At 70.2% G+C, this 56,082-nt stretch carries 53 protein-coding genes (2 of these 53 only partly in view); 25 read left to right on the forward strand and 28 right to left on the reverse strand.

Annotated features, from left to right (window positions below):
* Positions 1–2,331, forward strand: partial view of a helix-turn-helix transcriptional regulator gene (locus L3Q67_RS09115; protein WP_499189106.1) — the 3' portion only. 147 nt of this gene lie to the left of the window's left edge; 2,331 of the gene's 2,478 nt are visible here — the last part of the coding sequence; its start codon lies off the left edge, out of view; the stop codon is at positions 2,329–2,331.
* Here L3Q67_RS09115 and L3Q67_RS09120 read toward each other — a convergent pair.
* From L3Q67_RS09120 to L3Q67_RS09150, 7 genes are all read right to left on the reverse strand, one after another.
* Positions 2,255–4,789, reverse strand: a complete 2,535-nt coding sequence (locus tag L3Q67_RS09120) for an acyltransferase domain-containing protein (RefSeq protein WP_499189107.1) — start codon at positions 4,787–4,789, stop codon at positions 2,255–2,257. The two genes, L3Q67_RS09115 and L3Q67_RS09120, sit on opposite strands and share 77 nt — an antisense overlap.
* Positions 4,789–6,531 carry an SDR family NAD(P)-dependent oxidoreductase gene (locus L3Q67_RS09125; protein ID WP_499189108.1) on the reverse strand — a complete coding sequence of 581 codons (1,743 nt, stop codon included), beginning with the start codon at positions 6,529–6,531 and terminating at the stop codon, positions 4,789–4,791. Before L3Q67_RS09125 ends, L3Q67_RS09120 begins: the two co-directional genes overlap by 1 nt.
* A gap of 278 nt (positions 6,532–6,809) precedes the next feature.
* On the reverse strand, positions 6,810–7,478 hold the full coding sequence (phoU, locus tag L3Q67_RS09130) for a phosphate signaling complex protein PhoU (RefSeq protein ID WP_209663717.1): 669 nt from the start codon (positions 7,476–7,478) through the stop codon (positions 6,810–6,812).
* Positions 7,479–7,726: 248 nt separating this feature from the next.
* Positions 7,727–9,145: an LCP family protein gene (locus tag L3Q67_RS09135; protein WP_499191468.1), complete on the reverse strand. Its 1,419-nt coding sequence runs from the start codon at positions 9,143–9,145 to the stop codon at positions 7,727–7,729.
* Positions 9,146–10,065: 920 nt separating this feature from the next.
* Positions 10,066–10,707, reverse strand: coding sequence for a GGDEF domain-containing protein (locus L3Q67_RS09140; protein ID WP_499189109.1), 642 nt, complete (start codon positions 10,705–10,707; stop codon positions 10,066–10,068).
* Positions 10,708–10,800: 93 nt separating this feature from the next.
* Positions 10,801–11,232 (reverse strand): hypothetical protein, encoded by a 432-nt coding sequence (locus tag L3Q67_RS09145; protein WP_499189110.1) that lies wholly within the window; start codon positions 11,230–11,232, stop codon positions 10,801–10,803.
* 4 nt (positions 11,233–11,236) lie between these two features.
* Positions 11,237–11,875: a lysophospholipid acyltransferase family protein gene (locus L3Q67_RS09150; protein ID WP_499189111.1), complete on the reverse strand. Its 639-nt coding sequence runs from the start codon at positions 11,873–11,875 to the stop codon at positions 11,237–11,239.
* Positions 11,876–11,928: 53 nt separating this feature from the next.
* Between L3Q67_RS09150 and L3Q67_RS09155 the strand changes: the two genes are divergently transcribed.
* Positions 11,929–12,516, forward strand: a complete 588-nt coding sequence (locus L3Q67_RS09155; RefSeq protein ID WP_499189112.1) for a TetR/AcrR family transcriptional regulator — start codon at positions 11,929–11,931, stop codon at positions 12,514–12,516.
* Positions 12,517–13,467: 951 nt separating this feature from the next.
* Here L3Q67_RS09155 and L3Q67_RS09160 read toward each other — a convergent pair.
* Positions 13,468–14,625, reverse strand: coding sequence for a globin domain-containing protein (locus tag L3Q67_RS09160; protein ID WP_499189113.1), 1,158 nt, complete (start codon positions 14,623–14,625; stop codon positions 13,468–13,470).
* Between the two features lie 251 nt (positions 14,626–14,876).
* Positions 14,877–16,052, reverse strand: coding sequence for a globin domain-containing protein (locus tag L3Q67_RS09165; protein WP_499189114.1), 1,176 nt, complete (start codon positions 16,050–16,052; stop codon positions 14,877–14,879).
* A 393-nt stretch (positions 16,053–16,445) separates the two neighbouring features.
* On the opposite strand from L3Q67_RS09165, the gene L3Q67_RS09170 reads away from it, so the two are divergent.
* From L3Q67_RS09170 to L3Q67_RS09210, 9 genes are all read left to right on the forward strand, one after another.
* Positions 16,446–16,910 carry a MarR family winged helix-turn-helix transcriptional regulator gene (locus L3Q67_RS09170; protein ID WP_499189115.1) on the forward strand — a complete coding sequence of 155 codons (465 nt, stop codon included), beginning with the start codon at positions 16,446–16,448 and terminating at the stop codon, positions 16,908–16,910.
* Positions 16,911–17,139: 229 nt separating this feature from the next.
* Positions 17,140–19,731, forward strand: coding sequence for an ATP-dependent Clp protease ATP-binding subunit (clpB, locus tag L3Q67_RS09175; RefSeq protein WP_499189116.1), 2,592 nt, complete (start codon positions 17,140–17,142; stop codon positions 19,729–19,731).
* 90 nt (positions 19,732–19,821) lie between these two features.
* Entirely contained in the window at positions 19,822–20,571 is a 750-nt protein-coding gene (locus tag L3Q67_RS09180; protein WP_499189117.1) for a type III secretion system chaperone family protein, read from the forward strand.
* A 4-nt stretch (positions 20,572–20,575) separates the two neighbouring features.
* Positions 20,576–21,346 carry an SDR family NAD(P)-dependent oxidoreductase gene (locus tag L3Q67_RS09185; RefSeq protein WP_499189118.1) on the forward strand — a complete coding sequence of 257 codons (771 nt, stop codon included), beginning with the start codon at positions 20,576–20,578 and terminating at the stop codon, positions 21,344–21,346.
* Positions 21,347–21,382: 36 nt separating this feature from the next.
* Positions 21,383–21,946: an orotate phosphoribosyltransferase gene (gene pyrE / locus L3Q67_RS09190; RefSeq protein WP_499189119.1), complete on the forward strand. Its 564-nt coding sequence runs from the start codon at positions 21,383–21,385 to the stop codon at positions 21,944–21,946.
* Between the two features lie 31 nt (positions 21,947–21,977).
* On the forward strand, positions 21,978–22,157 hold the full coding sequence (locus L3Q67_RS09195; RefSeq protein ID WP_499189120.1) for a hypothetical protein: 180 nt from the start codon (positions 21,978–21,980) through the stop codon (positions 22,155–22,157).
* Between the two features lie 102 nt (positions 22,158–22,259).
* Positions 22,260–22,667, forward strand: a complete 408-nt coding sequence (locus tag L3Q67_RS09200) for a DUF2784 domain-containing protein (protein ID WP_499189121.1) — start codon at positions 22,260–22,262, stop codon at positions 22,665–22,667.
* A 12-nt stretch (positions 22,668–22,679) separates the two neighbouring features.
* The gene (locus tag L3Q67_RS09205) at positions 22,680–23,339 is read left to right on the forward strand and encodes a hypothetical protein (protein WP_499189122.1); all 660 of its coding nucleotides are present in this window, start codon (positions 22,680–22,682) and stop codon (positions 23,337–23,339) included.
* On the forward strand, positions 23,336–23,983 hold the full coding sequence (locus L3Q67_RS09210) for an RNA methyltransferase (RefSeq protein ID WP_499189123.1): 648 nt from the start codon (positions 23,336–23,338) through the stop codon (positions 23,981–23,983). The genes L3Q67_RS09205 and L3Q67_RS09210 overlap by 4 nt, the downstream gene beginning before the upstream one ends.
* Positions 23,984–23,987: 4 nt before the next feature.
* On the opposite strand, the gene L3Q67_RS09215 is transcribed toward L3Q67_RS09210, so the two are convergent.
* A complete protein-coding gene (locus L3Q67_RS09215) occupies positions 23,988–26,132 on the reverse strand; it encodes a molybdopterin oxidoreductase family protein (protein ID WP_499189124.1) in 2,145 nt (714 codons plus the stop codon).
* Between the two features lie 50 nt (positions 26,133–26,182).
* On the opposite strand from L3Q67_RS09215, the gene L3Q67_RS09220 reads away from it, so the two are divergent.
* Positions 26,183–27,172 carry a glycoside hydrolase family 76 protein gene (locus L3Q67_RS09220; RefSeq protein WP_499189125.1) on the forward strand — a complete coding sequence of 330 codons (990 nt, stop codon included), beginning with the start codon at positions 26,183–26,185 and terminating at the stop codon, positions 27,170–27,172.
* A 410-nt stretch (positions 27,173–27,582) separates the two neighbouring features.
* On the opposite strand, the gene L3Q67_RS09225 is transcribed toward L3Q67_RS09220, so the two are convergent.
* Both L3Q67_RS09225 and L3Q67_RS09230 read right to left on the reverse strand, forming a co-directional pair.
* Positions 27,583–28,401 (reverse strand): LacI family DNA-binding transcriptional regulator, encoded by an 819-nt coding sequence (locus L3Q67_RS09225; RefSeq protein ID WP_499189126.1) that lies wholly within the window; start codon positions 28,399–28,401, stop codon positions 27,583–27,585.
* Positions 28,402–28,590: 189 nt separating this feature from the next.
* Positions 28,591–29,628, reverse strand: a complete 1,038-nt coding sequence (locus L3Q67_RS09230; protein ID WP_499189127.1) for a LacI family DNA-binding transcriptional regulator — start codon at positions 29,626–29,628, stop codon at positions 28,591–28,593.
* Positions 29,629–29,740: 112 nt separating this feature from the next.
* Here L3Q67_RS09230 and L3Q67_RS09235 point away from each other — a divergent pair, with 112 nt between their 5' ends.
* The 7 genes from L3Q67_RS09235 (at position 29,741) to L3Q67_RS09265 (ending at position 35,748) form a co-directional block, all read left to right on the forward strand.
* On the forward strand, positions 29,741–30,754 hold the full coding sequence (locus L3Q67_RS09235) for a type 1 periplasmic-binding domain-containing protein (RefSeq protein ID WP_499189128.1): 1,014 nt from the start codon (positions 29,741–29,743) through the stop codon (positions 30,752–30,754).
* The gene (locus L3Q67_RS09240; RefSeq protein ID WP_499189129.1) at positions 30,751–31,740 is read left to right on the forward strand and encodes an ABC transporter permease; all 990 of its coding nucleotides are present in this window, start codon (positions 30,751–30,753) and stop codon (positions 31,738–31,740) included. Before L3Q67_RS09235 ends, L3Q67_RS09240 begins: the two co-directional genes overlap by 4 nt.
* Positions 31,737–32,558 (forward strand): sugar ABC transporter ATP-binding protein, encoded by an 822-nt coding sequence (locus L3Q67_RS09245; RefSeq protein WP_499189130.1) that lies wholly within the window; start codon positions 31,737–31,739, stop codon positions 32,556–32,558. Before L3Q67_RS09240 ends, L3Q67_RS09245 begins: the two co-directional genes overlap by 4 nt.
* Positions 32,555–33,439, forward strand: a complete 885-nt coding sequence (locus L3Q67_RS09250; protein WP_499189131.1) for a carbohydrate kinase family protein — start codon at positions 32,555–32,557, stop codon at positions 33,437–33,439. Before L3Q67_RS09245 ends, L3Q67_RS09250 begins: the two co-directional genes overlap by 4 nt.
* A complete protein-coding gene (locus L3Q67_RS09255; RefSeq protein WP_499189132.1) occupies positions 33,436–34,071 on the forward strand; it encodes a nucleoside/nucleotide kinase family protein in 636 nt (211 codons plus the stop codon). The genes L3Q67_RS09250 and L3Q67_RS09255 overlap by 4 nt, the downstream gene beginning before the upstream one ends.
* A gap of 25 nt (positions 34,072–34,096) precedes the next feature.
* On the forward strand, positions 34,097–34,822 hold the full coding sequence (locus L3Q67_RS09260; protein ID WP_499189133.1) for a Rossmann-fold NAD(P)-binding domain-containing protein: 726 nt from the start codon (positions 34,097–34,099) through the stop codon (positions 34,820–34,822).
* A 512-nt stretch (positions 34,823–35,334) separates the two neighbouring features.
* The gene (locus L3Q67_RS09265) at positions 35,335–35,748 is read left to right on the forward strand and encodes a VOC family protein (RefSeq protein WP_209663691.1); all 414 of its coding nucleotides are present in this window, start codon (positions 35,335–35,337) and stop codon (positions 35,746–35,748) included.
* Here L3Q67_RS09265 and L3Q67_RS09270 read toward each other — a convergent pair.
* From L3Q67_RS09270 to L3Q67_RS09290, 5 genes are all read right to left on the reverse strand, one after another.
* Positions 35,662–36,396, reverse strand: a complete 735-nt coding sequence (locus L3Q67_RS09270) for a DedA family protein (RefSeq protein WP_499191469.1) — start codon at positions 36,394–36,396, stop codon at positions 35,662–35,664. The genes L3Q67_RS09265 and L3Q67_RS09270 overlap by 87 nt on opposite strands.
* A gap of 154 nt (positions 36,397–36,550) precedes the next feature.
* Entirely contained in the window at positions 36,551–37,378 is an 828-nt protein-coding gene (locus L3Q67_RS09275; RefSeq protein ID WP_499189134.1) for a YceI family protein, read from the reverse strand.
* Entirely contained in the window at positions 37,375–39,963 is a 2,589-nt protein-coding gene (locus L3Q67_RS09280) for an MFS transporter (protein WP_499189135.1), read from the reverse strand. Before L3Q67_RS09280 ends, L3Q67_RS09275 begins: the two co-directional genes overlap by 4 nt.
* Complete coding sequence (locus L3Q67_RS09285) at positions 39,960–40,484, reverse strand: MarR family winged helix-turn-helix transcriptional regulator (protein WP_499189136.1); 525 nt, start codon at positions 40,482–40,484, stop codon at positions 39,960–39,962. The genes L3Q67_RS09280 and L3Q67_RS09285 overlap by 4 nt, the downstream gene beginning before the upstream one ends.
* A gap of 148 nt (positions 40,485–40,632) precedes the next feature.
* Entirely contained in the window at positions 40,633–41,157 is a 525-nt protein-coding gene (locus L3Q67_RS09290; protein ID WP_499189137.1) for a TetR/AcrR family transcriptional regulator, read from the reverse strand.
* Positions 41,158–41,243: 86 nt separating this feature from the next.
* On the opposite strand from L3Q67_RS09290, the gene L3Q67_RS09295 reads away from it, so the two are divergent.
* Positions 41,244–42,719 (forward strand): MFS transporter, encoded by a 1,476-nt coding sequence (locus tag L3Q67_RS09295; RefSeq protein ID WP_499189138.1) that lies wholly within the window; start codon positions 41,244–41,246, stop codon positions 42,717–42,719.
* A gap of 31 nt (positions 42,720–42,750) precedes the next feature.
* On the opposite strand, the gene L3Q67_RS09300 is transcribed toward L3Q67_RS09295, so the two are convergent.
* Both L3Q67_RS09300 and L3Q67_RS09305 read right to left on the reverse strand, forming a co-directional pair.
* On the reverse strand, positions 42,751–43,233 hold the full coding sequence (locus tag L3Q67_RS09300) for a peptidase associated/transthyretin-like domain-containing protein (protein ID WP_209663684.1): 483 nt from the start codon (positions 43,231–43,233) through the stop codon (positions 42,751–42,753).
* Positions 43,230–43,835, reverse strand: coding sequence for an RNA polymerase sigma factor (locus tag L3Q67_RS09305; protein ID WP_209663683.1), 606 nt, complete (start codon positions 43,833–43,835; stop codon positions 43,230–43,232). The genes L3Q67_RS09300 and L3Q67_RS09305 overlap by 4 nt, the downstream gene beginning before the upstream one ends.
* Before the next feature lie 658 nt (positions 43,836–44,493).
* On the opposite strand from L3Q67_RS09305, the gene L3Q67_RS09310 reads away from it, so the two are divergent.
* Positions 44,494–45,882: an FAD-binding oxidoreductase gene (locus L3Q67_RS09310; RefSeq protein WP_499189139.1), complete on the forward strand. Its 1,389-nt coding sequence runs from the start codon at positions 44,494–44,496 to the stop codon at positions 45,880–45,882.
* A gap of 134 nt (positions 45,883–46,016) precedes the next feature.
* On the opposite strand, the gene L3Q67_RS09315 is transcribed toward L3Q67_RS09310, so the two are convergent.
* From L3Q67_RS09315 to L3Q67_RS09330, 4 genes are all read right to left on the reverse strand, one after another.
* On the reverse strand, positions 46,017–46,673 hold the full coding sequence (locus L3Q67_RS09315) for a DedA family protein (RefSeq protein WP_499191470.1): 657 nt from the start codon (positions 46,671–46,673) through the stop codon (positions 46,017–46,019).
* A gap of 106 nt (positions 46,674–46,779) precedes the next feature.
* Positions 46,780–47,145: a hypothetical protein gene (locus L3Q67_RS09320; RefSeq protein ID WP_499189140.1), complete on the reverse strand. Its 366-nt coding sequence runs from the start codon at positions 47,143–47,145 to the stop codon at positions 46,780–46,782.
* A 19-nt stretch (positions 47,146–47,164) separates the two neighbouring features.
* Positions 47,165–48,301 (reverse strand): N-acetylglucosamine-6-phosphate deacetylase, encoded by a 1,137-nt coding sequence (gene nagA / locus L3Q67_RS09325; RefSeq protein ID WP_499191471.1) that lies wholly within the window; start codon positions 48,299–48,301, stop codon positions 47,165–47,167.
* A 123-nt stretch (positions 48,302–48,424) separates the two neighbouring features.
* Positions 48,425–49,000: a SigE family RNA polymerase sigma factor gene (locus tag L3Q67_RS09330; protein ID WP_209663680.1), complete on the reverse strand. Its 576-nt coding sequence runs from the start codon at positions 48,998–49,000 to the stop codon at positions 48,425–48,427.
* Between the two features lie 163 nt (positions 49,001–49,163).
* On the opposite strand from L3Q67_RS09330, the gene L3Q67_RS09335 reads away from it, so the two are divergent.
* The gene (locus L3Q67_RS09335) at positions 49,164–49,445 is read left to right on the forward strand and encodes a YciI family protein (protein ID WP_499189141.1); all 282 of its coding nucleotides are present in this window, start codon (positions 49,164–49,166) and stop codon (positions 49,443–49,445) included.
* On the opposite strand, the gene L3Q67_RS09340 is transcribed toward L3Q67_RS09335, so the two are convergent.
* Both L3Q67_RS09340 and L3Q67_RS09345 read right to left on the reverse strand, forming a co-directional pair.
* The gene (locus L3Q67_RS09340) at positions 49,439–49,912 is read right to left on the reverse strand and encodes a pyridoxamine 5'-phosphate oxidase family protein (protein WP_499189142.1); all 474 of its coding nucleotides are present in this window, start codon (positions 49,910–49,912) and stop codon (positions 49,439–49,441) included. The two genes, L3Q67_RS09335 and L3Q67_RS09340, sit on opposite strands and share 7 nt — an antisense overlap.
* 1 nt (position 49,913) lies before the next feature.
* Positions 49,914–50,801 carry an SDR family oxidoreductase gene (locus L3Q67_RS09345; protein ID WP_499189143.1) on the reverse strand — a complete coding sequence of 296 codons (888 nt, stop codon included), beginning with the start codon at positions 50,799–50,801 and terminating at the stop codon, positions 49,914–49,916.
* 114 nt (positions 50,802–50,915) lie between these two features.
* On the opposite strand from L3Q67_RS09345, the gene L3Q67_RS09350 reads away from it, so the two are divergent.
* Complete coding sequence (locus tag L3Q67_RS09350) at positions 50,916–51,737, forward strand: LLM class F420-dependent oxidoreductase (protein WP_499189144.1); 822 nt, start codon at positions 50,916–50,918, stop codon at positions 51,735–51,737.
* Here the strand turns inward: L3Q67_RS09350 and L3Q67_RS09355 are convergent.
* Entirely contained in the window at positions 51,722–52,288 is a 567-nt protein-coding gene (locus tag L3Q67_RS09355; RefSeq protein WP_499189145.1) for an HD domain-containing protein, read from the reverse strand. The two genes, L3Q67_RS09350 and L3Q67_RS09355, sit on opposite strands and share 16 nt — an antisense overlap.
* A gap of 103 nt (positions 52,289–52,391) precedes the next feature.
* Here L3Q67_RS09355 and fbaA point away from each other — a divergent pair, with 103 nt between their 5' ends.
* Positions 52,392–53,423: a class II fructose-bisphosphate aldolase gene (fbaA, locus tag L3Q67_RS09360; RefSeq protein WP_499189146.1), complete on the forward strand. Its 1,032-nt coding sequence runs from the start codon at positions 52,392–52,394 to the stop codon at positions 53,421–53,423.
* A gap of 247 nt (positions 53,424–53,670) precedes the next feature.
* Here fbaA and L3Q67_RS09365 read toward each other — a convergent pair whose 3' ends face one another.
* Positions 53,671–54,891 carry a hypothetical protein gene (locus L3Q67_RS09365; RefSeq protein ID WP_499189147.1) on the reverse strand — a complete coding sequence of 407 codons (1,221 nt, stop codon included), beginning with the start codon at positions 54,889–54,891 and terminating at the stop codon, positions 53,671–53,673.
* 229 nt (positions 54,892–55,120) lie between these two features.
* Here L3Q67_RS09365 and L3Q67_RS09370 point away from each other — a divergent pair, with 229 nt between their 5' ends.
* Complete coding sequence (locus L3Q67_RS09370; RefSeq protein ID WP_499189148.1) at positions 55,121–55,531, forward strand: DUF3151 domain-containing protein; 411 nt, start codon at positions 55,121–55,123, stop codon at positions 55,529–55,531.
* Between the two features lie 67 nt (positions 55,532–55,598).
* Here L3Q67_RS09370 and L3Q67_RS09375 read toward each other — a convergent pair whose 3' ends face one another.
* Positions 55,599–56,082: the end of an alpha/beta hydrolase family protein gene (locus tag L3Q67_RS09375; RefSeq protein ID WP_499191472.1), read on the reverse strand. 704 nt of this gene lie beyond the right edge of the window; 484 of the gene's 1,188 nt are visible here — the last part of the coding sequence; its start codon lies off the right edge, out of view — the gene reads right to left on this strand; the stop codon is at positions 55,599–55,601.

Genomic DNA, 56,082 nt, shown 5'->3' on the forward strand with positions numbered 1-56,082 from the left:
GACGCCGGGGCCCGCGTCCTGCGTGCCGGGTGCGCCCGTGCGGAGCAACGCCTGCCCTTCGGCGCGCTGGCCCAGTTGCTCCCGGCCGCCGCGCTCGCCGACGAGCAGATCCTCAAGGCGCTGGACCACGACCCGGACAGCGTGGTCGCGGAGAACGACCTGCTGCGGGTGTCACGCGCGGTCGGGAGCGCCCTGTTCGCGCTGGCGGCCGACCAGCCGCTGGTGCTCCTGCTCGACGACGCCCAGTACTGCGACGCCCCGTCCATGGCGTGCCTGCTCTACCTGGTGCGGCGGCTCGGCGGTCGTCGTGTGGCGCTGGTGCTCACCGAGGGCGCCGGTCCGCTGGCCCTCGGTCCGGCGGTGCGCGCGGAACTCTCGCGCCAGCCGCACTTCCAGGTGCTGTCGGTGGATCCGCTGACCACCGGGAACGATCTGGCGCTGACCGGCGGGAACCCGCAGCTGGTGCGCGGGCTGGCCGAGGGCCGGTTCGGCGAGGCGCTGCTCGGCTGCCTGCACCGGGCCGCGCCGTCGACGGTCGAGCTGCTGAGCGGGATCGCCGTGCTCGGTTCGGCGGTCGACGTGGCCGAGCTGCTCGGCCGCGAGGTCGACGCCGATCTGCTGGCCCTGCGCGCGAGCGGGCTGCTCGACGCGGCCGACCACGCCCACCCGGACGTCGCGGCGGCGGCGCTCGGCACGCTCTCCCCGGCGGCCGCGGCCGATCTGCACGAGCGCGCGGCCGTGCTGACCCACACGGCGGGCGCGGCTCCCGAGGTGGTCGCCGGGCACCTGCTGCGCGCCCCGCACCTGCGTCCCGACTGGGCGGCGGCCGTGCTGACCGACGCCGCCGACGCCGCGTTGCGTGACCAGCGGCCCGCCGACGCCGTGCGCTACCTCGAACTCGCCCGTGACACCACCACCGATCCGGCGCACCGGCTGGACTTGGCCTCGCTGCTGGCCCGGGTCACCTGGCGGCTCGACCCCGGGCAGTCCACCCGCCACCTCGAACCGCTGGTGAGCGCGGCCCGCGACGGCAGGCTGACCGGCCGCGACAGCACCGATCTGGTCGGATACCTGCTCTGGCAGGGAAAGCACGAGGAAGCGCTGGCCACCATCCGCGGGCTGGCCGGTGACGCGCAGCAGCTCGCGCAGGCCGAACTCTGGCTCTCCACCACCTACCCCGGGCTGAAGCGGCGCATCCGATTCGACCAGCTCCTGCCGGGTGGGCAGCCGGCAGGCACCAGCCAGCGGCCGACCGTGCTCGGGGCCGAGCACCTGCTGCAGCGCTCCCAGTTCGGCGAACGCGACCAGATCGCCCCGCAGGAGGAGTTCGGCGCGCTGCTCACGCTGATCTACGCCGGCAGGCTGGACGCCGCCGCGCACTGGGGACGGCTGCACCACCTCCGGCTGCGGACCACCAGCCGCACCGGGCAGGCCCTGCTCGCCGCCGTCCGCGCGGAAATCGCGATGCGCCAAGGGGAACTGACCGTCGCGCACCGGGAAGCGAGCGAAGCGCTGCGGGTGCTGTCCGAGCGCGGCTGGGGTGTCGGCATCGGCTTCCCACTGGCGAACCTGCTGCTGGCGCTGATCGGCATGGGCCGGATGGACGAGGCCGCCGAGATCGCCGAGCGCCCGGTGCCGCAGGCCATGTTCGACACCCGGTTCGGCCTGCACTACGTCCACGCCCGCGGGCACTACAGCCTGGCGATCGGGCGGCACCAGGCCGCGCTCGCCGACTTCCTGTTCTGCGGCGAGCTGATGCACCAGTGGGGCCTGGACCAGCCGTCGGTGGTGCCGTGGCGGTCGAGCGCCGCGCAGGCCTGGCTGGAGCTGGGCAACCGCGGGCAGGCACGCAAGCTGCTCGACGCGCAGCTCGGACTCGCCGGTCAGGACCACCCGCGCGTGCGCGGCATCTCCCTGCGGGTGCTGGCCGCGGCGAGCGATCCCGGCCAGCGACCGCAACTGGTCGCCGAAGCGGTCAAACTGCTGGAGTCCTGCGGTGACCGGCTCGAACGGACCAAGGCACTGCAGTTGCTGACCGGCGACCGGCGGCAGCCAGCCCCGCGGTCGCCCCGGCCCAAGCCCGCGCGACCGGCGAGCGAAGTGGCGCGCGGGCTGGACAAGCTGAGCGAGTCCGAGAGCCGGGTCGCCGCACTGGCGGTGTGCGGCTGCTCGAACCGGGAAATCGCCGGGAAGCTCTACATCACGGTGTCCACAGTGGAGCAACACCTGACCAGGACCTACCGGAAGCTGGGCATCAAGCGGCGGTGTGATCTGCCGATCGAGCTGCAGACGCTGGCGATCCCGAGCAGTCAGGGCGTGCAGAGCGCGTGAGGTCGATCCAGTACCGCTCGCGCTGGAAGGGGTAGGTGGGCAGCTCGACGCGGCGGCCGCCGGGGAAGCAGGCGCTCCAGTCGACCGCGGCACCGCGCAGGTTCAGCCGCGCCACCGCGGTGAGGAACTGGTGCGTGCCACCGGGATCGGCCGCCTCGGCGAACACGCAGCCCTGGTCGGCGAGCGCCCGGAGCGCGTGCTCGAACAACACCGGCTGGCGCAGGTTCCAGTACCAGTAGTCGGCGGTCAGCTCGGTGGTGTCGAACCAGTCGCCGGTGACCGTGGAGAAGAACGGGACCGCGGCCTTGCCGGGCACCACGTCGGCGAGCAGGTCCTTGACCAGCTGCTCGATTTCGTCCACATGGGACGAGTGCGCGGCGTACTCGACGGTCAGCCGGCGCACGCGGATCCGATCGGCCTTGAACCGGTACATCAGCTCGTCCAGCGCGGTGGCGTCCCCGCTGACCAGCACCGACTCCGGCGAGTCGATCGCGGCCACGCCCACCCGGCCCGGCCAGAAGCCGATCCGGTCGACCACTTCGTGTTCCGGCAGGGAAACCGCGACCGTGCCACCCCGGCCGACGATCCCGCGCAGGGCCCGTGCCCGCAGGGCCGCCACCTTCGCTCCGTCCATCAAGGACAGCGCGCCGGAGACCACGGCGGCGGCGATCTCGCCGTCCCCGTGTCCGACGACCGCGGACGGCCGCACGCCGAACGCCTCCCACAGCGCCGCGACCGCCACCTGCACGGCCCAGCGCACCGGCAGCACCACGTCCACCCGATCCGGTACGCGTTCGTTGTGCAGCAACTCGGTCAGCGACCAGTCGACGTGCGCGGACAGCGCGCGCTCGCAGTCGGCGATCCGCTCGGCGAACACCGGGTGCTCGAGCAGTTCGTTGTTCTCCCAGGCCCATTCACCGCCGGGGAACACCAGCACCGGCGCGGTCTGCTCGGCCACCTCGCCGGTGACCACGTTGGGCGCCGCTCGTCCTTCGGCCAGCGCCTTGAGCGCCGCGCGGAATTCGCCGGGCTGCTCGCCGATCACCACGGCCCGATGGGCGAACTCGGTGCTCCTGGCCAACGAGAAGCCGATGTCCGCGGGCGCGTCCTTGTCTACATAGGACAAGAGCTGGATGGCCCGGTCACGCAGCGCGGCCTCGGTTTTCGCCGAAAGCGGCCACACCATCGGCAGTTCGGTGATCGGTTCGGCGGGCTCTTCCCGGCTGGTCCGCCGCACCGAGTCGATCAGCACCTGAACCGAATCCGCCCGATCCGGCACGGTCGCCAGTACCGGGCAATCACGCCGTTCGGCTTCGGAAAGCCTGGCCAGCACAACGATCCCGGCTCCTTCGGCCGGTGAGGCACCCACGGCGTCGGGAGTCGCCAGCACGGTCGCCCAACCGGCGAGCGCCAGTGCCGAGTCACCCCGGCGCAGCGAGTCGACGGCCATCCGGCACGCGTCGCCGGTTTCCACCGCCGGACCGGCGAGGCCGAACACCTGCGCGAGGCGCACGGCGGCGGTCGCGGGTTTGGCGGGCACGTCCATCGAAGCCGCCCACACCAGCGACTCGTAGTGCCTGCCGTCCACCCCGGCGAACACGCCGACCTTCTCGCCACGCATCCGCTCGGGATCGATTCCGGCTTTTTCGAAGGCCTCCCAAGCTATTTCGAGCAGCAACCGCTGTTGTGGATCGGTCACCAGCGCCTGTTCGGCGGTCATGCCGAAGAACGCCGCGTCGAAATCTCCTGGAGCGCTGAGGAATGCGCCACGCGGGGTGACGTCCCAGCCGCGGTCCTCGGGCGGCGGCCCGATTTCACCGGGGACGCGCCCGCTCACGCCGATCACCACGATGGGCTCGTCGACGTCGAAATCGTTGGTGTCCATGGCATAGGCGACCCCGGCGCGCACGATCATCGGCGGTTTCGCCGAGCCGAGCACCTCGGGCAGTACCTGCACGGTCGCTTCGTGCTCATCGGCGAACACCAGCCGTTCGGGTTCGAACTGCCCGCTGCGCAGGAGTTCCCGCGCCTGCTCGGCGGTGCGGAACGGCACGATGCTCAGCTCCGGCCCGGCTTCCCGCCCGGCCGGGGCACGTGGGTGCCAGTCTTCGTCGGTGATTTCCGCCTCTGTTCCCGGCTCCAGCACACCGGTCGCGTGCCGGACCCAGTCGTCACTGTTCCTCGTGTACAGGTGAACAGCGCGCATTCCGTTATCCAGCGCGCCAACCCGTAACTGGAACCGTACGCCGCCGGCCTCGGGCAACACCAATTCCGCTTCCTCGCGTAATTCACGCACGTGCGGGCAGCCCGCTTCGGCACCGGCGAGCGCGAGCAGTTCGGTCAGCACCGCGGCGGGCAGCGGCTTGCCCGCGAGCCAGGGGTGGGTGTCGGCGCGGAGATCACCGCGGCACAGCAGCGCGCCGGTACCGGCGATCGGTTCGACCAGGTCGAACACCATCAACCCACCTCCAGCCAGTGCACGCGGTCCTCGGCGGGCACCGGCGGTGTGGTCATCTCGATGAGGCGGTAACCGTGCGCGCGGTAGGCGGTCAGGGTGCGCTCGAACGCCTCCGCGTTGCCCGCCGACGCGCGCACGAGGCGTCGCACGGTGATGCGACCGGCGCGGAAGCGGAAGGTCAGCTCGTCGATCGCGGCCGGATCCCCGGAAACGACCACCGATTCCGGCCCCTCCACCGCGAGCACGCCGATCCGGCCCTGCCAGCGGGCGATCCGGTCGGCCACCTCGCTTTCCGGCAGGGACACCGCGACCATTTCCTGCGACCGCACGGCGATCGCCTTCGCGCCTTCTTCGAGGGTGAGCGAGCCGGAGACCACGGCCGCCGCGATCTCGCCGGCACCGTGGCCGAGCACGCGCGCCGGGCGGACGCCGCGCGCCCGCCACATCGCGGCGAGCGCGACCATCGTGGCCCAGTCGTGGCCGTGCAGGGGATCGGTGTAGCGGGCCAGCTGCCGCTCGCATTCGGCGTAGGTGGCCGCGAACTCCGCGGAACGCTCGCGCAGGACGTGGGCCAGCCCGGGGTTGTCCAGCTCGTCGGGGAACACGAAGATCCGCAGGTCGTCGGTGGCGCGGCAGTCGTAGGCCAGTGCGTGGGCCCGGCCGCCACGGGCGCGGCGGCGGGCGGCGAGCGCGGCCAAGTATGCGCTCGTCGCCGCCGCCGCGCCCTGGCCGAGCCGCCCACGCACACCATCCAAAGTGGACATGAGCACGAAGGCGTCCAGCGTGGTCTCGGCGAACACGCGGTCGAGGTTGCGGGCGCCGATCACCCTGGCGAGCAGGTCGGCCGGGCGGAGTTCGGGCAGGGGACCGACGGGATCGTGCCCGGCGGTGTGCACCACGGCGTCGATCGGGCCGCACTCCGCCTTGACCCTGGCGAGCGAAGCCTCGTCGGTGACGTCGGCGGCGGCCATGGTCACCCGGGTCCCGGCGAGGAGCTTGCGCAGTTCCGCCGCTTCCGCCGCCGCCGGGCCACGACGGCTGACCAGCACGAGGTGGTCCGCGCCCTGTTCGGCGGCCCAGCGGGCGACGCGGGTGCCGAGCGCGCCGGTGGCCCCGGTGATCAGCACGGTGCCGCGCGGCGTCCAGTCGTGCCCCGGCTCGCGGACCGTGCGAGCCGCGTAGAGCCCGTCTTTGTGGACGGCGAACCGATTGTCGCCGCCGTGGTGCGACAACGCGGTGACGAAGTGGCGCGCGGTGTGGTCGTCCAGGTCACCGGGCAGGTCCACGATTCCGCCCCACCGGTGCGGGTTCTCCAGCACGGCGGCGCGGCCGAGCCCCCAGAGCAGCGCCTGCACCGGGTCACCGCCGGTGGTCATCGCGCCACGCGTGACGCACCAGAGCGGCACTGCGAGCCCGGCGTCGCCGAGCGCCTGCATCAGGTAGACCGTGCTCGCCACCCCCGGCGGCAGGTCCTCATCGGATTCCTGCAGCGCCAGCAGGGAGATCACGCCGTTCAACTCGCGGAAGATCCGGAGGCAGTCGGCCATCGCCGAGCGGTTCCCGGCGGGGATCAGGATCGGCTCGGCCCCGTACTGCCGCAACACCGCGGCGAACTGCGCCCCGTCGTCCAGATCGGCGACCACCACCGCCCAGCGGCCGGACAGCCGCGGGGTGCCCGACACCGGCCGCCAGTCCATCCGGTGCCGCCAGCAGTCCAACGCGTTGTCGATCCTGTCGGTCATTTCGCGGCCCCTGTCCTGACGCGGCGGTGAAGTCCCGGATGTCGCGTCGCCAGCATCGCCCCGCCCCGGCGGGACCGCCCACCCCTATCCGCCTGCCCGGCCCCTAGCCCGCGCCCGCCACCCCGACGCCCGCGCCGCCCGAGCCCCACCCCATGCCTCAGTTCCCCACCCCGGCCGCGTGCTTCCGCCACCCCGGCACCGGTGAAATCCACAGTGGACCGCACAAAAAAGGTGGCTCCGGAGCGGGATCGCTCCGGAGCCACCAAGGCGGGGGGTGGTTACAGGTCTTCGTCACCCGGGCCGTAGCCGGGCATGCGGCCGGTGACCACGAAGATCATCCGGCGCGCCACCGAAACCGCGTGGTCGGCGAAGCGCTCGTAGAACCGGCCCAGCAGCGTGACGTCGACCGCGGCGGCCACGCCGTGCGGCCATTCGCGGTCCATCAGCACGGTGAACAGGTGCTTGTGGATGTCGTCGACCTGGTCGTCGTCGGCCTCCAGCTCCTTGGCCGCGTCGACGTCCTTGGTCTTGATCACCTGCTCCGCCTGCCGCGCCAGGCGCACGGCGATCTGGCCCATTTCGGCGAAGTAGCCCCGCACCTGGTCCGGCAGCACCGGCTCCGGGTGGCGTCGCCGCGCGGCCTTGGCCACGTGCAGCGCCAGGTCGCCCATGCGTTCCAGGCTTTCCGCCGCGTGGATCGCCGCGAGCACGGTCCGCAGGTCGGTGGCCACCGGCGCCTGCAGCGCCAGCAGCGCGTACGCCTGTTCCTCGCACTCCGCCCTGGCGTCGTCGACCTTGGCGTCATCGCTGATCACCTGCTCGGCGACCGCGAGGTCGACGTCGAGCAGGGCCGCGGTCGCCCGCTCCATGGCATCCGCCACCTGCACGGACATGGCCGCCAGTTTGTCGGCCAGTTGTTCGAGTTCGACGTGGTAAGCCTCGCGCATGCGGCCACCATACGGCCAGGACCACGCGAACGCCGCATCCTCGGGTGAACCGGACGTGAATCCGGACTAACGATCTCGGCTGGCTAGGCGCTCCTCCGGTGAGTCCGGTCGATGGGCTTCGTGATCCAGGTGGTTCCTGGCGGTGCGGGCGATTCGGCCTCGTACTGGCCGTACTCGGCCGAACTCGCCCGTGTCGCCAGGGGCCGCCTGGGCGCGGAGAGCGCGACCTTGACTTACCGGAGGAGCGCCTAGTTCCCTGGCTTGGCTTGGCCTTTCTGCGTGCCACCGGGTGTCGACGGCGGTGGCGCGGGGGCCTTCTCATCAGGCAGGGGACCGTTTTCGATCAACGCCTCGAACAGCTCCTTCGACTTGGTCTGGAGCAGTTCCTCGTTGCCGCGGCTGTTCGACTCACCGGTGGTCGGCACGGTGATGAACTTCACCGTGTCCGGGTTGAGCCCCTTCATCGACTGCGCCAGCGTGAGCATCTGGTCCACGCCGAGGTTGTCGCCGAAGGTGGCGGCGGTGAAGGCGTTGATGAAGCCGGTCAGCTTGCCGCCGTCGAACAGGACCTCCTGCGACATCGTCTTCTTCAGCAAGGACCCGATCACCAGCTGCTGACGCTTGATCCGACCGTAGTCGGAGGTCACGTCGCCCTTCACCTTCCGCGCGCGGACGAAGTTCAGCGCCTGGTCACCGCTGATGAGCTGCTCGCCCGCCTGCGGCACGATCACGCCGAGCACGTCGTCGATGATCGGTTCCTCGATGTGCACCGGCACCCCGCCGACCACGTTGATCATGTCCTTGAAGCCGTGGAAGTCGATGCCGACGAAGTGGTTGATCTTCATCCCGGTCAGCTGCTGGATCTGCTTGGTCGTGCATTGCGGGCCGCCGATCGCGTAGGCCTCGTTCAGCTTCGCCTTCGCCCTGCCCGCCACCACTTCTTCGGAGTACGCCCCGGTGGCGGAGTCCCAGCGCTTGCAGTCCGGCCGCGTCACCTCGAGGTCACGCGGGAAGCCGACGACGATCACGCGCTTACGGTCCGCCGGGATGTGCGCGATCATCAGCGAGTCCGACCGGGCACCGCCGACCGATTCCGCGGTGCCGACGCCCTCCTCGGCCTCCGCACCCGCCCGGGTGTCCGAACCGGCGATCAGGAAGTTCTCGTCACCGTTCTGCCCGGCGGCGTTCTTGATGTCCGCCGAGTTCTCGTCCAGCGCGACGATCTCGTTGAACTTGCTGTTGAACCAGGTCTTCATCCCCCAGCCGGTCGCGCTGAGCAGGAACATCAGGCTGGCCAGCACGATCGCGGTGATCCGGCCCGCCTTGGTGGCCTGGTCGTGGTGGCGCTGCTTCTTCTCCTGCAGCCGGGTCTGCGGAGCCGAGGTCTCCTCTTCTTCCGGCTGTGCCTCGGCGTTCAGGTGCTCCAGCGGGTGCGGCCGCGGCTTGGCCGGGCGCCCGCCTTCGCCGGGGTGCGCCACGCGCTGCAGCTTCGTGCGCGTCTGCTCGATCAGCTTGACCGGCGCCGCGGTGAAGCGGCTCATCCGCTCCTTGCGCTTGGCCTCTTCGGCCTGCATCTCGTCGTGCGCGGCGGAGAACCGGGCCAGCGAGTTGTCGATCTTGCGGCGGTACATCGTCGCGTCGTCGAGCGGCTCCATCTGGTCGGTCATGATCAGCCGGTCCTCGGCGGACGGCTTGGGCCGTTCGGGACGCAGCGGCTTCGGCCGGGGCTCCGACTGCTGCGGCGACTTTTGCGGCGGCTTGGGTGGCTGCGGCTTAGGCGGCGGGGGCTGCTGCGCCTGCGGGCGCGGCGGCGGGGTGACCGGCGGGGTGACCGTGGTCTTCGCCTCCGGCGGCGACACCGGCGGGGGCGCGGGCTGACGCCGCGGCGGCCTCGGCGGAGCCGGCGGTGTGCGCGGGGGCGCCGGTGGGGCGGGCGCCTGCGCCGCGGGCGGCATGCCGTTCGCGGGCGGGCCAGGACGACGACGGACCGGGGCCCGCCGAGGCGGCACGCCGCCGGGGACCGGGTTCTGCCCGGTGACCGGACGCCGGCGCTGGGGCGGCATCTCTTCGTGCTTGTTGCGCGTCGGCGGCACCGGGCGCGGCAACCCGGGTGAGCTGGGGTGACCCGCCGGGCGCTGCCGGACCGGGGGCGGTGGCGGGGGCGGCTCGGGCTCCGGCTCCGGTTCGAACTCGGGCTCAGGTTCGGGTTCAGGTTCGGCCACCGGGGGTACCGGGTACTTGCCGGTTGCCTTGGCCATCACCTCGTTGACGCTGATGCCGCCGTAGGTGTCCATGGAACGCCGCCGCGACCTGCGAGAACGACCGGTGCCGGAGGAAAGGTGATCGTCAGGCACTCAGTCTCCCTTCAGCTCGGCGGTGGTGAGTCGACCACGTTCCTCGACTTGACTCGAAGTGGCGGGCTCCGGTGGATCATCGCCAGCCGGATGGCTTTCGTTATCCTACGGATACCCGCCGTTCGTGACGACACCATCCCGTGATGTTTTTACGCTCGGTGCCAGTTGGCCGGATGACCGCCACGTATCGACCAGCCATTATTACCGGCAGTGGGAAATCGGCTGACCCGGGGTTACCCACGGTGTCGAATGCGCCCGGGGTTTTCCGAATCCGGATAAGCCACCACATTCCGCCCCGCGCGTTTTGCCGCGTAAAGCAGGGCGTCGGCCTCGAGCAATCGTTCTTCCGCACGTCCCGGCCTCGTGGTCAGGCCGATGCTGACCGTGACGGCGAGCCCGGACTGCAGTCGCTGCCAGGCGTGCCGTGCCACGCGGACCCGCGCGCGCTCGGCCACCCGCAGCGCCTCCCGAACGCCCAAACCGGGCATGACCAGCACGAACTCCTCACCGCCGTACCGTGCGCAGAAGGCGCCGCGCGGCAGTTCGTGCTTCAGCAGCGCGGCCACGCTCCGGAGCACCCGATCACCGACGAGGTGGCCGAAGGTGTCGTTCACGTCCTTGAACAGGTCGATGTCCACCATCGCCACCGCCACCTCGCCGTCCGCGAGCTGCGCCAGGCGCCGGTCGAGGAAGCGGCGGTTGTAGCTCGCGGTCAGCGAGTCACGCTCGAGCGCGGAGCGAAGGTGCTGGTAGGCGCGTTCCCAGTTGCCCTGGGCGGCGAACAGGGAAGCGATGGTCTCGTGCAGCGCGGGCAGATCCCCGGCCTCGGTGTGGACTGCGATCCCGTCCTTGGACACCGCTTTCACCTCCGCCACCTGATGTTCGTCGTCGTGCAAGAGGCGGCGCTTGAGATATCGGGACGCGGCGGCGGCGAATATCGCTCAACCGGACGACGAAGCGTAACCGATTCACGATTTCGGACACGGAGCGAAGCCGTAAACGCGGCGATCGAGCAGAACTACGCGCTGCGAGCCGATCTGCTCGCCGATCGCGGCGCCCGCCCGCCGGACCGTCAGCGACACCGCCACCACGAACACCTCGCCCCGCGGCGGATCTTCGCCGTCGGGTGACCAGTCGGGGTCCGGGCGGACGGTGGACATCGCCGGGTAGATGTCCATGGTGAGGTCGCCGAGGTCGCACTCCTGGCCGGTGAAGTCCGGGTGCCGCGCGTCCTCGAGGAAGCGCTGCTGCTCCTCGGGCCCCTGGTCGCCCGCGCGGTTGAAATTGTCGAAGTAGCGGCTGATCAGGTCGGTGCCTGTCTCCTGCCGGGGTTGGAGCGGGGTCGTCCCGCACCCGGTGGCCAGCAGGGCGAGCGCCAGGCACACCACCGGTTTCCGCATGTGGTCAGGTTAGCGGGGCGGCGTTGAACTCCGGCGCCGTCTCCTGACCGGACATCGCCCCGATGGCCCGCATCACCTCGTCGGTCACCACCCGGCGGGCCGGGCCCGACTTGGGTTGCCCGGTGCCGCGGATCGGCGGGCCGAAGGTGACGGTGATCCGGTGCCACCGCGGCAACCGCCGCCCGACCGGCTGGAGCCGATCGGTGCCGGTCAGCGCGACCGGCACCACCGGCACGCCGGCCGTCAGCGCCAGCCACGCGACGCCGGTGCGACCGCGGTAGAGGCGGCCGTCGAGCGAGCGCGTGCCCTCGGGGTAGATGCCGAACACCTGGCCCTTCGCGAGCACGCCGAGCGCGGTTTCGAGGGCGCCCTGAGCGGCGCGGTGGGCACCTCGCTCGACCGGCACCGCGCCGGTCACGGTGAAGAACCAGCGGACGAGGCGGCCCTGGAGTCCGGTGCCCTGGAAGTACTCCGCCTTGGCGAGGAAGCGGACCCGCCGCCGGGTGACCAGCTGCAGGACCACGCTGTCGATGAAGGACAGGTGGTTGCTCGCGAGGATGACCGGGCCGGTGCGCGGCAGGTGCTCGTGGCCGTGCACCCGCGGCCGGAAGACCAGGCGGAACAGCAGTCGAAGAAGGATCACGTGCGCACTATAGCTCGTTTGGCGTCCGATCGTTCGGAAGCTAAACTACGCCCGTGAGCCCACGCCGGTCTGTCACCGATGCCCGCGATACCCGGTCCGCGATCCTGGCGCGCGGGGTCGAACTGGCGACCGTCGAAGGCCTCGACGGCCTGACCATCGGACGGCTGGCTGCCGACCTGGGCCTGTCGAAATCCGGGGTGCTGGGGCACTTCGGCGCCAAGGAAGCGCTGCAGCTCGCGGTGGTCGACACGGCAGCGGAGCAGTTCGGCCGGGCGGTCGTGGAGCCGTCCACCGGCACCACGCCGGGCCTGCCGCGCCTGCGGGCGCTGTGCCAGGCCTGGCTGACCCACCTGACCCAGCCGGCCGGCACCTTCTTCCTGGCCGCGGCGGCCGAGTTCGACCACCGCCCCGGCCCGGTGCGCGACGCCATCGCCGGGATGAGCGCGCTGTGGGAGCGGGACCTGCGCATGCACATCCGCCTGGCCCTCACCGACCGCACGCTGGAGGGCGATGCCGACCAGATCCTGTTCGACCTGACCGGCATCGTCCTCGCCGCGAACCACACCCTCCACCTGACCCGCGACGTGCGAGCCCTTACCTACGCCCAAACCGCCCTCACCCGACTCCTCACCCACACCTGACTCAGCCGCCGGGATGTAAAACTCCGGCGCCCCAACGCGAAACTCGCCTGCCTTGGTGTGGAATCCGGCCGCCCCAGCGCGGAGTTCAGGTGCGCGAGCGCGGAACTCGCCTACCCGAGTGCGGAACTCGGCTACCCGAGCGTGGAACTCGGCTGCCTCAACGTGGGACTCGGCTCCCCGAGTGTGGAACTCGGGTACCGGAGCGCGGGACTCGGCGCCTCAATGTGGGACTCGGCTGCACGAACGCGGAACTCGCGTGCCCGAACGTAGATCTCGACCGCTGGAACTCAAGTGCCTCAATGTGGAACTCGCTTGCCCCAACGTGGGACTCGCCTGCCGAGTGTGGGACTCGGCTGCCTGAGTGTGGGACTCGCGCGCCTGAACGTGGGACTCGCCTTTGGCGGCAGTTCGGGAGGTTCCACACTCAGGTAGCCGAGTCCCACGTTCAGGCAGGCGAGATCCACACTCGGGCAGGCGAGGCCCACGTTGAGGCAGGCGAGTTCCACACTCGGGTAGGCGAGGCCCACGTTAAGGCAGGCGAGTTCCACACTCGGGTAGGCGAGGCCCACGTTAAGGCAGGCGAGTTCCACACTCAGGTAGCCGAGTTCCGCGTTCAGGCATAAGAGATCCACACTCGGGTGGCGAGTCCCACGTCCAGACGGGCGAGTTCCACACTCAGGTAGCCGAGTTCCGCGTTCGGGCGGGTGAGTTCCACACTCGGGTGGGCGAGGCCTGCGGTTGGGTGGGTGAGGTTTGCGGTTGGGTGGGTGGGGTTTGCGTTAGTGCAGCGGGGTTCGACGTTTGGACAGGGTGGGGCGGCAGTTCAGTGCTGCATTCGGGTTGTCACGGTCGACAAGCGGGCGGGTGGGGTCGAGACTCGGGCAGCCGAGTCCGCACAGTCGTCGTGCAGTGGCGACCCGATCCCCCGGGGCCGCCGCTGCACGACCCGGGTCAGTCCACGGTGAACTGGTCGTAGCGGATCTGGGCGGCCGGCGTGCCTTCCTCCATCAGGCGCACCATGGTGGCCCGGATCATCGAGGGCGAGCCCGAGATCAGGACATCCGTGTTCGGCCACGGGCCCCGCCGGATCACGGCGTCCGCGAGGGTGCCCTGTTCGCCGTCGGGCACCTTGCCTTCTTCGGCCACCGGCACCACGGTCAGCCAGGGGTTCGTGGCGGCCAGCATCTTCAGCGTCGGCAGGTCGTACAGATCTTCCGCGGTCCGGCCGCCGAAGAACAGGTGCACCGGCGGATTCCGCTTCCACCGCGCCAGATCGTCCGCGATCGCCCGCAGCGGCGCCAATCCGGTGCCCCCGGCGACCAGCAGCAGTTTCCGGTTCTCCGCCTGCCGCACGGCGAGGGTGCCGAGCGCCGGGCCGATGCGCCATTCGTCACCGACCCTGGTGTGGTGCACGATCGACCGGCTCACCCAGCCGCCGTCCACCGCGCGCACGTGGAATTCCAGTACGCCGTCGGTGCGTGGCGCGGTGGCCGGGGAGAAGTACCGCCACATTCGCGGCCGTTGCGGCACCTGGACGCTCAAGTAATTGCCAGCGCGAAACGGTACCGGGTGTTTCGGCAGTACACGGATTATCGCTACGTTCGGGCTCGCCTTCCGGTGTTCCAGCACCCGCGCCGGCCACCAAGCCGGGCCTTTCTCCGCCTCCGCCGCCTCCCGCATGGACTTCGCGATGACGCCATAGGCATCGGTCCACGCACGTTCCACCTCCGAGGTCCAGTCGTCCTTCAGGAAACGCTTCAACGCGGTCAGCAACGCGATGCCGACGGCGTCGTAGTGGCGTGCGATCACGTCGAACTTGCGGTGGTCGCGCCCGAGCTGGTGCAGGAACGGCACCAGCTCGGCCGGCCGGTCCACCAGGCCGACCACGTGCACCAGCGCCCGCAGGAGCCGATCGCGCTGGGTGTTCATGTTGACGGGAAAAAGGGCCCTGGTCTCCGGGGAAACGGTGAAGAGCACGCCGTAGAAGAACTGCGCCAGTTCGACCGACTTCGGTTCCACCTTGGCAAAACTCTCATTGATCAACTTTGTCGTCCGGCTGGATTTGCCCCAGTTCGCCGGAATGGTCACGGGCAGCGCGTCGGGAAACATGGCGTGTACACCCATCGATGCGACGAATTCTCCAATCGATTCGAATGCGTCGTGATTTTTCAACACTCCCGTTTCCCCGACGGGGCTGGGACTCTACGACGCAAGTCGGCCGGTGGCGCCGATTCGCCACGCTTTCAGCTCGAATGGAGCAATATCGGTACTCGGTGTCGATTGGGGGTATTCACAGCGTGCGCCGCCGTTCGGGTGTTTTTGCGGGCGAGCGCGATTTTCCGCTTTTCGGCGTGAAAGGATCAGTCGATGGTGAAGGGGTCGTACTTGATCTGGTCCAGCGCGGTGCCCGCGACCAGCATGCGCGAAACCGTCGCCCGGATCATCGCCGGCGAGCCGGAGACCAGCACGTCGTGCTGGGGCCACGCGCCGTACTTCGTGATCACCTCGGCCAGCGTGCCCTGCTCGAACCCGGGCAGCCCGGGGTTGTTCTCCACCACCGGGACCACGGTCAGCCAGGGGTTCACCGCCGCCAGCGAGCGCAGTTCCTCCAGGTCGTACAGGTCCTCGCGGTCACGGCCGCCGTAGAAGAGCTTCACCTTCGGGTTTTCGCCCCACTGCGCCAGCTCGTCGAGCATCGCGCGCAGCGGCGCGACTCCGGTGCCGCCGGCGATCATCAGCACGTCCCGGCCGGACTCGCGGTCGACGGTCAGCCTGCCGAGCGGTGGCCCGAGCCGCCAGCGATCGCCCTGCGCGGTGTGGCTGACGATGGCGCGCGAGACCCAGCCGCCGTCGACCGCGCGGATGTGGAACTCGATCGACCCGTCGTCGCGCGGCGCGTTCGCCGGGGACAGGTACCGCCACAGCCGCGGGCGCTGCGGCACTTCCACGCTCAGGTACTGCCCGGCCTCGTACGGCACCGGCTGGTCCGGCTCGACCAGCACCAGCGCCAGGTCCCAGGTGAGCCGCCGGTGCTCGGCCACGGTCGCGGTCCACGAGCCGGGGTGCCGGTCGGCCGCGGCGGCCTCCTGCATCGCCCGCGCGATGATCGTGAACGCCTCGGCCCAGGCGCGCTCCACCTCCGGCGTCCAGTCCGGCCCGAGCTGCGTCTTCAGCGCGGCGAGCAGTGCGGTGCCGACCGCCTCGTAGTGGTTCGGGATGACGCCGAACTTGCGGTGGTCGCGGCCCAGCTGGCGCAAGAACGGCACCAGGTCGTCCGGGCGGTCGACCATCTGCACGATGTGCACCAGCGCGCGCACCAGCCTGCCCCGCTGGACCTCCATGTTGATCGGGAAGAAGTCCCTGGTGGCGGGCGCGAGGGTGAACAGCATCCCGTAGAAGAACTGGGAGATCTCCGGCGTGTACGGCTCGGCCTTCGCCCAGGTGTCACGGATCAGCCGCACCATCGCCGCGACGGCGGGCGGAGTCTGCCGCGTGGCGGCTGTCCTGGGTACTGGGCTGACCGGTTCGGCTGTCATCGCTGGCTGGTATCGGCTCCTGGTCCGGTTGCGTGGCGTGGTCGGTGGCGGCGGCGGGGACCGGTGGTCCACTGGTCCACATGCCGATTGTGGCCTGGATTATTCATTAATGCGCGTAGCTCTGGGTTCCGCCGACCGGGGCAGGCCAGCGGCTTGACCCAGGGGTGCCGGCGTAGGGAATATTCCCCCTTTCGGAATAAGTCGTTCGAGGTAAACAGGGCAGTGGTCCACCCCGGAGGGTAGCCGGAGACCGGGTAGGAGCCGATGACGTTGCTCCGGACGGGTGGTACTGAGTACGTCCGCCGTGTGATCGGTCACTGCTAAACTAGTTGCCACATACAACTAGTAACCCCCGGATTGTTTCGCCGGTGGCGCGAGGGGAAGGCTGGGCCGATGGGTCCGACGGACGAGGCCGCGCTCGAATTGGTACGGCAACTCAAAGTGAACGCGCAGTTGCAGCAGGCGTGGACCACGCACCTCTGGCAGGCCCAGAACGGGCTGCACCCCGCCTCCGCGTGGCTGCTCGCCGAACTCGCCCAGCTGGGCGAGTCGCGGCCGTCGGAACTGGCGAAGCGGCGCATGGTCGACGTCTCCGTGGTGAGCCGCCAGGTCGCGCAGCTGACCGCGGCCGGGCTGATCGAGCGCCGCCCCGCACCCGAGGACGGCCGGGCCGCGCTGATCCGGGTGTCCGAGCGGGGTGAGGAGGAGTTGCTCCACTGGCGGCGGCAGTACACCGACTTCCTCACCGACGCGCTCGCCGACTGGGCCCCCGGCGAGCTCGACGCCTTGACCGACCGGCTGAAGATGGCCAACGAAAGCCTGCGCGGCACCCTCGCCAAGCGCACCACCCCCCGCTGACCTGCCCCCACCCGCGCGAGGTCGCGCCGGTCACTGGAGGCCGGGTGCGCCGGGCCGCCCAACGGCACGGCGCACCCGGCCTCCAGTGACCGGCTCAAAGCGACCTCGCCGCCGTGCCGAAGGCACGGCCATGACATTGACAGGAACAGGCTCAACTTTTTTGACGTTGTGCATGTCGAGGACTTTTCCGGAAGGCTTGCGTCGAGCGACGCACGACATGAGGTGAGGGATGGACGCTTTCAACCCGACCACGAAGACCCAGCAGGCGATCTCGTCGGCTGCCCAGGCGGCGACCGTCGCAGGCAACCCGGACATCGCGCCGGCCCATCTGCTCGGTGCGCTGCTGGCCCAGGGCGAGGGCCTCGCCGGTCCGCTGCTGACCGCGGTCGGGGCGGACCCGGAGCTGGTGCACAAGGAGCTGGAGCCGATCACCCAGGCGCTGCCGTCCGCGACCGGCGCCACCGTCTCGCAGCCGCAGTTCGACACGCACGCGGTCAAGTCGATCACCCATGCGCAGAAGCTGGCCACCGAGCTCGGCGACGAGTACGTCTCCACCGAGCACCTGATGGTCGGCCTGGCCGCGCAGGGCGGTCAGGTGGCCGACCTGCTGAAGCGCCACGGTGCCACGCCGGACGCGCTGCGCGAGGCGTTCACCGCGGTCCGCGGCTCGGCCAGGATCACCAGCCCGGACCCGGAGGGGACGTTCAAGGCGCTGGAGAAGTACGGCGTCGACCTGACCGCGCGCGCCCGCGCGGGTGAGCTGGACCCGGTGATCGGCCGTGACACCGAGATCCGCCGCGTGGTGCAGGTGCTTTCGCGCCGGACCAAGAACAACCCGGTGCTGATCGGTGAGCCCGGCGTCGGCAAGACCGCCATCGTCGAGGGGCTCGCGCAGCGCATCGTCGCCGGTGACGTGCCCGAATCGCTGCGGGGCAAGCGCGTGGTCGCGCTCGACCTCGGCTCGATGGTGGCCGGGGCGAAGTTCCGCGGTGAGTTCGAGGAGCGGCTCAAGGCCGTGCTCAAGGAGATCACCGACTCGGCAGGCCGGGTGGTCACCTTCATCGACGAGCTGCACACCATCGTCGGCGCCGGGGCCACCGGCGAGGGCGCGATGGACGCGGGCAACATGATCAAGCCGATGCTCGCCCGCGGCGAGCTGCGCATGGTCGGTGCCACCACGCTGGACGAGTACCGCCAGCACATCGAGAAGGACGCCGCGCTGGAGCGCCGGTTCCAGCAGGTGCTGGTCGGCGAGCCGTCCACTGAGGACACGATCGGCATCCTGCGCGGGCTCAAGGAGCGCTACGAGGTGCACCACGGTGTCCGCATCACCGATGCCGCGCTGGTCGCCGCGGCCACCCTGTCCGACCGCTACATCACCGCCCGCTTCCTCCCCGACAAGGCGATCGACCTGGTCGACGAGGCCGCGTCGCGCCTGCGCATGGAGATCGACTCGCGGCCGGTGGAGATCGACGAGGTCGAGCGCGCGGTCCGGCGGATGGAGATCGAAGAGATGGCGTTGTCCAAAGAGGATGACGTCGCCTCGAAGCAGCGCCTGGCCACCTTGCGCGCGGAGCTGGCCGAGAAGCGCGAGACGCTCTCGGGGCTGACCGCGCGCTGGCAGAACGAGAAGGGCTCCATCGAGCGCGTCCGCGACCTCAAGGAGCAGCTGGAGCAGCTGCGCGGCGAGTCGGAGCGGGCCGAGCGCGACGGTGACCTCGGCCGGGCCGCCGAGCTGCGCTACGGCAAGATCCCCGCGCTGGAGAAGGAACTGGAAGCCGCCACAGCGAGCGAGACGGCCGTGCAGGCCGACGTGATGCTCAAGGAGGAGGTCGGCGCGGACGACGTCGCGGACGTGGTCAGCGCGTGGACCGGCATCCCGGCGGGCCGCCTGCTCGAGGGCGAGACCGGCAAGCTGCTCCGGATGGAGGAGGAGCTGGCCAGGCGGGTGATCGGCCAGGAAGAGGCGGTCAAGGTCGTCTCGGACGCGGTGCGCCGCACGCGTGCCGGCGTGGCCGACCCGGACCGGCCGACCGGCTCCTTCCTGTTCCTCGGCCCGACCGGCGTCGGCAAGACCGAGCTGGCGAAGGCGCTCGCGGAGTTCCTGTTCGACGACGAGCGCGCGATGCTCCGGATCGACATGAGCGAGTACGCCGAGAAGCACTCGGTGTCGCGGCTGGTCGGCGCGCCGCCCGGGTACGTCGGCTACGACCAGGGCGGGCAGCTGACCGAGTCGGTGCGGCGGCGCCCGTACAGCGTGGTGCTGCTCGACGAGGTGGAGAAGGCGCACCCGGACGTGTTCGACGTGCTGCTCCAGGTGCTCGACGACGGCAGGCTGACCGACGGCCAGGGCCGGACGGTCGACTTCCGCAACACCCTCCTGGTGCTCACCTCGAACCTCGGCTCGCAGGCGATCGCGGACGCCACGCTGGACGAACGCCAGCGCCGGGACGCGGTGCTTTCGGTGGTGCAGCGGCACTTCAAGCCGGAGTTCCTGAACCGGCTGGACGACCTGGTGGTCTTCCACTCGCTCGGCACCGAGCAGCTGACGTCCATTGTGGACATCCAGGTGGACCGGCTGGCCCAGCGCCTCGCCCAGCGCAGGCTCACCCTCGAAGTCACCGAGGCGGCCCGCGAGTGGCTCGCGCTGACCGGCTTCGACCCGATCTACGGGGCCCGGCCGCTGCGGCGGCTGGTGCAGTCCGCGATCGGCGACCAGCTGGCGCGGCTGCTGCTCGGCGGTGAGGTGCTCGACGGCGACACGGTGCGGGTCGACATCCCCGCCGAAGCGGGCGACTCGCTCACCGTGACGCGGGTCTGACCGGACGCCGTGCCGCCCCCACTCGATCGGGTAGGGGCGACACGGCGTCCTGATCTCGGGCTTCACGCCCAGGGCGATACGCTGGTGTTCGTGGGTATACCGGCGTGGATCTGGTTCGTCATCGCCGCCGCCGCCTTGCTGGCGGGGCTGGGGTTGCTGGCTGCCGACCGGGCCCGGGAGGGCTCGCGCAACCGGGAGCGAATGCGGTGGGCTGACCTCAGAGGCTGGGAGTTCGTCGAAGAGGACGAACGCCTGCCGCGACAGTGGACCGGCGGCGCGATCGGCTACTTCGGGGCCGAGGCCGCGGTCAACGTCGTGGGCGGGTCCACCTTCACCTCGGACGGCCGCCGCCCGGTCTTCGTCTTCGACATCGAGTCGGACGGGCAGATCCCGGCGGTGATCGTGGCCGTGCGCTGCAACCGCGTCCACCAGGTGCTGGTGGAGTTGTGGCTGGCCAGCGTGCCGTTCCAGCGCGCGGAGATGCCGGAGCTGCTCGGCCCGGTCGGCCAGCGCTACGCCTTCGCCGACGACGCGGAAGGTGCCCGCGCGGTGATCACCCAGGACCTGGTCGATGCGGCCGACGCGCTCGGCGGGGACGTCGGCGTGGCCTGGCTGGAGAACGAGTGGGTGCTCGCCAGCGTCGCGCCGAACGCCGGGCCGTCGCGCCTGGAGCGGCTGCTGCGCGACCTCGGCGAGATCGCCGACATCGTGGACCCGTTCGACGAGGCCGTCGACCCGGCTCACGACGGCAGGCACTGGCAGAACCCGGCCACCGCCGCCGCCCCCGCTCCTGCTCCTGCTCCTGCTCCTGCCGAGCAGCACCAGCAGGCGGGCGACTGACGCCGTGGCCACCGCACTCGTCACCGGCGCCACCGCCGGCATCGGCGCCGCCTTCGCCCGCAGGTTCGCCGCCGAAGGCCACGACCTCGTGCTGGTGGCCAGGGACCAGGCCCGGCTCGAGCGACTGGCCGCCGAACTGGCCGGGCGCCACGGCGTCGGCACCGAGGTGCTGCCCGCCGACCTCGCTTCGGCCGAGGGCCGCGAGAAGGTCGAGGCCCGCGTCGGTGTCGCCGGTGGGGTGGACATCCTGGTCAACAACGCCGGTTTCGGGCTCGGCGGCGAACTCCAGGACGCCTCGATGGAGCAACTCCAGGCGCAACTGGACGTCAACGTCACCGCGGTGCTCCGGCTGACCCGCGCCGCGCTGCCCGGCATGCTGGAGCGCGGGCGCGGCGACGTGATCAACGTGTCGAGCGTGGCCGGGTTCCTGCCCGGCCGCGGCTCCACCTACACCGCCAGCAAGACCTACGTCACCTCGTTCACCGAGGGCGTCGCGGGTTCCGTGCAGGGCACGGGCGTGCGCGTGATGGCGCTGTGCCCCGGGTTCACGCACACCGAGTTCCACCAGCGGGCCGGATTGGACAAGCCGGGCCCGAAGTTCTTCTGGCTGAGCGCCGACCGCGTGGTCGAGGAGGGGCTCGCCGATCTGCGCCGCGGTCGCTGGCTGTCCGTGCCCAGTCCGCAGTACAAGGCGCTGGTGGCGGTACTGCGCGTGGTCCCGCGGTCGCTGATCCGGGTCGCCGCCGGCCGCTTCGCCGGACGGGGCAGGACCTGAGCCGTTTCGTCGGTGGCGTGTGAGAGGCTGAGCGCCGTGGCGATTGCAGGCATTGATCAAGCGGCGAAACTCGAACTCGCCCGGCTCATCACCGAACTGTCCGTGGTGCACGGCAAGGTGACGCTGGCTTCCGGCAAGGAGGCCGACTACTACGTCGACCTGCGGCGGGCGACCCTGCACCACGCGGCCGCCCCGCTGATCGGCAAGCTGCTCCGTCAGCTCACCGCGGACTGGGACTACGTCTCGGTCGGCGGGCTCACCCTCGGCGCCGACCCGGTCGCCACCGCCATGCTGCACTCGGCGGCCGCCGACGGCATGGTGCTCGACGCGTTCGTGGTCCGCAAGGCCACCAAGACCCACGGCATGCAGCGGCGGGTCGAAGGGGTTGAGGTGCGGGGGCAGCGGGTACTCGCGGTGGAGGACACCTCCACCACCGGGGGCAGCGTGCTGACGGCGGTGCAGGCACTGGAAGAGGCCGGTGCCACGGTGGTGGGTGTGGCCACGGTGGTGGACCGCGACACCGGGGCCAGGGAAGCGATCGAGAAGGAAGGGCTGGCGTACCGGTACCTGCTGGACGCCCACGACCTCGGTCTCTCCTAGCGGCGGTGGGCGTGGTCGGAAGAGGGTGACCATGCCAGATCGTCGACAGGACCCGCTCGACCCGCCGGACCGCCCGGTCCCGCAGTACCCCCGTCGCGAGGAACCGCCGCCGGGGACTCCCGAGCAGTATCCGCGGGAGACCCCGCAGCGGTACCCGGCCGAGAAACCCGACGGCTTCCCCGGGGAAGACCCGCCACCACCACCGCGTTAGTACCGAAGTGGGTACGGGTACCCCTGATCACCAGCGGTTCTCCAGTGGACTGGAGTACGTTGGGTGTAAGGGGGACGTGAAGGGGATGGGGTGAGGGATGGCATGGCCGGTTTTTTCGCCGATGTCACGGTCGCGGTGCACGTGCTTGCCCTGTTGTACATCGGCTTCGGCGGTTTCGTCGCGTGGCGCTGGCCGAAAACGATCTTCGTGCACGTCTTTTTCGCGGCGTGGGGCATCCTGGTCAACGTTTTCCCGATCCCCTGCCCGCTGACCGCGCTGGAGAACCACTTCCGCGCGCAGCAGGGCCTGGGTGATCTGCCGGGCGGTTTCAACGCGTACTACCTCTACGACACGGTGTTCCCGCGCGACATGATGCCGGTGGTCGTGTCGATCGCGTTCGTCGTGCTGGTGGTCTCCTACATCGGCGCGTACGTGCACTGGAAGCACCGCGACAGCGACGACGGCACCGGCGCCGAGGGCACGCACGCCCACCCCATCGGCCTCGGGTGACAGAATCGCGGCGTGGTCATCGTTGCGATCTTCGTCGGCATCATCCTGCTGGGCCTGGTGATCGGCCTGGTCAGCAGGCCGAAGGTGCAGGCGAGAGCGCGCGCCCACGTGGACGCGGTCCAGGCGACCGCGGCGGCTTTCGGCTGGCAGATCGACCGTAGCCCGGTGCCGGACCTCCGCGCCCGGCTGCCGCTCGGCGGCATGTTCGACGCGGACACCGCGATCCGGGCCACCGCGCAGCTGACCGGCCAGTGGCGGGGCGTACCGGTGGTGGCGCTGCAACTGACCTACGGCACGGACGGCTTGGCCACCCGCACCTGGCACACGATGACCATGATCATGGTGCCGCGGCCGGTGCCCGGGACGGTGGTCGCGCTGAGCCCGCAGGGCATGTCGTGGGCGAACTTCCTCGCTTCCGACCGGCAGATCGGTCATCCCCCGTTCGACCAGCGCTACCACGTGCACGCGAAGAGCGACGAGTACGCGCGCGCCACGCTGACCCCGGCGGTGGCCGGCCTGCTCGCCACCGATCCCCGCATGCGGGACCGGATGCTGTTCTTCGGTGAGCACGACCTCGCCGCCTCCTTCCCCGGCCCGATCACGCAGCAGCAGGTTCTCGCGCAGACCGCGGACCTGCTGCTCGAAGTGGCCCAGCGGCAGGCGGCCCGATGACCGAGGCGGGACCCACCGAATGGGTGGCCGAGCACGAGGTCGGCGTCGGACCGTGGCCGGGCGAATGGCCGTCGGACGAGCGGTACGACCCGGAACTGCTGGAGCAGGGCGACCGCCGCAACGTGGTCGACGCCTACCGCTACTGGCGGCGCGAGGCCATCGTGTCCGATGTGGACAGCCGACGACACCCGTTCCACGTGGCCATCGAGAACTTCCAGCACGACCACAACATCGGCACGGTGGTGCGCACGGCCAACGCCTTCGCCGCCGCCGCGGTGCACATCGTCGGGCGGCGCCGGTGGAACCGCCGGGGCGCGATGGTCACCGATCGCTACCAGCACCTGCACCACCACGCGACCGTCGGCGAATTCACCGCCCACGCCGCCGAATCCGGGCTGGCCGTGGTCGCCGTCGACAACACCCCGGGCGCGGTCCGGCTGGAAACCGCCGAACTCCCGCGCGACTGCGTGCTGCTGTTCGGCCAGGAGGGCCCCGGCCTGTCCCCGGGAGCCCAGGACGCCGCCGCGCTGGTGGTCTCGATCGCGCAGTTCGGCACCACGCGCTCGATCAACGCGGGCGTGGCGGCGGGCATCGTCATGCACACCTGGATCCAGCAGCACGCCGACCTCGATCGGGCGTGGTGACTCCCTAGACCGGAGCGATCTGGACGGGGATGCCGTTCAGGACGCTGGTGCCGGAGAGCGCGTCCATCTGCGTTTCGTCGGAGAGCACGTTGGTGTTGACGCCGGCGTGCGCGGTGGCGACCGCGGTGCGCATGCCCTGCGGGTCGTGGCCCCAGCCGTGCGGGATGCTGACCACGCCGGGCCGGATGACGTCGGTGACCTCCACCGGCACCTCGATCTTGCCCGCGCGGGAGTGCACCACGGCCTGGCCGCCGTCGGTCAGCCCGAGCCGGGTCGCGTCCTCGGGGTGCACCTGGACCGTGCAGCGGTTCTGCCCGCGTACCAACGGTTCCAGGTTGTGCATCCACGAGTTGTTCGAGCTGAGGTGCCGCCGTCCGATGAGGACCATTTCGCCGTCGGGGACCTTCGCCAGTTCGAGCGCGAGCCGCGGCACGTCCTCGGTGATCGGGCCCGGCGCCAGTTCGATCTTGCCGCTGGCCGTGGTCAGCACCTCCGGCACGCGTTGCTTCAGCGGTCCCAGGTCGACGCCGTGCGGCGCGGCTTCCAGGTCGGCCAGCGTCAGGTCGTACGGGCCCGCGCGCAGCATCAGGTCGACCAGCCGTTCCGGGCCGGTGCGGTCCGACACGGCGGGATCCAGCCCCGACCGGCGCGCGGCCTCGGCGGCGACGAACTCGTCGAGCGCGCCGATGTCGGCGTTCGGGCCCTGACCGGTGACGATGCCGGTCAGCCGCAACATCGTCTGCCACTCCTGCGGCAGCTCGGTGGGCAACGCGGCCGGCGTCCAGTTCGCCACGTCACGGACCGCGTACTGGTACAGCGCGACGTCGAAGTGCGGCCGTTCCAGCGGGCTCGGGCCGGGCAGGATCACGTCGGCCAGCCTGCTCGTCTCGTTCAGGTAGACGTCGAGCGAGACCATGAAGTCGAGCTGTTCCAGCGCGCCGGTGAGCCGCTCGGCGTTCGGCGTGCTCAGGCACGGGTTGCCGCTGACCGTGATCAGCGCGCGCACCTGGCCCTCGCCGGGGGTGAGGATCTCGTCGGCGAGCACACCGACCGGGACCTCGCCGAGCACCTCGGGCAGCCCGTGCACGCGGGTCTTCCAGCGGCCGGTGCGGAACGGCTTGGGCTTGGGGTTCGAGCTGTTCGGCTGTCCGGCGGCGGCGAGCGGGAACATCGCGCCGCCGGGTTCGTCGAGGTTGCCGGTGAGCGTGTTGAGCACGTCGACCAGCCAGCTGGCGACCGTGCCGAAGGACTGCGTGGTGGTGCCGATCCGGCCGTAGACCGCGGCGCGCTCGGCATCGGCGAGTTCGAGCGCGAGCCGCCGGATCTCCCCGGCTTCGATCCCGGTCGGCCCGGCGACGGCTTCGGGGGTGAACTCGCGGGCCAGTTCGCGGACCTCGTCGACGCCGTTGACGTGCTCGGCGAGCCTGCCCAGCTGGACCTTGCCCTCGGTGAACAGCACGTTGACCATGGCGAACAGCAGCAGCGCGTCGGTGCCGGGGCGGATCGCGTGGTGCTCGTCGGCGAGTTCGGCGGTGCGCGTGCGCCGCGGGTCGACCACGACGATCTTGCCGCCGCGGCGCTGGATGCCCTTGAGCCTGCCACGCGCGTCCGGCGCGGTCATCAGGCTGCCGTTGGACACCAGCGGGTTCGCGCCGAGGATCAGCAGGTGCTCGGTGCGGTCGAGGTCGGGCACCGGGATGGACAGGCCGCTGCCGAAGAGGTAGCCGGAGGAGAAGTGCTTCGGCACCTGGTCGACCGTGCCCGCGGTGAAGACGTTCTTGGTGCCGAGCGCCTTGTAGAAGACGCGGCCGTAGAGCAGGTTGCCGAGGTTGTGCGCGCTGGGATTGCCGACGTAGAGCGCCACGGCGTCCTTGCCGTGCGCCTCGATGACCGGCAGCAGCCGCGCGTGGATCTCGGCGAACGCCTCGTCCCAGCTCACTTCGACGAATTCGCCGTCGCGCTTGACCAGCGGGGCACGCAGGCGGTCGGGGTCGTGGTGCAGTGCGCCGAGCGAAGCGCCCTTCGGGCAGATGTATCCGCCCGAGAAGACGTCGGCATCGTCCCCTCGCACCTTCGTGACCTTCGGTCCCTCGAACGTGACGTCGAGTCCGCAGGTCGCTTCGCAGAGTGGACAGGTGACGGCAGCCATCGCCTGAACATACCGACGGGTATGTCGGTGGACAAGGGAGAATAAACGACATGACGGCGGCGGAACGAGCCAGGGACGCGGAAAACGCGGTGCGCACGCGGCACTTCCGGCGGGTGTGGGGCCTGCCGTCCACGGTGCTCGCCCGCAGCGGCTGGCCCGCGGATGCCGGGCAGCGGCTGCACTGGCACTGGAACTACTGGTGGCAGGCGCACGTACTGGACTGCCTGGTCGACGCGCAACTGCGCGAGCCTTCGCCCGAGCGCGCGGGGCTGATCGAACGGTACGCGCGCTCGATCCGGTTGCGGAACTTCGGCAAGTGGACCAACGAGTACTACGACGACATGGCGTGGCTCGGCATCGCGCTGGAGCGGGCTTCGCGGGTGACCGGGCTCGCGGCCCAGCCCGCGCTGGACGCCATCCTCGCGGAACTGCGGTCGGGCTGGACCGAGGACGCGGGCGGTGGCATCTGGTGGCGGAAGAACGACCAGTTCAAGAACGCCCCGGCGAACGGACCCGCGGCGATCCTGCACGCCCGGGTCGGTGACCTTGTGCGGGCGCGGGAACTGTTCGAGTGGATGGACTCCCGGTTGGTGGATCCGGAGACCGGACTGGTGTGGGACGGGCTGCGGGTGGACACCGGGGAACTGGTGAAGCACATTTACACGTACTGCCAGGGGGTCTTCCTGGGTACGTGCCTGGAATTGTCCGAAGTGGACGCTGCCGCGCGGACGGTGGAGGCGGTGGCCGCGCATTGCGCGTCGGGGGGTGTGCTGCACGCGCAGGGCGCTGGGGATGGGGGGTTGTTCGCCGGGATTTTGGCGCGGTACTTGGCTTTGGCGGCGCTTCAGTTACCGGGTGCGGCGGCGGCTACTGCTCGTCGGTTGGTGTTGGATTCCGCGGACGCTTGTGTTGGCAGTGCTGCGGAGGCGCCTGGGGGGCCGTTGTTCAGTCCTTCTTGGACGGGGGGTGCGGTGGTCCGGGATATGTCGGTGCAGGTGGGGGCCTGGATGCTGTTGGAGGCGGCTGCGACGTTGTCGTAGTGGCCATCCCGGTGTTTTAGTGTGACTACGGCGGGGGTTCCTTTGTCAAGGCTGGAAAGCTCGCCTTGACAAAGGAACCCCCGCCGTGTTTTGGCTTTGGATCGGGATGGGGGTACTGCGGCTAGTCCTGTTCCGCTGCCCGGGTTTCGCCCCGTTTTGGGAGAGTTCCACACTCCTGCGGCCGAGTTCCACACTCAGGCAGCTGAGTTCCACATTCAGGTAGCCGAGTTCTGCACTCGGGCAGCTGAGTTCCGCACTCGGCCGCGTCTGGGCCGGGGGGTGCGAGGACACGAATGTGGCTTTGGGGGCCGAATCCGCCCCGAAAGCCACATTCGTGTCCGGTGGGGGGGTGACCCGGCGAGGTGCCGTGAATGTGGCTTTCACGGCAGAATGTGCCGTGAAAGCCACATTCACGGCGCGGGGCGGTGGCGGCAGCCGCAGGAGGTGCGGTGGTGGAAGGTGGGTGGGAGGCGGACGGAGTCCGGGCGTCGGTCCGGGTCGGCGATCCTGGCGATCAGGGTGTGCACGGCACGCTTGCCGATCTCCTCGATGGGTTGCGCCATGGTGGTCAGCGCTGGATCCACGGCGGCCATCCAGTCCGCGTCGCCGTAGCCGGCGAGGGCCAGGTCTTCGCCTGGCCGCAGGCCCCGGCGGTGCATTTCGTAGTGCACGCCGATCATCATCGCTTCGCTGGCCACCAACAACGCCGTGGGGGCATCGGCCATGTCCAGTAGGCGACCGGCTGCGGCGGCCGCGCCTCCTGCCGTCGACTCCCCGCACGCCACCAGGTCCGGCTGCCATGGCAACCCCGCCCGGCCCAGGCCGAGCCGGTATCCCAGTGCGCGTTCGTCGTTCACGGCGATGCCCAGCGCGCCCGAGATCAGGCCGATCCGCTCGTGCCCGGCCCCGGCCAGGTGACGCACCAAGTCGCACATGGCCTGGATGTTCTCGGTGCCGACCTGGTCCACGTCCCCGCGGGTGGCCAAGCGGTCCATCAGCACGGTCGGCACGCCGAGGCGCACCAAACCGGTCACCACCACGTCGTCCCCGGCGGCGGGGGTGAGCAGGATGCCGTCGATGCCGCCCGCGCGCAGCGAGCGCACGGCGTCCATCTCGACCCCGGCGGCGTCCTCGGTTTCGGCGAAGGTCACCGCGCAACCCGCGTCGGCGGCGGCGAGTTCGATCGCCCTGGACAGGTCGGTCGCGTACGGGGTGGCGTCGAACGCCATCGCCACACCCAGCCGATGGGTGACAGGCGCTCCCCAGAGTGGAATGTCGTAAGACAGTGCGGTCATCTCTCCCGGCCCTCGATGCCTGATGAGAACGTGCCCGCCCGATTGAACGCTCTCGCATACGGCGCCGAAGATATCCCCGATTGGGGCGTCATCCGGTCGTCGGTCACTCGATGAAACAGAAATTCAGCGAACCGGGTGAATCCGGGCGCAGCCGCACGACTCTCGGTGTCTCAGTTCCGGGGCCAGCCGGACCACCTCGGCCTTGCGGTCCGGGTCGGCGATCCTGGCCAGCAGCAACCGGACCGCGCGGCGTCCGATCTCCTCGATCGGCTGTGCCATCGTTGTCAGCGGCGGGTCGACCAGATCGGCCCACTCGACGTCGTCGTAGACCACCACCGGCAGATCGCGCCCGATCTTCAGCCCGCGGCTGCGTGCCTCGTGCAGCACACCGACCATCATGCCGTCGTTGGCCACCACCAGCGCGGTCGGCGGCTCCGGCAGCGCGAGCAGCTTGCGCAGGGCCGCGCCCCCGCCCTCACGCGACGAATGCCCGCATTCGACCAGGTCGGGGTTCCACGACAGCCCGCCGCGGCCGAGCCCCAGCCGGTAGCCGAGCATGCGTTCCTCGCTGGTGGACAGCCCGGCGGCGCCGCTGATCAGGCCGATGCGGCGGTGGCCGAGCGACGCCAGGTGCTCGGTCAGCGCCGAAGTCGCCTGGATGTTCTCGGCGCCCACCTGGTCCACGTCGCCGCGGGTGGCCAGCCGGTCGACCAGCACCGTGGGCACGCCCAGCGAAACCAGTTCGCCGACCACCTGCCCGTCGCCCGGCGCCGGCGTGATCAACAGGCCCTCGACCCGGCGCGAGCGCAGCGTTCGCACGGTCGCCTGTTCGGTCTCGAGTTCGTCGTGCGTGTCCGCCAGCAAGACCGTGTACCCGGCGGCGGCGGCTTCGCGTTCCACCGCCTGCATCAGCATCGCGAAGTACGGGTTGGCCATCAGCGAGATTGCCACGCCGATCGAACGGGTACCTCCGGTGACCAGTGAGCGCGCGATCGCGTCGCCGGTGTAGCCGGTGGTTTCGATGGCGCGCAGCACAGCGGCCCGGGTGTCCTCGGCGACCGCGCGGGTCCCGTTGACCACGTGTGACACCGTGGTGATCGAGACGCCCGCCATCTCGGCGATGTCGCGCTGGGTGGGGCGGGATGAGCGTCCTGGTGGCACTGGGCTCCCTTCACCGGGCTCAGGGCAAGCGTTTGCGCAAACGCTTGCGCGGCAGCATAGCCCGTTCTACCGTCCCGGGTCATCTGTTCCGATCCTCAACGCGGAGGATGTCGTGCGAAAAATTCTGACCGCGGGGCTGGCCGCCGCGGTGCTGGTTTCGGCGGGCGGGTGCACCGTCGAACGGCACTGGGGCGGCAACACCAACTCCGGTGGTGACGGGGGCAAGGCCAAGGTCGGCCTGGTCACCAAGACCGACACCAATCCCTACTTCGTCGAACTCCGGGCCGCCGCGAGCGCGGCCGCGCAGGCCAACGGCGCCGACTTCAGCGCACTGGCCGGTCAGTTCGACGGCGACAACGACGGCCAGGTCCGGGCCATCGAAAACCTGATCCAGCAGGGCGCCACCACCATCCTGATCACGCCGAGCTCCTCCACCGGGGTGCTCGACGCGATCGACCGGGCCCGCAAGGCGGGCGTGCTGGTGATCGCGCTGGACACCGCGACCGAACCGGCGGAGGCGGTCGACGCCACCTTCGCCACCGACAACTTCGCGGCCGGGCAGCAGCAGGGCGCCTACGTCAAAGCCGCGCTCGGCGGCACCCCGCCGAAGCTGTTCATGGTGGACGGCACCTCGGGCAGCACGGTCGACACGCAGCGGCACACCGGCTTCCTCTCCGGCATCGGCCTGGCCGATGGCGCCCCGGAGATCAAGGGCTCGACGCCGGCCAACGGCGACCAGAGCACCGCGCAGCAGGGCGTGGAGAACCTGCTGCAGCGCACCACCGACATCAACGCCGTCTACACGATGAACGAGCCGATGGGCCGCGGCACCTACGCGGCGCTCAAGGCGCGCGGGCTGACCGGCCAGATCGTGATGGGCTCGATCGACGGCGGCTGCGAGGGCGTGCAGAACGTGCGCGACGGCCAGTACGCGGCCACGGTCATGCAGTTCCCGAAGAAGATGGCCGAACAGGGGGTGCTCGCGGCCGTCGAGTACGCCAAGACCGGCAAGAAGCCGAGCGGCTTCAACAACACCGGGTCCGTGGTGATCACCAACAAGCCGATGCCGGGTGTGGAGAGCCAGAACACCGACTGGGGTCTGCAGAACTGCTGGGGTGAGAAATGACGAGCGCCACCGCTACGGCCGAGTCCGACCGGCCGACCATCGGCGAGTTCTTCCTGCGCGCCCCGGCCGTCGGCCCGGCACTGGCGCTGGTGGTCGCCGTGCTCGTGTTCTCCTTCTCCACCGACACCTTCCTCAACCTGGACAACATGTCCCTGGTGGTGCAGCAGTCGCTGGTGATCGGCACGCTCGCACTCGGGCAGACACTGATCATCCTGACCGCCGGCATCGACCTGGCGAACGCGGCCTCGATGGTGCTCGCGACGTTGATCATGGCGAAGCTGCTCACCGGCGGGGTCGACGGCATTTTCGCGCTGCTGCTGGGAATCGCGGCGACGGTGGTGGTCAGCGCGGTGGTCGGCTCGCTGGTGACCAAGGTGAAGCTGCCGCCGTTCATCGTCACGCTCGGCATGCTGACCATGCTCACCGCCGCGGGACGGCTGTTCGCCGGTGGCGAGGCGATCCCGGTGGCCGACGGGCTGATCAGCTGGCTCGGCACCCGCCGCTACCTGTTCGGCGGCATCGAGATCACCTACGGCATGACGCTGGCGCTGATCATGTACCTGGTCATGTGGTACGCGCTGACCAGGACCGCGTGGGGCAAGCACGTGTACGCGGTGGGCAACGCGCCCGAAGCCGCCCGGCTGTCCGGGATCAAGGTCAACCGGACGGTGCTGTCGGTGTACATCGTGGCCGGGGTGATCTTCGGCATCGCCGCGTGGCAGGCGCTGGGCCGCGTGCCCAACGCCGACCCGAACGCCTACCAGCTGGGCAACCTCGATTCGATCACCGCCGTGGTGCTGGGCGGGACCAGCCTGTTCGGCGGCCGCGGTTCGGTGATCGGCACGATGATGGGCGCGCTGATCGTGGCGGTGCTGCGGTCCGGGCTGACCCAACTGGGCGTGGACGCGCTCTACCAGGATGTGGCGACCGGTGCGCTGGTGATCGCGGCCGTCGCGGTGGACCGATTCGCCAGGAGGCAGCGGTGAACTCTCCGACTCAGCAGCCAACCCTGTCCGCTCGTGGCCTGGTCAAGCGCTACGGCCGGGTGACCGCGATCGACGGCGCCGACTTCGACCTGTACCCGGGCGAGGTGCTCGCCGTGGTCGGCGACAACGGCGCCGGGAAGTCCAGCCTGATCAAGGCGATGTCCGGCGCGGTGGTGCCGGATGAGGGCGAGATCCTCCTCGACGGTGAGGCGGTGCACTTCCGCACGCCGATCGACGCACGCAAGTACGGCATCGAGACGGTGTACCAGGACCTGGCCGTCGCGCCCGCGCTCGACATCGCGTCGAACATGTTCCTGGGGCGGGAAAAGCGGCGCTCCGGGCCGTTCGGGCTGATCCGCAAGCTGGACACCGCGACCATGCGGGCCGAAGCGCAGCGCATCCTCGATGAGCTGGGCATCCAGATCAAGTCGATCACGCAGCCGGTGGAGACGCTTTCCGGTGGGCAGCGGCAGGGCGTGGCGGTGGCGCGCGCGGCGGCGTTCGGCACCAAGGCGGTGATCATGGACGAGCCGACCGCGGCGCTCGGGGTCGCCGAGTCCGGCAAGGTGCTCGCGCTGATCGACCGCATCCGCGAGCGCGGGCTGCCGGTGGTGCTGATCAGCCACAACATGCCGCACGTGTTCGAGATCGCCGACCGGATCCACGTGCACCGCCTCGGCAAGCGGGTGGCCGTGGTCTCACCGAAGACGCACACGATGAACCAGGTGGTCGGGCTGATCACCGGTGCGCTGCGGATCGGCTCGGACGGGTCGGTGGAGGAGGTCCCGGCGGCCGTGCGGGCCGGGTTGTCCGGATGAAGGTGGTGCTCGCCGGACTGTCCACTGTGGATCTCGTGCAGCGGGTGGCGGAGTTGCCGTCACCCGGCGAGAAGGTGCAGTCGCTCGCGGTCGAGGTGGCCGCGGGCGGTCCGGCCGCGAACGCCGCGGTGACGGTGGCGGCGCTGGGCGGCGAGGCGGTCCTGCTGACCGTGCTCGGCGCCCACCCGCTCGCTTCGCTGGCCCGTGCCGACCTGGAAGCGTATGGCGTGCGGGTGGTCGACGCGTTGCCGTCGCGGGTTTCGCCGCCGCCGGTGAGCGCGGTATCGGTGCGGGATTCGGACGGGGAACGCACGGTCGTCTCGCACAACGCCGCGGACGTGCCGGACTTCCCGATTTCTTCGCTGGTGGACGAGGTTTCCGGGGACTGCGTGCTGCTGGACGGGCACCACCCGGCGCTGGCGCTGGCCGTCGCGCGGCGGGCACGGGAACTCGGGGTGCCGGTGGTGCTCGACGCCGGGAGCTGGAAGCCGGTGCTGACGGAACTGCTGCCGCTGGTGGACATCGCGGCCTGCTCGGCGCACTTCCGGGCGCCCTTCCCGTTGGAGGTGCCCGTGGTGATCACCACCGCAGGTGCCGAGCCGGTGCGCTACACAGTGTCTTCTGCATGGGGGACGCCCCCCGGACCCCCGAAAAGCTCCGGAGTGGACGGATCGGGCAAGGTATCGGTGCCCGAGGTCGAAGCCGCCGACACGCTGGGCGCCGGGGACGTCTGGCACGGGGCCTTTGCTTACGGCGCAAGCCTTCCGTTGGTTGAGCGGATCCGCTTCGCCAACGAGGTGGCCGCCGAACGGGTGTGGCATGCGGGTCCGCGGGCATGGGTGCCCGCGGTCCGCGAGATGAGGAATAAGGGAGTGCGATGACCTCGTTCGAGGACCTGCTGGCGCGCGCGCAGGGGTTGATCAAGTCGGGAGAGCGGGCCGTGCTGGGCATCGTCGGCGCGCCGGCGTCGGGCAAGACCACGCTGGCGTGGGGGCTGGCGAACGCGCTGGGCAACCGGGCCGCGGTGGTCGGCATGGACGGGTTCCACCTGGCGCAGGTCGAATTGCGGCGGCTCGGGCGGACCGAGCGCAAGGGCGCGCCGGACACCTTCGACGCCGGTGGTTACGTCAGCCTGGTCTCGCGGCTCGCGGCGGGCGGGGAGACGGTGTACGCGCCGGAATTCCGGCGGGAGATCGAGGAGCCGATCGCGGGGGCGGTGGCCGTGCCGCCGGAGGTGCCGCTGGTCATCACCGAGGGCAACTACCTGCTGCTCGACGAGGAGCCGTGGTCGCGCATCCCGCCGCTGCTCCGGGAGGCCTGGTTCCTGCGGCCCGATGAGGACGACCGGATCGAGCGGCTGGTCTCGCGGCACCGGCACTACGGGCGATCGCTGGTGGAGGCGCGGCAGCGGGCGCGGGGTTCGGACCAGCGCAACGCCGACCTGATCGCGACGACGGCTTCGCGGGCGGATTTGATCGTGGAGGACATGACGCTGGCGAACTTCTCGCTCTAGAGCTCCATGGCTTTAGGGTGGCGCCATGAGCGTGGTGATCGTCACTGGGGGAAGCCGCGGCATCGGCGCGGAAATCTGCGTGCAGGCGGCGGAGAGCGGCTACGACGTGGTGGTCAACTACGCCGGAGACGCTTCGGCCGCCGCTTCCGTGGCTTCGCGGGTTTCTTCGTTGGGGCGGCGCGCGTTGACCGTGCAGGGGGACGTGTCCTCGGAGTCGGACGTGATCGCCCTGTTCGACGCTGCTTCGGAGTTGGGGCCGCTGTACGGGCTGGTGAACAACGCGGGCATCGTCGGGCGGGCGGCGCCGCTGGTGGAGCAGGACGTCGCCACCGTGCGGCGGGTGATGGACGTCAATGTGACCGGGGTGTTCCTGTGCTGCCGGGAAGCCATTCGACGGATGACCGACGGCGGGGCGATCGTGAACGTGACCTCGGCCGCCGCCCGCCTGGGCTCGGCGGGCGAATGGGTGCACTATGCCGCGAGCAAGGCGGCGGTCGAGACGCTGACGTTCGGCCTGGCGCAGGAGGTGGCTTCCTCCGGCATCCGCGTGAACGCGGTCGCCCCGGGCCTGGTGAACACCTCGTTCCACGCCACCGCCGGGGTCCCGGACCGCCTTGCCCACCTGGGCCCCGCCCAGCCGATGGGACGCGCGGGGGAACCAGCAGAAATCGCCGCCGCCGTCCTTTGGCTCCTGTCACCCGCCGCCTCCTACGCCACCGGCGCCACCCTCCCCATAACCGGCGGCCGCTAACCCGGCCTCCCCACGCCCCTCACCCCACACTCCCGCACCCAAACCCCACACTCCCGCACTCGAGTCCCACGCTCAGGCACCCGAGCCCCACCCTCAGGCAGCCGAAGTCCACGTTGGCGAAGCCGAGTTCCACACTCAGGCAGCCGAGTCCCACGCTCGGGCGCCCGAGTCCCACATTCAGGCACCCGAGGCCCACGTTCAGGCACCCGGGTCCCACGTTCGGGCAGCCGAACTCCACGTTCCGGCAGCCGAGCCCCACTCCGCGCCCAGCCCAACGTTCGCGGCGCCGAACAGACGTCCCGAGGCGCCTGCCAGTGTCACGAATGTGGCTTTCGGGGCGGAATCGGCCCCCAAAGCCACATTCGTGTCATCGGTGACACCCGTTGAGCCGGGGCACGGGGAGGTCACGTTTTGTGGTCGACAAGGTCGGGTAAGTGGGCGGCGACGGGGAATTCACGGAGGGTGGGTGAAGGTCGGAACCGGGCCACTAGTGGAAGGGCGGCCGCGAAGCGATGCCGAGATTGAAGTCCGTGCACCACCTGGCTCTCACGGTCACCGACGTGGACCGGAGTGTGCCGTGGTACGTGCGGGTCCTCGCGCTCGAGGAGGCCACCCGGCGCGAGGATCCGGAGACCGGGCTTCGGAAGGTGGTGCTCAAGTCCGCTGACCACGGGTTTTCCCTGGTGCTGGTGCAGCACCCCGACACCGAGCGCCCCTGGTTCGACGAGCGGCGCACCGGGCTCGACCACGTGGCGTTCTGCGTCGGCTCGCGTGAGGAGCTCGAGGGGTGGGAGCGCCGCCTCGCCGAGCACGGGGTCACCTACAGCGCGGCCAAGGCCTCACGCACGCTGCCCGGGTCCGAGGTCGTCGTCTTCCGTGATCCGGACGGGATCCAGCTCGAGGTCTGGGCCGATACCGACAGTTAGCTCGGCGTCGGTGTCCACCGGCTTCTTCATTTCCTGCCGGTAGCGCCAGAACCCCCAGCCGGTGCCGAGCACGAAGAACGCCACGCTCAGCCACACGACCAGCGTCTTCAGCCACGGCAGCACGTCCAGCAGCCCGGCGCCGTAGTAGCCGAGCAGCACCAGCGTCGGCACCCACAGCACCCCGCCGGCCGCCGTCGCCAGTGCGAAGCGCTTCGGGTCCATGCGCGCGGCACCGGCGATCAGCGGCGCCAGCGTGCGCACCCACGGGATCCACCGCGCCGCGACGATGGCGAAGAAGCCCCGCCGGTCGAGGAACGCGCGCGCCCGCTCCAGGTTCTGCCGGTTCAGCACCTTGCCGCCGCGCCGGGCGACCAGGCGGGTGCCGGTGTGCTTGCCGATGTAGTAGCCGATCTGGTTGCCGATCACCGCGACGATCAGCGCCGCCAGCGACAGCAGCCAGGCGCTCAGCTCGGCGTGGTGCTGCGCGAGCACCACGCCGGCGCCGAACAACAGCGAGTCACCCGGCAGGAAGAGGCCGACGATCAGCGCGCACTCGACGAAGACGAAGCTGAGCACGATGACCCACACCAGCGTCGGGCCCGCTGTGTCCAGCCAGCTCACGCCGGTGCCCGCGGCCAGTACCTCCATCACGTTCGCAGCCTACGTGCCGAGCCCGAGACGAGCCTGAATCCACGCCCGATTCGCCCGATTAGTCCGACTCGTTCACGCGGCCGAATGCAATGAATGGGGCATTACTTGCAATCAACGCAAGTAATGCCCCACTCATAGCATTGGCGCCGGGTTACATCGGGGGCAGGGAGTCGCCTTGGACGGCTTGGATGTCCAGTTCGACGCGGACCACGGTGCCGATCGCCGCCACGCCCGCGCGCACCATCGCGTTGTAGTTGATCGCGAAGTCGTCCCGGCGCAGTTGTGTCTCGGCGTGGAAGGCCGCCCGCGTCCCGCCCCACGGGTCGGCTTCGCAGCCGCCGTAGCGCAGGTCCAGTTCGACCTCCCGCCGCTGCCCGTGCAGCGTGAGCACGCCGTGCATGGTCCACTTCACCGGCCCGTGCTGGCGCAGCCCGGTGCTGGCGAACTCGATCACCGGGTACCGCTCCACGTCCAGGAAGTCCGAGGAGCGCAGGTGGTCGTCACGCATCTTGATGCCGGTGTCGATCGCCGCGGCCTTGATCTCGGCCTGGACCACCGACCGCTCCGCCGGGCGCGCCACGGTGATGTGCCCGGACAGCTCCGAGAACCGCGCCTTGATGCTGGCGATGCCGAGGTGGCGGGCGGTGGCGACGACCGACGAGTGCGCCGGGTCGATCACCCACGGACCCACCGGCGGCAGCTGGACCGCCTCCGCGTTCGACTCCAGCACGATCTCGCCGAGCGAGCCCGTGCCGTCAGCGCCGACCCGCGCGGTGCGGGCGACCGGGGCGAACCCGGCCGCCGTGAGCACCGCGGTGTACACCCCGGCGGGCAGCGGCGGGGTGTCGACGACGCCGAGTTCGTCCGCTTCCACCCTGGCCACCTGCTTGCCGGTCAGGTCGGTCACGGTCAGCACGGCGTGCGCCACGGCCCAGCCTTCGGCGCCACTGATCTGCGCCCGCAGTCCCGCTGTGCTCATGCCCGTCCGTTCGTCAGCTCGTCGATCACCTGGTCGTAGCCGAGCCGGACGTCGTGGGTGGAATCACCGCCACCCGCCAGCTCGAGCCTGCTGGTGGCCGGAGGGTACCCGCTGGCCACGACGGTGTAGGTGCCTTCGGGGAGATCACTGATCACGTAGTTGCCCGAGTGGTTGGTCCGCGACACGGCCGCGACGCGGCCCTCCGGGTCGAGCACGGTGATCCGCGCGTCCGGCACCGGCTGGTCGGCTTCGTTGCGCGCGGTCCCGGTGAGCACCACCGCGCCGCTGAGCGACACGTCGTGGCGCAGCACCCCGCAGTCCGGCACGCTCAGGGTGACCGCGACCGGCCGCAGGTGCTCCCCGCTGGCGACCAGCGTGTAGCTGCCCGCGCCGATGCCGTGGAAGGCGTACCGGCCCGCGTCGTCGGTGGCCGACGCACCGGCGACCTCACCGCGCTCGTCGGTCAGGGTCACGGTGACCCCGTGCAGCGGCTCGCCCGAGCCCAGCGAGGTGACCACGCCGCTGACCTCGCCCGAACCGGCGAGCGTGAGGTCCAGCTTCGCCGGGCCGTCGCCGACGACCACGCTGGACGCCTGCGGCTCGTGCCCGGCCGCCGAGACGATCAGCACGTAGGTGCCGGGGCTGGGCGTGCCGATGCTGTACTCGCCGTCGCCACCGCCGGTGGCGCGCGAGACCTGGCGGCCGCTCTGGTCGATCAGCGTCAGCGCCGCCCGGACCACCGGGCTGCCGTCCTGGCGCCGGACGTACCCGGTGATCGGCGGCCCGGCTTCGAGCCTCCCGCTGACGGCCGCGTTCGAAATCGGCTGGATCATGCCCTGCATTGTGGCGTGTCCGTTCCCTTCCGGCCGGGCGTGCGCCCCCACCAGTTCCGGTTCCGGTTGGCGCAGTGCCTGGTCGACTTCTTCCCAGGTGTCCGTCTTCGCGGTCGCCTTCTCGGGCTTCTCGTCGACCAGCGCCTCGCCGCCTTCGAGCACCGAGGCCGCGGCCGACGGCGCCCCGCCGGCGAGCGGGATCTCACGCATGAACAGCAGCACCACGAAGGCCACCAGGGTGACCGCCGCCGCGCACCAGAACACCGTGGTGATCGACTCGGTGAACCCGGTCAGCACCGGGATCTTCAGCTCGTCGGGCAGGTTCGCGATGCCGGAGGTGTCGGACTGGAAGTTGCCCAGCTGCGCCCCGGCTTCCGGCGGCAGCGCGCCGCCGAAGGCCTTGGCGATGTTGTCGGACAGGGTGTTGAACAGGATGGTCAGGAACACCGCGACACCCGCGGTGCCGCCGATCTGGCGGAAGAAGGTCGCGGTCGCGGTGGACACACCCATGTCGCTGCGCGGCCCGGCGTTCTGCACCGCGATCACCAGGGTCTGCATGCAGCTACCGAGGCCGAGGCCGATGATGCCGGCGGCGAGCAGCGGGTGCCACAGCGCGCTGTCGTACTCGACCAGCGCGAAGAACACCGAACCCGCGGTGATGATCAGCGTGCCGATGATCGGGAAGATCTTGTACCGCCCGGTGCGGCTGGTGATCTGCCCGGAGACCACCGACGCGGTCATGATGCCGAGCATCAGCGGCAGCATCAGCAACCCGGACTCGGTCGGCGAATACCCCTGCACCACCTGCATGTACTGCGGGATCATCATGATCGCGCCGAACATGCCGATACCGACGATGAAGCTGCCGGCGATGGCCACGGAGAAGGTGGCGTTGCCGAACAACCGCAGCGGGATCAGCGCCTCGTCCTTCATCAGCCGTTCCACGAACAGGAACGCCACGACGCCGACGCCGCCGATGACGTAGCAGGCGATCGCCTCGGTCGAGCCCCAGCCCCACTTGTTGCCCTGCTCGGCGACGATCAACAGCGGCACCACGGCCACCACCATCGCCAGCCCGCCCCACCAGTCGATGCGGTGGTCGTGGCGTTCGTGCGGCACGTTCAGCACCTTGGCGACCACGGCGAAGGCGATCAGCCCGATCGGCACGTTGATCAGGAACACCCAGCGCCAGCCGGTGATGCCCGCGATCGAGTCGATGTCGGCGAAGAACCCGCCGAGCACCGGGCCGAGCACCGTGGAGACACCGAAGACGGCGAGGAAGAAGCCCTGGTAGCGGGCGCGTTCCCGGGGCGGCACGATGTCGCCGATGATGGTCATCGCCAGCGACATCAGCCCGCCGGCGCCGAGGCCCTGGACCGCGCGGAAGGCGGCGAGCTGGTACATCGAGTCGGCGAAGGTCGACGCGATCGAGCCGATCACGAAGATCGAGATCGCGGCCAGGTAGAACGGCCGCCGCCCGTAGATGTCGGACAGCTTGCCGTAGATCGGCGTGACGATCGTCGAGGTGATCAGGTAGGCGGTGGTGATCCACGCCTGGAGGTCGAACCCGTTCAGGTCGTTGGCGATCCGGACGATCGAGGTGCCGACGATGGTCTGGTCCAGCGCGGCCAGGAACATGCCGGACATCAGGCCGATCAGGATGGTGACGATCTGCCGGTGCGTCAGGCGCTCGGGCTCGGGTTCCGGCGCGGCGTGCTGCGGTGGTTGCACCGGGTTGGCGGCGCGGGTCATCGGGTGCCCCCCTTGGGCTGTGCTTGGTCTTCGGCGTGCTGCGCCTGCTGCTTCTCGATGCCGACGTTGAGCCGGTCGAGCAGGCGCATCAGGGTCTGCCGGTCCCCGTCCGGCCAGTCCGCGAGCAGTGCGGCGAGCCACACGTTGCGCGTCTTGCGGTTCTCCTCGAACACCCGCAGGCCCTCGGCGGTCGGCGAGAGCAGGCAGGCACGGCCGTCTTCGGGATCGGCGGTGCGCTCCACCAGGCCGTGCTGCACCAGGGAACTGCTCTGCCTGCTGATCGTGGAGATCTCCGAGTGCAGTGCTTCGGCGAGCTTGCTGGTGCGCTGCGGGCCCTCGTGGATCAGGGTGAACAGGATCGCGTAGGCGGCCCGTTCGATGCCGTCGGGACCCTGTTTGGCCACCTGCGCCTTGGCGCGGTTGACCAGGCGCATGAAGCGGACGAGCTGGAAGCCGAGCTCGTCGGCCAGATCGAGCTCGGCTTCGGTGGCTGGGGGCGGTTCGCCGTGGAGAGGTGCCATGAGCGGGTCTTTCGTGGGGTATGTCGGCTTTGGGTTGTTTGATCCCTGCAACTAGTTGCCTCAAGCAAGAATGTGCCCGCAAGCGGGCCACGCGCAACTCGATTACCCGCGTTGTGGCTGAGCCCACCCTCGATCGGGTGGGGTGCTTTCAGAGACCGAGGCGGCGCAGGACCTCGTCGAGCCGATCGACCAGTGTCGCGGTCTCCTCGCCCATGGTGGCGCGCAGGTAGAGGCCGTCCCCGATGGCGCCGACGATCTCGGCGGTCAGCGGATCGTCGATGTGCTCGGCGACCAGTTCGCGCCAGAGCCGGGCGCACTCGTTGATCGTTTCGGTGACCCGGGCATCGCTGCCGACCTGGCGCAACGCCGCCATCGAGGCCCGGTGCGCCGGCTTGTCCATCGAGGCGTCGGTCACCGACGAGGTGAGGAAGTAGCGGACCACGCCTTCCGGCGCGGTCTTGGCGTGCTCGAGGTCGGCGAGGCAGAGCCGTCGCAGGCGCTCCAGCAGGCCGTCGAGCAGGGCTTCCTTCGAGTTGAAGTGGTAGAGCAGGCCGCCCTTGGACACGTTCGCCTTCGCCGCGACGGCGTCGAGCGTCACCGAGCCGGGGCCGTGCTCGATGAGGATGTCCTGGTAGGCGTCGAGCACGGTTTCACGGGCGGAAGGCTTGGGCACCAGTTGACTGTACCGTCTGGACGGTTTACTTTCGAATCAGGCGGTAACTGTACCGTCTGGACTGTTCAGTAAGCAGGGGAGAAACCGTGGTCAAGGCAGGCCGCCGGGAATGGGCGGCGTTGGCCGTCCTGGTGTTGCCGGTGTTGTTGATCAGCGTCGACATGACCGTGCTGGGGTTCGCGTTGCCGTACCTCAGCGAAGACCTCGCGCCGACCGGCACCGAGCAGCTCTGGATCGTGGACATCTACTCGTTCATGCTCGCCGGGCTGCTGGTGCTGATGGGCACGCTCGGCGACCGCGTCGGCCGCCGCAAACTGCTGCTCGCCGGCGCGGTGGCGTTCGGCGTGGCCTCGGTGCTGGCGGCGTTCGCGACCAGCGCGTGGCTGCTGATCGCCGCGCGGGCGCTGCTCGGCGTCGGCGGGGCGACGCTGATGCCGTCGACGTTGTCATTGATCCGCGGCATCTTCGTCGACCAGGCGCAGCGGCGGGTCGCGATCGCCGTGTGGAGCGCCGGGTTCTCCGGCGGCATGGCGCTCGGCCCGGTGGTCGGCGGCTGGCTGCTGGAGCACTTCTGGTGGGGCTCGGTGTTCCTGATCAACGTGCCGGTGATGGTGGTGCTGCTGATCGCCGGTCCGCTGCTGCTGCCGGAGGCACGCGACCCGAACCCCGGCCGCTTCGACCCGCTGTCCGCGGTGCTGTCGCTGGCGACGATGCTGCCGATCGTCTACGGCATCAAGCTGTTCGCCGAGCACGGGTTCGACCTCAAGGCCGTGGTGAGCGTGCTCGCCGGTGCCGGGCTCGGGGTGCTCTTCGTACGGCGGCAGCAGTCGCTGACCGATCCGATGCTGGACCTCGCGTTGTTCCGGAACCGCGAGTTCTCCACCTCGGTGGTGACCAACCTGCTCGGCGTGTTCTCACTGACCGGGCTGCTGTTCCTGGTGCCGCAGTACCTGCAGCTGGTGCTCGGGCTGCGGCCGATGGTGGCCGCGCTCTGGCTGCTGCCGACCACGGTGGCCGGGGTGGCGGGCGCGCTGCTCGCCGCCCGGCTGGCGCGGCGGCTCCCGGTGTCCACTTTGGTCGGTAGCGGACTGCTGCTGGCGGCGGCGGGCTTCGGGCTGCTGCTCGGGATCGGCGTGGATTCGGGGCTGGCCGTGTTGGTGGTCGGCTTCGCGCTGGTCGGCCTCGGCGTGTCACTGTCGGAGACGCTGACGAACGACCTGATCGTCACCGCCGCGCCGCCGGAGCGCGCGGGTGCCGCGTCGGCGATCTCGGAAACCGGCTTCGAACTCGGCGGGGCGCTGGGGACCGCGGTGATCGGCAGTGTGGCGACGGCGGTCTACCGCGCGGGCGTGCCGGAAAGCGCGGGCGAGGCCGCACGCGAAACGCTCGGTGGCGCCACGGCGACGGTCAGCGGCGAGTTGCTGCACACCGCGCAGGCGGCCTTCGTGAGCGGCCTGCACGTGACGGCCGTGCTCGGCACGGTCCTGCTCACCTACACCGGGATCCAGGCGATGATCCTGCTTCGCCGCCGCCGCGCCGTGAATGTGGCTTTCACGGCATAAGAAGCCGGGAAAGCCACATTCACGGCAGAGCTCAGAGCACGACGGTCGGGGTGACGACGGTGCGCCGGGAGGTCTCCGTGCCGACGTACACCACGATCTGCGTGGTGCCGCGCGGCACGTCGTCCAGCACGAACCGGCCACCTTCGTCGGCCGTGGTGGAGGTGGTGCCGTGCTCGGCCACCCGCACCTCGACCCCGTGTTCGCCGGCCGGCACCAGCCAGCCGTCGATCCGGTGGTGCTTGCCGATCTTCGTCAGGTTGATCATCACGGTCAGATCGCTGACGGTGAAGGTGATCGTGCCCTCGTCGCTGCCACCGCGCACGCCTTCCAGCGCGTTCGCGTGCACCCAGCGGGCCACCTCCACGTCGAGGCTTTCCAGCGCGATGGCGAACTGCACCCGCTCGACCAGGTCCCCCGGTGGCGGGTCCAGCTGGTCCATCAGCCGGTCCAGGTCCATGAGCAGCGCCTCGTCCTCGGGATTCGCGCTTCCCCCGAACTCCTCGATTCCGTTCATTGGCTGCCCCCTTCGGCCTCGAACAATGTGCGCAACCGGGTCAGGCAGCGTCGCCTGGTCGGTCCGATGCTGCCACGCGGTATCCGCAGTGCTTCGGCCACCGAGTGGTATTCGGCACGGCCCGCCAGGACGGTGAGCCGGAGCAGGTCCTGGCAGTTCTGCGGCAGGGTGAGAAACGCCCGCCACATCCGGCTGTCCCGGTCGGTGCGCACGGCCTCGGCCTCCGGTGCCGGCTGGGTGCTCGGCACCCGCTCGGCCATCTCCTCGGTCAGTGGGACGGGCGGCGTCTTGCGGCCGTAGGGCCGCTGCGCCTCCCGCCGCGCGGTGGTGATCAGCCAGCCGGCCAGCGCCCGTGGTTCGTGCAGCTGGTCGAGGTGGCTGAACAGGGCCAGCCACACCGTCTGGACCACGTCCTCGGCGGTGTGCCGGTCCAGGCCGTTGGCCCTGGCGACGTGCCAGACCAGCGGGGTGAGTTCGGCGACGAGCCGATCCATGGCCACCCGGTCACCCGCTCTGGCGGCCTGCATGCAGGCCGCGTACAGGTCGGTGCCCTGGAGGCCCTCCCACGGTGGATCCGCCTCCGCGGTGCGCACTTCGGTCATTGAATCGACCCCCCAACGGGTGTCCGCTGCTCCTCAAGTTGGCGCTCGCAGTATCGCGGGACCATCGGGATTAGAGAGCACATGGGTGAGCACTGGATACATAAGTCACTTACTTGGCGTAGTAGGAGCGTATTACCTGAACACGGAAAAGAGCACACCTCGCGGTGTGCTCATCCACTCCGGGTTGCCGGAGTGGGTGCCGGCCGGCACCGATGCCGTCGGTCTGGGACCGACTCCGGCGCCGACCGGCGAACCCCACCCATTCCAGGCGACCCCGCCCCCGCGGCCGCCTGCCCCCTTCCCGGGTGGCCCTGTTCCCCCGTGCGCTGCTCGCCCGTCCCGGTCCAAGCCGGGCCGATGACCCCCTTAGGGCCGTTTCCGGCCACACCGGCCCCGTCTGCCTGGACTCCCCGCCGCGTGCGAGCACTGCACCTCCTCCTCAGGGCTATCGGGTTTCCCAGGGGCGGTGGTGTCCGGCGGCCCCCTCGGCTGTCGGACACCACACGGCCCCTGCTGGCGATCGCCCCGGCCGCCGGGCGTCCCCGGTGGTCAAGTGATCGTTGCCCCATATGACGCAGGGAGGCGGGCCGCAGATACACACCGCGGCGAAATTTTCCGGCGACTTCTTCCATTGGGGGGAAGGGCCTACCTTGGGGTGATGAGCGATGACGCCTTGGTCACCAGGTTGCGGGCCGAAATCGGCAAGGACGCGGTACTCACCGACACCGACGTCACCGCCGCCTACTCACGCGACATGATGCCGCTGGCCCCGGTCGGCACCCCGCTGGCGGTGGTGCTGCCCGCCGACGTCGAGCAGGTGCAGGCGGTGGTCCGGGCGTGCGCCGAGGCGAAGGTGCCGATCGTGCCGCGGGGTGCGGGCAGCGGGCTGTCCGGCGCGGCCAACGCGATCGACGGCTGCGTGGTGCTGGTGCTGACCAAGCTCGACCAGATCGTCGAGATCGACGCGGGCAACCGGCTCGCCGTGGTCCAGCCGGGCGTGGTCAACCTCGACTTCCGCAACGCGGTGGAGAAGAACGGGCTGTTCTACCCACCGGACCCGTCCAGCTACGACTGGTGCACGATCGGCGGCAACCTGTCCACCAACGCCGGTGGCCTGTGCTGCGTGAAGTACGGGGTCACCACGGATTCGGTGCTGGGGCTGGAAGTGGTGCTCGCCGACGGATCACTGCTGAAGACCGGCCGGCGCACGGTCAAGGGCGTGGCCGGGTACGACCTGGCGCGGTTGTTCGTCGGCAGCGAGGGCACGCTCGGCGTGATCACCCAGGCGACGGTCGCGCTGAAGCCGCTGCCGCAGGCGCCTGCCACGCTGGTCGCCGGGTTCACCAGCACCGCGGCCGCCGGGGAGGCGGTGGCGAGGGTGGTGCGTGAAGGACTGGTGCCGTCGCTGATGGAGATCATGGACGCCACCTCGATCAAGGCGGCCGAGACCTATCTGCGCACCGACCTCGGCGCCGGGTCGGACTGCCAGGCCCTGTTGTTGTGCCAGTCGGACGCCGGTGGCGAGGTGGCGCGGCGGGAACTGGCGGCGCTGGAGCAGATCTGCCTCGACTGCGGGTCCGACATGACCTACGCCACGGACGACCTGGCCGAGGGCAACATGCTGCTGCAGGCGCGGCGGGTGGTGCTGACCGCGCTGGAGACCTATGGCGTCTGGCTGACCGACGACGTGTGCGTGCCGCGGACCCGGATCGCCGAGCTGATCGCGGGGTGCCAGCGGATCAGCGAGGAGGTCGGGCTGCGGATCGCCGTGGTCGGCCACGCCGGCGACGGCAACATGCACCCGACGATCGTCTACTCGCCGGATTCCGAGGACGAATTCGCGCGGGCACAGCGGGCTTTCGACGCGATCCTCGAGGTCGGCATGTCACTGGGCGGCACGGTCACCGGGGAGCACGGCATCGGCAAGATCAAGCGGGAGTGGCTGGAGCGGGAGATCGGCCCGGTCGGCCTGCGAGTGCACCGGGAGATCAAACGCGCCTTGGACCCGGAAAACCTCTTCAACCCGGGCTCCATGTTCGCCATGTGAACACTCTGAATGCTATGAATGGGGCATTACTAGCGCCCTCCCGCCGCCCACCACCACCCTCAACGGAGCTGCGCACAGTCCTGTCTATGCAAGTAATGCCCCACTCATAGCATTCGGCCTCGGCCGGGCGCGGGCTACGGCTGTTGTGGTTCGGGGGCCGGGGCGAGAGCGGCGGCCCGCTTCTTTTCGCGCCGGCCCTTCAGGTACTCGAAGACGATCGGCAGCACCGAGATCAGCACGATCAGGATGAAGATCGCGTCCACGTTGTCGCGGATCAGCGGGATGGTGCCCAGCAGCGAGCCCAGCACGATCAGGCCCGCGGCCCACAGGATGCCACCGAGCACGGTGTAGGTGAAGTACTTCTTCGGGTCCATCCGGCCGATGCCCGCGATCCAGGTGATGAAGGTCCGGACGAACGGCACGAACCGGGCGAGCACCACGGCCTTCGGGCCGTGCTTCTCCAGGAAGGCGTGCGTCTGGTCGACGTACTCCTGCTTGAAGAACTTCGAGTTCTTCTTGAACAGCGCGGGACCGGCCTTCCAGCCGATGCCGTAGCCGACCACGTTGCCGATCAGCGCGGCCGCGGTGGCGCAGACGCAGGCGAGCCACAATGGCAGCTCGAGATCCCCGTTGGCGATGAGCAGGCCCGCGGTGAACAACAGGGAGTCACCCGGCAGCACCGGGAACACGCTGCTCTCCGCGAAGATGATCAGGCACAGCACGCCGAGCACGGTCGGGCCCAGCCCATTCAGCAGGACCTCGGGGTTGAGCCAGTCCGGCATGATGCTCATCTGGTCGATATTCAGTGCTGCGCTCACGCCGGGACACGGTACAGGCCGGATCTGGTCAGTGGCGCGCAGCGCCTCGGTTGAGGGTGGTGGCGGGCCGGCGGGCGGGCTACAGCAAGGTGAGCAAGCCCGCGACCGCACCCGCCGCCAGGCCGAGCAGCACCGCGAGCAGCAGTACCCAGCGCGCCGCGACCGGGGCCGGTCCCGTTTCCTGCCGCGTCGCCGCGACGGGGTGGTCCGCCGCCGGTGCGGGCGACGGCGCCGGTTCCAGCGCCGCGCGCTCGCGTTCCAGCGAACCGGCGTCCGCGCCCGACAGCAGGCCGTACCCGGCGGGCGCCGGGAAAGCGGGCTTGGCCAGGTGCGCGGTCGGCGGTTCCTCGACCGCCTCCGGTGGCCGTGCCGGCTGCGGCGCCCGCACGGCTTGCGCCCGCAGCGCCTCGGCCAGCAGGCGCTCGGGGTCTTCCGGCTCACTCACGAGCGAAAGGGTATCCGGGTCAGCCGGCGTCAGGAATCCACTGGCCCCGCCGCAGCACGCGGGCCGGGCGCAGCTCGTCGTCGAGCACGACGAGGTCCGCGGACAGCCCCGGCTTGAGCGAGCCGGTCTCCTTCTCGATGCCCAGCAGTTCGGCCGGTCGCGTCGAGGTGGCGCGCACCGCTTCGGCCAGCGACAGCCCCGCGCCCTTGACCAGGTTCCGGAAGGCGGCGTCCATGGTCAGCGTGCTCCCGGCCAGTGAGCCGTTCTCGGCGAGCGTGGCCACCCCGTCGGTCACGTCCACCTCCAGCCTGCCCAGCCGGTAGCTGCCGTCCGCCGCGTCGGTGGCCGACATGGCGTCGGTGACCAGCACCGTCCGCTCGGGTCCGGCGTGCCGGGCGGCGAGGCGCAACATCGTGGGGTGGACGTGCACCAGGTCGCAGATCAGCTCCACGGTCACGCGCTCGTCGTCGAGCAGCGTGCCGATCGGGCCGGGTTCGCGGTGGTGCAGCGGGCGCATGCCGTTGAACAGGTGCGTGGCGACCGTGGCACCCGCGTCGATCGCCGGGCGGATCTGCTCCTCGACCCCGTCGGTGTGCCCGATCGCGGCGATCACGCCGGCCTCGGTGAGCTGGCGGATCGCCTTGACCCCGCCGTGCAGTTCGGGCGCGAGCGTGATCATCCGGATCGCGTCCTTGCCCTCGCGCAGCAGCTTGGTCACCGTGGCGGTGTCCGGTTCGAGCAGTGCGCCCGGATCGTGCGCCCCGCAGCGGGCCTTGGAGATGAACGGCCCTTCGAGGTGGACCCCGGCCAGCTCGCCGTCGGCGACCAGCTCGGCGAGCGCGCCCACCTGGCGCGCCAGCTCCGGCACGACCTCCGAGACCAGGCTCGCCAGCAGGGTGGTGGTGCCGTGCCTGCGGTGCGCGGCGACCGCGCGCAGCAGCTGTTCCGGCTGCCCGCTGGAAAATGAGCCACCACCGCCGCCGTGGCAGTGCGTGTCGACGAACCCCGGGACGACCAGCGCGCCACCGACGTCGAGGTGTCTGCCCTCGGGCGGTGTGCCGCTGCCGACCGCGCTGATCGAGCCGCCCGACACGGCCAGCCAGGTGGCGTCGTTGGTCTCCTCTTCCGGTGTGGCCAGCCGGCCTCCGGTGATCACGAAATCGATTTCGGCACCCGTCACGCGTTCCAGCATATTGGTCTAAACCAGCTGATGGGTCACAACCCGCCAACCATGTGCGGAGATACGCCGTTCGAGGGCGGATTCCGGGGCCGGAACGGGCTAGTTGGGTGATTGCATCGCCCGCTGCAGGGCTTCCAGCGCCCGGCTCGCGGTCGACTTCACGGTCCCCTTGGAGATGCCGGCGGCCTCGGAGATCTCCGCCTCGGACAGTCCCCCATAGTAACGGAGGACCAGCACCTCGCGCTGCCTCGGCGGCAGCTTGGACAGCGCGTTCACCACCGCCTGGTGCTCGGTGGACAGCATCGCCAGGCTCTCCGCGGACCGCGCGTTGACCGCGTGCGGCGGCACGTACTCGCGAGCGGTCTTGCGGCGGCGCAGCACGCTGCGCGAGCCGTTGACCACGGCTGTTCGCAAATAACCCACCGCGGCGGCGGCGTCCCGCAGCCGTCCCCAGTTGCGGTGCAGCCCGGTGAACGCCTCCTGCACCACGTCCTCCGCGGTGGCCGGTTCGTCCACCAGCAGGATGGCCAGCCGGACCAGCCGCATCCGGTGCGTGCGGTAGAGGTCCTCCAGGGTCAGCGGTGCGGCGGGCGCCGGCGGGGCCGCCGGTCCGTCGACCGCGCGCAGGTGGCCGAGCGTGCGCTCCACGCTCTGCTCAGCGCTCGCCTCGTGCATGGTCCGCCCGTCCCGTGGTGTCCGCCCGTACCCGGGACTGCTCGCCGGGTCGGTTACCGTTTGCTGCGCCTGCCTGCTCACACCAGCAACACGCACGCAAAGCGTATCGGGTTGGCCAGGCGGCGCCAGTGTCCGAACCACGAGAATCGCATCCGGAGGCATCATGGCCTGGTTCCTCGTCGAAATCCGCTACGTCCAGGAGAAGTACGCCGAGGTGCGGCCGGCGCACCGGGCGTTCCTGGCCGACCTGGCCGAGAAGGGCGTGGTGGCGCTCGGCGGGCCGCTCACGGACGGCACCGGGGGCATCACCCTCTACCAGGCCGAAGACGAAGAAGCCCTGCAGAAGATCATCGACCAGGACCCGTACTTCCTGGAAGGCGCGGTCGCCGAACGCAGCGTGCGCGGCTTCGAGCCGAAGATCGGGGCCTGGCTACCGGCTCAGTAGGTCCCGCCGAGTTTCGTGTGGTCCCAGCTGACCGTCTTCGTCGGCGTGAACACCAGGCCGACGCGCTTTTCGGCCTGCTTGCCGACGAAGGCGGCCAGCTCGGGCGGCACCGGATCCCCCAGCGCCGCCCCGGCGTAGCGCTGGGTCAGCCTGGTCCCGATCTCGACGATCCGCTCGTGGTCGGTGACCAGCTCCACGTCCGTTTCCATGGACAGCCCGCGCAGCCGCTCGTAGCTGTCGCCGGATTCGAGCAGGACCGTGGCCTGCGGCAGCCGCCGCAGGTTGGCCACCTTCTGCGAGCTGCCGTAGGTCCAGGTGGCGAAGCCGTCGCCGTGGGGGAAGAACCAGAGCGGCGCCAGGTGCGGGCGGCCGTTCGGGCCGATCGTCGCGACGTTGATCACCTTCTGCTCACCGAGGTAGGCACGCGCCTCGTCGGCGGTCATCCGGATCTGTTCGCGACGTGACATCTCACACTCCAGTCGTTGCGGCCCGGCCGCCGTGGCCGGTCACCGAGGCTTCCCTGGCACCGCGCGCGGCGATGTCCTCGAGCGCCGCCTTGTCCGCCGACGGCACCCGCGAGCGCGAGCCGAGTTCGATGATCGGCGGCAGGAACGCCCTGATCAACTTCAGCGCACCGACCCAGCGTGGCACGTGGATGGTGCGGCCGCGGCGCAGGATGCCCGCCTCCAGGCAGTCCAGCGCGGTGGACAGCGGGTAGGTCTTGCCGACCAGGCCCGGCATGCCGGCGCGGAGCTTGCCGAACACCGGGTGCGCGTCGGCGCTTTCGACCAGGTCCGTGCGGATCCAGGTGGGGTGCGCGACGCCGACCTTCACGCCCAGGTGCGAGACCTCGGCCCGCAGGCTGTTCGAGAAGGCCTCGACGCCCGCCTTGGCGGCCGAGTAGTTGGCCATGCCGGGCGCGTGCGTGATCGCGGCGAGCGAGGAGATCGCCAGCAGGTAGCCCTTGCGCTCGATGACGTGCGGCAGGGTCACGCGGAAGGTGCGCCAGACGCCGAGCAGGTCCACCTCGATGACCTTCTCGAAGGCGGCCGGGTCGACCGAGCGGACGAAGCCGGTGGTGGCGATGCCGGCGTTGGCGATCACGATGTCGATGCCGCCGAAGTGGGCGACGACTTCGGCGGTGACGCGCTCGAGCGCTTCCCAGCTGGTCACGTCGGCTTCCCAGGAGCGCGCGGCGGACCCGATGCGCTCGGCCACCTTCGCCTGCTCCGCGCCTTCGAGGCCGACCAGCGCCACCTTCGCGCCCCGCGCCGCCAGCCGCTCCGCGAGCCCGGCGCCGATTCCGCGCGCCGCACCCGTGATGAGCACGACCTTTCCGCTGACCTTGCGAGCCATGGTGCCTCCTCGTCGAGTTCTCGTCCGGCACCGTACCGCAACTTACCGGCAGTAGGCTACTGGTCGGTAGGCACGCGCTGGAATGATCCGGTCACACGCCGCGTTGGCACGGACATGGCATTCGAACTCGGCAAGATCGGCGTCTGGCGACCGCTGTGGACCACCACCCCGGAGCTGGCCGCGAAGGCGGAAGAACTCGGCTACGGGACCTGGTGGATCGGCGGCTCGCCGCCGGCGGAACTGGAGCTCGTCGACCAGCTGCTGGCCGCCACCAGCTCACTGGTCGTGGCCACCAGCATCGTGAACATGTGGTCCGCGGACGCCGCCGAGGTGGCCCGGTCCTACCACCGCATCGAGGACAAGTACCCCGGCCGGTTCCTGCTGGGCGTGGGCGTCGGGCACCCGGAAGCCACGCAGGTCTACCAGAAGCCGTACGACAAGATCGTCGAATACCTCGACCAGCTCGACGCCGGCGGCGTGCCGGTGGAAGCACGGGCGCTCGCCGCGCTCGGGCCGAAGGTGCTCAAGCTCTCCGCCGAACGCACGCTGGGCGCGCTGCCCTACCTGACCATCCCGGAGCACACCCGGCAGGCGCGTGAGCTGGTCGGCAAGGACAAGCTGCTGGTCGCCGAGCACAAGGTGGTGCTGGACACCGACGACGCGCGCGGCCGCGAGATCGGCCGCGACATGGTCAAGATGTACCTGCGGCTGCGCAACTACACGAGCAACCTCAAGCGGCTCGGCTTCACCGAGGAGGACGTCGCCGGTGACGGCAGCGACCGGCTGATCGACGCGCTCGCCCTGCACGGCGACGCCGACCACATCGCCGCCGGGCTCAAGGCGCACCTCGACGCCGGTGCCGACCACGTCGCGATCCAGCCGCTCGGCGACGACCCGCTGCCCGCGCTGACGGCGCTGGCTCAGCTCGCCAAGTAGGCGTAGTTCTCCTGCCACTCGGCGAAGCGGTCCCGGAAGTACGGGAGCCGGTCGGCGAGTGGCAGGAAGACGCGCACGGTCTCGGCGTAGTAGGTGGCCCGCTTGGCCGGGCGGGGATGGGTGTGCAGGCGCTGCACGTTGCTGTAGCGGTCGGCGAGCTTGATCGTGAGCACCTCCTCCGGCGCGGTGACGAACCGGCTGAGGTAGCTCTCCCGCGACCCGGCCTTGGTCACCCAGTCGACCAGTTCGGCGACCTGCGCGCCGAACTCCGCCCGCACCGCGGCGAGGCTGCACGGTGTGTCCTCCACCACGTCGTGCAGCAGGGCCGCGACCAGCACGTCCTCGTCGCGCGCCCCGGAGTCGACGGCGATCTCCAGCGCTTCCAGCAGGTGCCACGGGTACGGCTCACCCGCCGGGCGGGTCTGGTCCCCGTGGTGCCGCGCGGCGAACTCGTAGGCGTGGGCCAGCTTCTCGATCGTCTCCTCCGGCAGCACCTCGCCCAGCGCGCCCGCGGCCGACGGCCAGTCGCGCCAAGAGCCGAAAACCCGCATGGTGGACCCCCTCTTTTCGCCTGATCAGGCTATCCCGCCCGGTACCCGGCGTGGCTCGTAAGATGCGCTTGAACGGCGAACCCTGCTTCGAGGAGGACCAACGATGCCCATCGCCACCCCCGAGGTCTACGCGGAAATGCTGGACCGGGCCAAGGCGAACGAGTTCGCTTATCCCGCCATCAACGTGACCTCGTCGGAAACCCTGAACGCCGCGATCCGCGGCTTCGCCGAGGCCGAAAGTGACGGGATCATCCAGTTCTCCACCGGTGGCTCGGAGTTCGCGTCGGGGCAGAAGGTCAAGGACATGGTGGTCGGGGCGAGCGCGCTGGCCGAGTTCGCGCACGTGGTCGCGGAGAAGTACTCGATCAACGTGGCCCTGCACACCGACCACTGCCCCAAGGACAAGCTGGACGGCTTCGTCCGGCCGCTGATCGACATCTCCGCCGAGCGGGTCAAGCGCGGTGAGAACCCGCTGTTCCAGTCCCACATGTGGGACGGCTCGGCGATCGACCTCGACGAGAACCTCGAGATCGCCGCGGAGCTGCTGGCCAAGACCGCCGCCGCGAAGATCATCCTCGAGGTGGAGATCGGCGTGGTCGGCGGCGAGGAGGACGGTGTCGCCAACGACATCAACGACAAGCTCTACACCGCCGACGGCGACTTCGTGAAGACCATCGACGCGCTCGGCTCCGGGGAGAAGGGCCGCTACCTGCTGGCCGCGACCTTCGGCAACGTGCACGGCGTGTACAAGCCGGGCAACGTGAAGCTGCGCCCGGAGGTGCTCAAGAACGGCCAGGCGGTGGCCGCCGAGAAGCTGGGCCTCGCCGCCGGTTCGAAGCCGTTCGAGCTGGTGTTCCACGGTGGCTCGGGCTCGCTGCTGGAGGAGATCCACGAGGCGCTGTCGTACGGCGTGGTGAAGATGAACGTCGACACCGACACCCAGTACGCCTTCTCGCGCCCCATCGCGGACCACTTCTTCAAGAACTACGACGGCGTGCTGAAGATCGACGGCGAGGTCGGCAACAAGAAGGTCTACGACCCGCGGAGCTACCTGAAGGCCGCCGAAGGCGCGATGGCGAAGCGCGTGGTGGAGGCCGCCGAGTCGCTGAAGTCGGCTGGGCAGCGGATCAAGTGACCTGGGCGGGAGGCACCCCGGGTTTTTAGTGTGACTACGGCGAAGGCCTCCGGGCAAGGCGGGAATGATGCCTTGACCTGGAGGCCTTCGCCTTGTTTTTGGCTGTGGACCGGGGGTGGGATGGGGGCGTGTGGACGCTCCCCTGTTCCGTTGCCGGGTTTCTGTTGAGTGGTGGGCCGGTATGCCGTGAATGTGGCTTTCACGGCGGAATGTGCCGTGAAAGCCACATTCACGGCACCTGTGCTCCCTAGACGACGGTGTCCGGGATGAACTCGGAGGGTTTCTTGTGCGGGGCGTTCAGGCGTCGGCCGAGGGGGCCCGCCAGGGCCCACAGGACTGCCACGCCTACGAGGACGAAAGGCACCGTGAGGTACTCCACCGGTGGTGCCGACTCGGTGATGGCGTCTTCGCCCAGCAGCAGCGGCCGTACCTGTGACTGGAGCCACAGCGCGCCGTAACCGAAGGCGGTCACCAGCAGGCCGCCGACGCCGGCGGTGAGCATCCGGTGTTCCCGGCCGATGCGGAACGCCAGGTCCACGGCGAGCCCCACGAAGATCAGGTAGAACGGCACGGTCGAGGTCGGGAAACCGGCGCCGAGCAGCATCGGCCAGATCAGCGCGCGGTAGGCCACGTACGCCACCGCCACCGTCGTCCCGGTCCACGGCTTGCGCACGGTGTGCCGCGCCATCGCCAGGATCAGCGCCATCACGCCGATGCCCCACACCGGGTACACCCAGTCCTCGATCGGCATCGCGAAGTGGACCACCGCCTCGCGGTCGACCGGGCGGCCGATCTGCTCGGCGGCGAACTCCAGCAGGGTCGGCTCGGCGTAGGGCTCACCGCGCTCCCACGAACGCAGTTCGAGGATGCCGTACTCCTGCTGCCCGTTCGGGAAGAACGTGTTCTCCAGGAAGAAGAACCACAGCCCGGTCAGCGCCAGCGAGCGGAACCGGCCCGGGGGCGCGGTCTTCAGCCAGCCGTCGATGGCGCCGGCCAGCATGATCCCGGTGCCGATGTAGAGCAGCAGGTGCGAGGGGCTCCACGCGGTCAGGTCGAGGCCGTTGACCCGGTGGTTCAGCACGTCCAGCGGCCCGGCGATGAGGAACACCACGGTCCCCGCCTGCATCAGCCGCAGCGAGCGGCGGTCGCAGCCGAGGCCGGTGTAGCTGTGGATCGCCACCAGCACCACCACGATGCCGGTGCCCACGGTGTTGATCAGGTGCGGCGGCGCCAGGTCGTCGCGCAGCCACATGAAGTGCCACGACATGTCCCACGACGAGCCGATCAGCTTGAACGCGAACGCGAGCAGCCACATGCCGTAGGCGAAGTTCAGCGCCCACGGCGCGGTCGGCTGCCCCGGCGCACCCCGTTTCCAGTACAGCTGGAAGAACAGCTTCGTCTTCGCGATCGGACTCTTAGGGATGACGTCGGGCTCGGCGACCCCAGACGCACTCAATGCCTTCGTCACAAGGTCATCATCCCTGGTCAAGGTCACGGTCGATAGAGCGGGCGGGGAATACTGGCGGAAACCAGGGATCACCCGTAAGGGTTGCGGGGTTGCCTTCCGGTGAGCGGTGGCGGCAGGGTGTCGGCGATGATGCCGAAACGAATGGTCGCCGCCGTGCTGGTCGCGGTGCTCCTGCTGGGTGCCGGTGGGATCGTGACGAGCCTGTTCCTCTAGCGAGCAGAATGGCCGCATGACGCACAACCTGCTGGGTCCCGACCCGACCGAACTGCCCGAGCGCACGGCCGCGCAGGCCGCGCTCGACGCCGGAACCGATCCCACCGAGGTCGCCGCCGAGCACCCGGACTTCAGCGAGGCCTGGGCCGCGCTCGGGGAGAAGGCACTGGAGAGCGGGGAGACCGTCGCCGCGTACGCCTACGCGCGCACCGGCTACCACCGCGGCCTCGACCAGCTCCGCCGCGCGGGCTGGAAGGGCTTCGGCCCGGTCCCGTGGGCGCACCGGCCCAACCAGGGCTTCCTGCGCGCGCTGGCCGTGCTGGGCAAGGCGGCGCAGCGCATCGGGGAGACCGAAGAGTACGAACGGTGCCGCAAGTTCCTCACCGACTCCGACCCGGCCGCCGCCGAAGCCACCGGCCTCGCCTGAGTGCTATGAGTGGGGCATTACTTGCGTTCAACGCTAGTAATGCCCCACTCATAGCATTGCCGGGGCGTTAGAAGCGGCCGCAGTTGGTCGGGGCGGGTTTCCCGGCGAAGCGGCCTTCGAGCCACAGGAACATTTCAGGGAAAGCCCGGACGGCACCGCCCACGTGTGTGGGGACGAGCGAGCTGCTGAGCTGCACCTTCGCCCCCTGACCACACCAGTCGCGCGCCATTTCGCGGCCCTGCGCGTACGGCACGATGTCGTCGAGCGTGCTGTGCACCACCAGCATCGGCACGGCCGGTTTCCGGTCGCCGATGCGCTGTTCCGCCAGCCGCGACGCGTACGGCTCCTCGTCCAAGAAGTCCGACAGCGGCCTGCCGTCCTTGGTCAGCCCGGTCGACCTGGTGAAGCCGTGCGCCGCGATCGCCTCGATGGTGCACTGCGTCGCGACCTGGTCGAGCATCCTGTTGCCCTTGTCGTTGAGCAGGCCGCGGATGTTCAGCTCCGGGTAGGCCGCGTCCATGCTGAGCAGGGCGTAACCAAGGAATCCCGCC

This window comes from Saccharothrix sp. AJ9571 (genome assembly GCF_021725495.1).
In the GTDB taxonomy this organism is placed as follows: Bacteria; Actinomycetota; Actinomycetes; order Mycobacteriales; family Pseudonocardiaceae; genus Amycolatopsis; species Amycolatopsis magusensis.

What these genes read in the sequence shown, in the direction of transcription:
- L3Q67_RS09120 (WP_499189107.1), bottom strand. Translation starts at nt 4,789, where the DNA reads ATGGTGTTCGACCTGGTCGAACCGATCGCCGGTACCGGCGCGCTGCTG.
- L3Q67_RS09125 (WP_499189108.1), bottom strand. Translation starts at nt 6,531, where the DNA reads ATGACCGACAGGATCGACAACGCGTTGGACTGCTGGCGGCACCGGATG.
- phoU (WP_209663717.1), bottom strand. Translation starts at nt 7,478, where the DNA reads ATGCGCGAGGCTTACCACGTCGAACTCGAACAACTGGCCGACAAACTG.
- L3Q67_RS09135 (WP_499191468.1), bottom strand. Translation starts at nt 9,145, where the DNA reads ATGACCGACCAGATGGAGCCGCTCGACGACGCGACGATGTACCGCCGC.
- L3Q67_RS09145 (WP_499189110.1), bottom strand. Translation starts at nt 11,232, where the DNA reads ATGCGGAAACCGGTGGTGTGCCTGGCGCTCGCCCTGCTGGCCACCGGG.
- L3Q67_RS09160 (WP_499189113.1), bottom strand. Translation starts at nt 14,625, where the DNA reads ATGTTTCCCGACGCGCTGCCCGTGACCATTCCGGCGAACTGGGGCAAA.
- L3Q67_RS09165 (WP_499189114.1), bottom strand. Translation starts at nt 16,052, where the DNA reads ATGACAGCCGAACCGGTCAGCCCAGTACCCAGGACAGCCGCCACGCGG.
- L3Q67_RS09170 (WP_499189115.1), top strand. Translation starts at nt 16,446, where the DNA reads ATGGGTCCGACGGACGAGGCCGCGCTCGAATTGGTACGGCAACTCAAA.
- clpB (WP_499189116.1), top strand. Translation starts at nt 17,140, where the DNA reads ATGGACGCTTTCAACCCGACCACGAAGACCCAGCAGGCGATCTCGTCG.
- L3Q67_RS09195 (WP_499189120.1), top strand. Translation starts at nt 21,978, where the DNA reads ATGCCAGATCGTCGACAGGACCCGCTCGACCCGCCGGACCGCCCGGTC.
- L3Q67_RS09200 (WP_499189121.1), top strand. Translation starts at nt 22,260, where the DNA reads ATGGCCGGTTTTTTCGCCGATGTCACGGTCGCGGTGCACGTGCTTGCC.
- L3Q67_RS09210 (WP_499189123.1), top strand. Translation starts at nt 23,336, where the DNA reads ATGACCGAGGCGGGACCCACCGAATGGGTGGCCGAGCACGAGGTCGGC.
- L3Q67_RS09215 (WP_499189124.1), bottom strand. Translation starts at nt 26,132, where the DNA reads ATGGCTGCCGTCACCTGTCCACTCTGCGAAGCGACCTGCGGACTCGAC.
- L3Q67_RS09220 (WP_499189125.1), top strand. Translation starts at nt 26,183, where the DNA reads ATGACGGCGGCGGAACGAGCCAGGGACGCGGAAAACGCGGTGCGCACG.
- L3Q67_RS09225 (WP_499189126.1), bottom strand. Translation starts at nt 28,401, where the DNA reads ATGGCGTTCGACGCCACCCCGTACGCGACCGACCTGTCCAGGGCGATC.
- L3Q67_RS09240 (WP_499189129.1), top strand. Translation starts at nt 30,751, where the DNA reads ATGACGAGCGCCACCGCTACGGCCGAGTCCGACCGGCCGACCATCGGC.
- L3Q67_RS09250 (WP_499189131.1), top strand. Translation starts at nt 32,555, where the DNA reads ATGAAGGTGGTGCTCGCCGGACTGTCCACTGTGGATCTCGTGCAGCGG.
- L3Q67_RS09255 (WP_499189132.1), top strand. Translation starts at nt 33,436, where the DNA reads ATGACCTCGTTCGAGGACCTGCTGGCGCGCGCGCAGGGGTTGATCAAG.
- L3Q67_RS09260 (WP_499189133.1), top strand. Translation starts at nt 34,097, where the DNA reads ATGAGCGTGGTGATCGTCACTGGGGGAAGCCGCGGCATCGGCGCGGAA.
- L3Q67_RS09265 (WP_209663691.1), top strand. Translation starts at nt 35,335, where the DNA reads ATGCCGAGATTGAAGTCCGTGCACCACCTGGCTCTCACGGTCACCGAC.
- L3Q67_RS09270 (WP_499191469.1), bottom strand. Translation starts at nt 36,396, where the DNA reads ATGGAGGTACTGGCCGCGGGCACCGGCGTGAGCTGGCTGGACACAGCG.
- L3Q67_RS09275 (WP_499189134.1), bottom strand. Translation starts at nt 37,378, where the DNA reads ATGAGCACAGCGGGACTGCGGGCGCAGATCAGTGGCGCCGAAGGCTGG.
- L3Q67_RS09280 (WP_499189135.1), bottom strand. Translation starts at nt 39,963, where the DNA reads ATGACCCGCGCCGCCAACCCGGTGCAACCACCGCAGCACGCCGCGCCG.
- L3Q67_RS09285 (WP_499189136.1), bottom strand. Translation starts at nt 40,484, where the DNA reads ATGGCACCTCTCCACGGCGAACCGCCCCCAGCCACCGAAGCCGAGCTC.
- L3Q67_RS09300 (WP_209663684.1), bottom strand. Translation starts at nt 43,233, where the DNA reads ATGAACGGAATCGAGGAGTTCGGGGGAAGCGCGAATCCCGAGGACGAG.
- L3Q67_RS09305 (WP_209663683.1), bottom strand. Translation starts at nt 43,835, where the DNA reads ATGACCGAAGTGCGCACCGCGGAGGCGGATCCACCGTGGGAGGGCCTC.
- L3Q67_RS09310 (WP_499189139.1), top strand. Translation starts at nt 44,494, where the DNA reads ATGAGCGATGACGCCTTGGTCACCAGGTTGCGGGCCGAAATCGGCAAG.
- L3Q67_RS09315 (WP_499191470.1), bottom strand. Translation starts at nt 46,673, where the DNA reads ATGAGCATCATGCCGGACTGGCTCAACCCCGAGGTCCTGCTGAATGGG.
- L3Q67_RS09330 (WP_209663680.1), bottom strand. Translation starts at nt 49,000, where the DNA reads ATGCACGAGGCGAGCGCTGAGCAGAGCGTGGAGCGCACGCTCGGCCAC.
- L3Q67_RS09335 (WP_499189141.1), top strand. Translation starts at nt 49,164, where the DNA reads ATGGCCTGGTTCCTCGTCGAAATCCGCTACGTCCAGGAGAAGTACGCC.
- L3Q67_RS09340 (WP_499189142.1), bottom strand. Translation starts at nt 49,912, where the DNA reads ATGTCACGTCGCGAACAGATCCGGATGACCGCCGACGAGGCGCGTGCC.
- L3Q67_RS09345 (WP_499189143.1), bottom strand. Translation starts at nt 50,801, where the DNA reads ATGGCTCGCAAGGTCAGCGGAAAGGTCGTGCTCATCACGGGTGCGGCG.
- L3Q67_RS09350 (WP_499189144.1), top strand. Translation starts at nt 50,916, where the DNA reads ATGGCATTCGAACTCGGCAAGATCGGCGTCTGGCGACCGCTGTGGACC.
- L3Q67_RS09355 (WP_499189145.1), bottom strand. Translation starts at nt 52,288, where the DNA reads ATGCGGGTTTTCGGCTCTTGGCGCGACTGGCCGTCGGCCGCGGGCGCG.
- fbaA (WP_499189146.1), top strand. Translation starts at nt 52,392, where the DNA reads ATGCCCATCGCCACCCCCGAGGTCTACGCGGAAATGCTGGACCGGGCC.
- L3Q67_RS09370 (WP_499189148.1), top strand. Translation starts at nt 55,121, where the DNA reads ATGACGCACAACCTGCTGGGTCCCGACCCGACCGAACTGCCCGAGCGC.